This window comes from Arachidicoccus sp. BS20, assembly GCF_001659705.1.
In the GTDB taxonomy this organism is placed as follows: Bacteria; Bacteroidota; Bacteroidia; order Chitinophagales; family Chitinophagaceae; genus Arachidicoccus.
In genome coordinates this window covers 634,387-692,057 of sequence record NZ_CP015971.1, presented here as the reverse complement: position 1 = coordinate 692,057, position 57,671 = coordinate 634,387, and the positions used below count along the sequence as shown (strand labels likewise).

Annotated in this window: 53 protein-coding genes and 2 pseudogenes; 30 read left to right on the top strand and 25 right to left on the bottom strand. The window is 38.3% G+C overall.

Features of this window, described 5'->3' with window-relative positions; all coding sequences use genetic code 11:
• The first annotated feature begins 87 nt into the window (after positions 1–87).
• Positions 88–1,299 carry an inositol-3-phosphate synthase gene (locus tag A9P82_RS03165; RefSeq protein ID WP_066204117.1) on the top strand — a complete coding sequence of 404 codons (1,212 nt, stop codon included), beginning with the start codon at positions 88–90 and terminating at the stop codon, positions 1,297–1,299.
• Positions 1,300–1,362: 63 nt separating this feature from the next.
• On the opposite strand, the gene A9P82_RS03160 is transcribed toward A9P82_RS03165, so the two are convergent.
• From A9P82_RS03160 to dtd, 3 genes are all read right to left on the bottom strand, one after another.
• Positions 1,363–2,283, bottom strand: coding sequence for a YihY/virulence factor BrkB family protein (locus tag A9P82_RS03160; RefSeq protein WP_066204115.1), 921 nt, complete (start codon positions 2,281–2,283; stop codon positions 1,363–1,365).
• Positions 2,283–2,612 carry a nucleotide pyrophosphohydrolase gene (locus A9P82_RS03155; RefSeq protein WP_066204112.1) on the bottom strand — a complete coding sequence of 110 codons (330 nt, stop codon included), beginning with the start codon at positions 2,610–2,612 and terminating at the stop codon, positions 2,283–2,285. Before A9P82_RS03155 ends, A9P82_RS03160 begins: the two co-directional genes overlap by 1 nt.
• A 191-nt stretch (positions 2,613–2,803) precedes the next feature.
• Complete coding sequence (dtd, locus tag A9P82_RS03150; RefSeq protein ID WP_066204111.1) at positions 2,804–3,256, bottom strand: D-aminoacyl-tRNA deacylase; 453 nt, start codon at positions 3,254–3,256, stop codon at positions 2,804–2,806.
• A gap of 95 nt (positions 3,257–3,351) precedes the next feature.
• On the opposite strand from dtd, the pseudogene arfB reads away from it, so the two are divergent.
• Positions 3,352–3,744: pseudogene (gene arfB, locus A9P82_RS03145) on the top strand (alternative ribosome rescue aminoacyl-tRNA hydrolase ArfB); the annotation flags it as partial.
• Positions 3,745–3,873: 129 nt separating this feature from the next.
• Positions 3,874–5,403, top strand: coding sequence for a lipopolysaccharide biosynthesis protein (locus tag A9P82_RS03140; protein ID WP_066204107.1), 1,530 nt, complete (start codon positions 3,874–3,876; stop codon positions 5,401–5,403).
• A 50-nt stretch (positions 5,404–5,453) separates the two neighbouring features.
• Here A9P82_RS03140 and A9P82_RS03135 read toward each other — a convergent pair whose 3' ends face one another.
• Entirely contained in the window at positions 5,454–5,969 is a 516-nt protein-coding gene (locus tag A9P82_RS03135) for a DUF2911 domain-containing protein (RefSeq protein ID WP_066209529.1), read from the bottom strand.
• Between the two features lie 195 nt (positions 5,970–6,164).
• Entirely contained in the window at positions 6,165–7,115 is a 951-nt protein-coding gene (locus tag A9P82_RS03130; RefSeq protein ID WP_066204105.1) for an NAD-dependent epimerase/dehydratase family protein, read from the bottom strand.
• An 84-nt stretch (positions 7,116–7,199) separates the two neighbouring features.
• Between A9P82_RS03130 and kdsA the strand changes: the two genes are divergently transcribed.
• The 4 genes from kdsA to A9P82_RS03110 all read left to right on the top strand — a co-directional run bounded on the left by kdsA (position 7,200) and on the right by A9P82_RS03110 (position 11,373).
• Positions 7,200–8,027 carry a 3-deoxy-8-phosphooctulonate synthase gene (kdsA, locus tag A9P82_RS03125; protein ID WP_066204103.1) on the top strand — a complete coding sequence of 276 codons (828 nt, stop codon included), beginning with the start codon at positions 7,200–7,202 and terminating at the stop codon, positions 8,025–8,027.
• 21 nt (positions 8,028–8,048) lie between these two features.
• The gene (locus tag A9P82_RS03120) at positions 8,049–9,401 is read left to right on the top strand and encodes a TlpA family protein disulfide reductase (protein WP_082915196.1); all 1,353 of its coding nucleotides are present in this window, start codon (positions 8,049–8,051) and stop codon (positions 9,399–9,401) included.
• A 36-nt stretch (positions 9,402–9,437) separates the two neighbouring features.
• The gene (locus A9P82_RS03115) at positions 9,438–10,004 is read left to right on the top strand and encodes a Crp/Fnr family transcriptional regulator (RefSeq protein WP_066204099.1); all 567 of its coding nucleotides are present in this window, start codon (positions 9,438–9,440) and stop codon (positions 10,002–10,004) included.
• Positions 10,005–10,173: 169 nt separating this feature from the next.
• Entirely contained in the window at positions 10,174–11,373 is a 1,200-nt protein-coding gene (locus tag A9P82_RS03110) for a bifunctional 3,4-dihydroxy-2-butanone-4-phosphate synthase/GTP cyclohydrolase II (RefSeq protein WP_066204098.1), read from the top strand.
• Between the two features lie 147 nt (positions 11,374–11,520).
• Here the strand turns inward: A9P82_RS03110 and lgt are convergent, their stop codons facing one another.
• Together lgt and A9P82_RS03100 are read right to left on the bottom strand one after the other, a co-directional pair.
• Entirely contained in the window at positions 11,521–12,339 is an 819-nt protein-coding gene (gene lgt / locus A9P82_RS03105) for a prolipoprotein diacylglyceryl transferase (protein ID WP_066204096.1), read from the bottom strand.
• Positions 12,340–12,370: 31 nt separating this feature from the next.
• Positions 12,371–13,150, bottom strand: a complete 780-nt coding sequence (locus A9P82_RS03100) for a hypothetical protein (protein ID WP_066204094.1) — start codon at positions 13,148–13,150, stop codon at positions 12,371–12,373.
• A 108-nt stretch (positions 13,151–13,258) separates the two neighbouring features.
• Between A9P82_RS03100 and A9P82_RS03095 the strand changes: the two genes are divergently transcribed.
• The 7 genes and pseudogenes from A9P82_RS03095 (at position 13,259) to A9P82_RS03060 (ending at position 18,303) form a co-directional block, all read left to right on the top strand.
• Positions 13,259–13,585 (top strand): phospholipase D-like domain-containing protein, encoded by a 327-nt coding sequence (locus A9P82_RS03095; protein WP_066204092.1) that lies wholly within the window; start codon positions 13,259–13,261, stop codon positions 13,583–13,585.
• 107 nt (positions 13,586–13,692) lie between these two features.
• Entirely contained in the window at positions 13,693–14,202 is a 510-nt protein-coding gene (locus tag A9P82_RS03090; RefSeq protein WP_066204091.1) for a GbsR/MarR family transcriptional regulator, read from the top strand.
• Positions 14,203–14,204: 2 nt separating this feature from the next.
• Positions 14,205–14,564 carry a hypothetical protein gene (locus A9P82_RS03085; RefSeq protein WP_066204090.1) on the top strand — a complete coding sequence of 120 codons (360 nt, stop codon included), beginning with the start codon at positions 14,205–14,207 and terminating at the stop codon, positions 14,562–14,564.
• 10 nt (positions 14,565–14,574) lie between these two features.
• Positions 14,575–14,934: a hypothetical protein gene (locus A9P82_RS03080; RefSeq protein ID WP_066204086.1), complete on the top strand. Its 360-nt coding sequence runs from the start codon at positions 14,575–14,577 to the stop codon at positions 14,932–14,934.
• A gap of 10 nt (positions 14,935–14,944) precedes the next feature.
• A complete protein-coding gene (locus tag A9P82_RS03075) occupies positions 14,945–15,838 on the top strand; it encodes a TIGR01777 family oxidoreductase (RefSeq protein ID WP_066209528.1) in 894 nt (297 codons plus the stop codon).
• A gap of 61 nt (positions 15,839–15,899) precedes the next feature.
• A pseudogene (gene lpdA, locus A9P82_RS03070) lies at positions 15,900–17,327 on the top strand (dihydrolipoyl dehydrogenase); the annotation flags it as partial.
• A 442-nt stretch (positions 17,328–17,769) separates the two neighbouring features.
• On the top strand, positions 17,770–18,303 hold the full coding sequence (locus A9P82_RS03060; protein ID WP_197492229.1) for a 3'-5' exonuclease: 534 nt from the start codon (positions 17,770–17,772) through the stop codon (positions 18,301–18,303).
• A 12-nt stretch (positions 18,304–18,315) separates the two neighbouring features.
• Here the strand turns inward: A9P82_RS03060 and A9P82_RS03055 are convergent, their stop codons facing one another.
• The 4 genes from A9P82_RS03055 to A9P82_RS03040 form a co-directional block, all read right to left on the bottom strand.
• The gene (locus A9P82_RS03055; RefSeq protein WP_066204079.1) at positions 18,316–20,082 is read right to left on the bottom strand and encodes a UbiD family decarboxylase; all 1,767 of its coding nucleotides are present in this window, start codon (positions 20,080–20,082) and stop codon (positions 18,316–18,318) included.
• 99 nt (positions 20,083–20,181) lie between these two features.
• Positions 20,182–20,688, bottom strand: coding sequence for a YMGG-like glycine zipper-containing protein (locus A9P82_RS03050; protein WP_066204078.1), 507 nt, complete (start codon positions 20,686–20,688; stop codon positions 20,182–20,184).
• Between the two features lie 136 nt (positions 20,689–20,824).
• Positions 20,825–21,091, bottom strand: a complete 267-nt coding sequence (locus A9P82_RS03045) for a DUF3098 domain-containing protein (RefSeq protein ID WP_066204075.1) — start codon at positions 21,089–21,091, stop codon at positions 20,825–20,827.
• Between the two features lie 50 nt (positions 21,092–21,141).
• Positions 21,142–22,017, bottom strand: a complete 876-nt coding sequence (locus A9P82_RS03040) for a cell division protein FtsX (protein ID WP_066204073.1) — start codon at positions 22,015–22,017, stop codon at positions 21,142–21,144.
• 156 nt (positions 22,018–22,173) lie between these two features.
• On the opposite strand from A9P82_RS03040, the gene A9P82_RS03035 reads away from it, so the two are divergent.
• Entirely contained in the window at positions 22,174–25,035 is a 2,862-nt protein-coding gene (locus A9P82_RS03035; protein ID WP_066204071.1) for a leucine--tRNA ligase, read from the top strand.
• A 35-nt stretch (positions 25,036–25,070) separates the two neighbouring features.
• Here A9P82_RS03035 and A9P82_RS03030 read toward each other — a convergent pair whose 3' ends face one another.
• The 5 genes from A9P82_RS03030 to A9P82_RS03010 all read right to left on the bottom strand — a co-directional run bounded on the left by A9P82_RS03030 (position 25,071) and on the right by A9P82_RS03010 (position 29,854).
• Positions 25,071–25,964 (bottom strand): AraC family transcriptional regulator, encoded by an 894-nt coding sequence (locus A9P82_RS03030; protein WP_066204069.1) that lies wholly within the window; start codon positions 25,962–25,964, stop codon positions 25,071–25,073.
• A 139-nt stretch (positions 25,965–26,103) separates the two neighbouring features.
• Positions 26,104–26,850 (bottom strand): SDR family oxidoreductase, encoded by a 747-nt coding sequence (locus A9P82_RS03025; protein ID WP_066204067.1) that lies wholly within the window; start codon positions 26,848–26,850, stop codon positions 26,104–26,106.
• A gap of 145 nt (positions 26,851–26,995) precedes the next feature.
• The gene (locus tag A9P82_RS03020) at positions 26,996–27,466 is read right to left on the bottom strand and encodes a methyltransferase family protein (protein WP_066204065.1); all 471 of its coding nucleotides are present in this window, start codon (positions 27,464–27,466) and stop codon (positions 26,996–26,998) included.
• Between the two features lie 101 nt (positions 27,467–27,567).
• The gene (rimM, locus tag A9P82_RS03015) at positions 27,568–28,086 is read right to left on the bottom strand and encodes a ribosome maturation factor RimM (protein ID WP_231891194.1); all 519 of its coding nucleotides are present in this window, start codon (positions 28,084–28,086) and stop codon (positions 27,568–27,570) included.
• Between the two features lie 115 nt (positions 28,087–28,201).
• The gene (locus A9P82_RS03010) at positions 28,202–29,854 is read right to left on the bottom strand and encodes a UxaA family hydrolase (RefSeq protein WP_066204063.1); all 1,653 of its coding nucleotides are present in this window, start codon (positions 29,852–29,854) and stop codon (positions 28,202–28,204) included.
• Between the two features lie 123 nt (positions 29,855–29,977).
• On the opposite strand from A9P82_RS03010, the gene bioB reads away from it, so the two are divergent.
• From bioB to A9P82_RS02990, 4 genes are all read left to right on the top strand, one after another.
• Positions 29,978–31,072, top strand: coding sequence for a biotin synthase BioB (gene bioB, locus A9P82_RS03005; RefSeq protein WP_197492228.1), 1,095 nt, complete (start codon positions 29,978–29,980; stop codon positions 31,070–31,072).
• A gap of 168 nt (positions 31,073–31,240) precedes the next feature.
• Entirely contained in the window at positions 31,241–31,864 is a 624-nt protein-coding gene (locus A9P82_RS03000) for a DUF2975 domain-containing protein (RefSeq protein ID WP_066204061.1), read from the top strand.
• An 11-nt stretch (positions 31,865–31,875) separates the two neighbouring features.
• The gene (locus A9P82_RS02995; RefSeq protein WP_066204059.1) at positions 31,876–32,661 is read left to right on the top strand and encodes a DUF2975 domain-containing protein; all 786 of its coding nucleotides are present in this window, start codon (positions 31,876–31,878) and stop codon (positions 32,659–32,661) included.
• Between the two features lie 2 nt (positions 32,662–32,663).
• Positions 32,664–32,870 (top strand): helix-turn-helix domain-containing protein, encoded by a 207-nt coding sequence (locus A9P82_RS02990; protein ID WP_066204057.1) that lies wholly within the window; start codon positions 32,664–32,666, stop codon positions 32,868–32,870.
• Positions 32,871–32,876: 6 nt separating this feature from the next.
• On the opposite strand, the gene A9P82_RS02985 is transcribed toward A9P82_RS02990, so the two are convergent.
• The 4 genes from A9P82_RS02985 to A9P82_RS02970 all read right to left on the bottom strand — a co-directional run bounded on the left by A9P82_RS02985 (position 32,877) and on the right by A9P82_RS02970 (position 36,408).
• On the bottom strand, positions 32,877–34,172 hold the full coding sequence (locus tag A9P82_RS02985) for a chloride channel protein (protein WP_197492227.1): 1,296 nt from the start codon (positions 34,170–34,172) through the stop codon (positions 32,877–32,879).
• Between the two features lie 160 nt (positions 34,173–34,332).
• Positions 34,333–34,884 carry a Maf family nucleotide pyrophosphatase gene (locus A9P82_RS02980; protein ID WP_066204055.1) on the bottom strand — a complete coding sequence of 184 codons (552 nt, stop codon included), beginning with the start codon at positions 34,882–34,884 and terminating at the stop codon, positions 34,333–34,335.
• A 57-nt stretch (positions 34,885–34,941) separates the two neighbouring features.
• On the bottom strand, positions 34,942–35,865 hold the full coding sequence (locus A9P82_RS02975; protein WP_066204053.1) for a geranylgeranylglycerol-phosphate geranylgeranyltransferase: 924 nt from the start codon (positions 35,863–35,865) through the stop codon (positions 34,942–34,944).
• 3 nt (positions 35,866–35,868) lie between these two features.
• Entirely contained in the window at positions 35,869–36,408 is a 540-nt protein-coding gene (locus A9P82_RS02970) for a KdsC family phosphatase (protein WP_066204051.1), read from the bottom strand.
• A gap of 201 nt (positions 36,409–36,609) precedes the next feature.
• Here A9P82_RS02970 and A9P82_RS02965 point away from each other — a divergent pair, with 201 nt between their 5' ends.
• Both A9P82_RS02965 and A9P82_RS02960 read left to right on the top strand, forming a co-directional pair.
• Positions 36,610–37,299, top strand: a complete 690-nt coding sequence (locus A9P82_RS02965) for an SGNH/GDSL hydrolase family protein (protein WP_066204048.1) — start codon at positions 36,610–36,612, stop codon at positions 37,297–37,299.
• A gap of 66 nt (positions 37,300–37,365) precedes the next feature.
• Entirely contained in the window at positions 37,366–37,857 is a 492-nt protein-coding gene (locus tag A9P82_RS02960; RefSeq protein WP_066204046.1) for a YajQ family cyclic di-GMP-binding protein, read from the top strand.
• 81 nt (positions 37,858–37,938) lie between these two features.
• Here the strand turns inward: A9P82_RS02960 and A9P82_RS02955 are convergent, their stop codons facing one another.
• Positions 37,939–38,565, bottom strand: coding sequence for a porin family protein (locus A9P82_RS02955; RefSeq protein ID WP_066204044.1), 627 nt, complete (start codon positions 38,563–38,565; stop codon positions 37,939–37,941).
• 215 nt (positions 38,566–38,780) lie between these two features.
• Between A9P82_RS02955 and A9P82_RS02950 the strand changes: the two genes are divergently transcribed.
• On the top strand, positions 38,781–39,470 hold the full coding sequence (locus tag A9P82_RS02950) for a DUF4290 domain-containing protein (RefSeq protein WP_066204042.1): 690 nt from the start codon (positions 38,781–38,783) through the stop codon (positions 39,468–39,470).
• A gap of 64 nt (positions 39,471–39,534) precedes the next feature.
• On the opposite strand, the gene rfaE2 is transcribed toward A9P82_RS02950, so the two are convergent.
• The 3 genes from rfaE2 to A9P82_RS02935 form a co-directional block, all read right to left on the bottom strand.
• Positions 39,535–40,029 carry a D-glycero-beta-D-manno-heptose 1-phosphate adenylyltransferase gene (rfaE2, locus tag A9P82_RS02945; protein WP_066204040.1) on the bottom strand — a complete coding sequence of 165 codons (495 nt, stop codon included), beginning with the start codon at positions 40,027–40,029 and terminating at the stop codon, positions 39,535–39,537.
• 93 nt (positions 40,030–40,122) lie between these two features.
• Positions 40,123–40,473 carry an aspartate 1-decarboxylase gene (panD, locus tag A9P82_RS02940; RefSeq protein ID WP_066204038.1) on the bottom strand — a complete coding sequence of 117 codons (351 nt, stop codon included), beginning with the start codon at positions 40,471–40,473 and terminating at the stop codon, positions 40,123–40,125.
• 101 nt (positions 40,474–40,574) lie between these two features.
• Positions 40,575–41,381 (bottom strand): 2,3,4,5-tetrahydropyridine-2,6-dicarboxylate N-succinyltransferase, encoded by an 807-nt coding sequence (locus A9P82_RS02935; protein WP_066204035.1) that lies wholly within the window; start codon positions 41,379–41,381, stop codon positions 40,575–40,577.
• 64 nt (positions 41,382–41,445) lie between these two features.
• Here A9P82_RS02935 and A9P82_RS02930 point away from each other — a divergent pair, with 64 nt between their 5' ends.
• Complete coding sequence (locus A9P82_RS02930) at positions 41,446–42,018, top strand: L-threonylcarbamoyladenylate synthase (RefSeq protein ID WP_066204033.1); 573 nt, start codon at positions 41,446–41,448, stop codon at positions 42,016–42,018.
• Positions 42,019–42,020: 2 nt separating this feature from the next.
• On the opposite strand, the gene A9P82_RS02925 is transcribed toward A9P82_RS02930, so the two are convergent.
• Positions 42,021–42,860, bottom strand: a complete 840-nt coding sequence (locus A9P82_RS02925) for an N-acetylglucosamine kinase (RefSeq protein WP_066204031.1) — start codon at positions 42,858–42,860, stop codon at positions 42,021–42,023.
• Between the two features lie 156 nt (positions 42,861–43,016).
• Between A9P82_RS02925 and A9P82_RS02920 the strand changes: the two genes are divergently transcribed.
• The 7 genes from A9P82_RS02920 to A9P82_RS02890 all read left to right on the top strand — a co-directional run bounded on the left by A9P82_RS02920 (position 43,017) and on the right by A9P82_RS02890 (position 57,224).
• Positions 43,017–45,236, top strand: coding sequence for an alpha-galactosidase (locus A9P82_RS02920; protein WP_082915194.1), 2,220 nt, complete (start codon positions 43,017–43,019; stop codon positions 45,234–45,236).
• A gap of 27 nt (positions 45,237–45,263) precedes the next feature.
• A complete protein-coding gene (locus tag A9P82_RS02915; RefSeq protein WP_066204029.1) occupies positions 45,264–46,160 on the top strand; it encodes an AraC family transcriptional regulator in 897 nt (298 codons plus the stop codon).
• A gap of 370 nt (positions 46,161–46,530) precedes the next feature.
• Positions 46,531–49,719, top strand: coding sequence for a SusC/RagA family TonB-linked outer membrane protein (locus A9P82_RS02910; protein WP_082915193.1), 3,189 nt, complete (start codon positions 46,531–46,533; stop codon positions 49,717–49,719).
• 29 nt (positions 49,720–49,748) lie between these two features.
• Positions 49,749–51,644, top strand: coding sequence for a RagB/SusD family nutrient uptake outer membrane protein (locus tag A9P82_RS02905; RefSeq protein WP_066204024.1), 1,896 nt, complete (start codon positions 49,749–49,751; stop codon positions 51,642–51,644).
• A gap of 42 nt (positions 51,645–51,686) precedes the next feature.
• Positions 51,687–52,889, top strand: coding sequence for a DUF4959 domain-containing protein (locus A9P82_RS02900; RefSeq protein ID WP_066204022.1), 1,203 nt, complete (start codon positions 51,687–51,689; stop codon positions 52,887–52,889).
• A 225-nt stretch (positions 52,890–53,114) separates the two neighbouring features.
• Positions 53,115–54,251 (top strand): DUF4998 domain-containing protein, encoded by a 1,137-nt coding sequence (locus A9P82_RS02895; RefSeq protein WP_066204020.1) that lies wholly within the window; start codon positions 53,115–53,117, stop codon positions 54,249–54,251.
• Positions 54,252–54,278: 27 nt separating this feature from the next.
• Positions 54,279–57,224: a discoidin domain-containing protein gene (locus A9P82_RS02890; RefSeq protein ID WP_066204018.1), complete on the top strand. Its 2,946-nt coding sequence runs from the start codon at positions 54,279–54,281 to the stop codon at positions 57,222–57,224.
• The last annotated feature ends 447 nt before the right edge of the window (positions 57,225–57,671 follow it).

The window sequence follows — 57,671 nt, the reverse complement described above, 5'->3', positions numbered from 1 at the left end:
ATAAAAAATACGTTTAGATTCATTGATATGCATTAAATTTGCATGATTTTTTTATTACAGCAACATTAAAATAAATTTCTGTTTAAGATGTCATTATTAAAGAATAAGATTAAGGTGGCGATTGTCGGAGTTGGCAACTGTTCCAGTTCTCTTGTGCAGGGAGTTGAATATTATACTGCACATCCCGAAGAAAAATCGGGTTTGATGTCGGATAATATCGGTGGATATACGGCATCGGATATTGAATTTGTTTGCGGTTTTGAAGTGGATACACGCAAAATAGGCAAGCCATTGAAAGAAGCTATTTTTACAAAACCAAACTGCGCTATTGTATTGTACGACAATATTGCAACTGAAGCACCTGTTTATCCGGCACCTGTGCTGGATGGTGTTTCTCCTTTGATGCTTGAGTATCCGGAAGACACAAGATTTGTGGTAAATGAAGCTGTAGCGGATACGGATTTACTGAACAAAAATCAAACATATAATGCAGCACATGTAGAAGCATTACGTGCGCAAATTATTCAGCAATTACAGGAACATGAAGTTGAAGTTTTGTTGAACTATTTGCCGGTAGGCTCTCAAAAAGCAACTGAATTTTGGGCAGAGATTTGTTTGGAACTTGGTATTTCTTTAGTAAACTGTATTCCTGTTTTTATTGCGTCTGACCCTAAATGGGAACAGAAATTTATTGATGCAGGCATTCCGATTATCGGCGACGATATGAGAAGTCAATTCGGTGCAAGCATCTTGTCGCAAATGTTGCAGGAGCTGGCATTTGAACGCGGGCATGTGGTAAGAGCGCATATTCAGAGAAACGTAGGTGGAAACACAGACTTTATGAATATGGAAGATAAAACCCGCTTAAAGAGCAAGAAAATTTCCAAAGAAAATGTAATTCGCGCACAGAACGATATTCGCGGTATTTCTACAAAAGGAAGTTTCCTGCACGCAGGTCCTTCTGAATACATTGCTTATTATGGCGATAATAAAGTGGCGAATTTCCGTTTGGAACTGGAAGGTTTCATGGGTTCTCCGGTTATTTTTGATGCACAACTATCTGTACAGGATTCTCCAAATTCAGCCGGTGTGGTAATTGATGCAATTCGTTATGTATATGTAGCACGTGAAATGGGCTTGGCAGGCGCATTGCGCGGACCGTCAGCTGCTACGCAAAAAACACCCCCTGAGCAAATGATGTTCAGTCATGCGATAGAAGAATGTCATGCTTTGGCAGAAAGAAGACTGACCGATTCTACCAGCAAGCAATTGAAAAAAGAAGCGGTTGGCGTGAATTAGTTTTTCAGAAATATTGATATAAGAAGTCCCGATAGAATAATAATTTCTGTCGGGATTTTTTGTTTAATTACTATTGACAACAGATTTTGATTTTCTTTCTACCGTTTCAATCCACACGGCGTAATCATTCGGTTCAATTTCCCTGCCTTTTAACTGTGCATTTGCCCGTGTAAATGCCGCACCGAAATATAAAATGATAGCAGAATAATACACCCAACTCAAAATAATAATGATAGAACTTGCTGCGCCGAAAGTATTGGTAATGGTGCTTTTCTGCAAATAATAGCCGATTAAAAACCTTCCGAGCATAAACAGAATGGCGGTTGTGATAGCGCCCACAAAGACATCCTGCCACTTGATGCGGGCATCGGGCAACACTTTAAAAATAATAGCAAACAAAGTGGTGGTGGTTAAAAATGTGATAGCAATATTCACGATATATGAAGTGAATACCGTGCTTTCGGGAAATAGTTGATTAAGTCTAGACATCAGCGCGGCGAGCAATGCATTGACCAATAAAGAAACCAACAAAATGAATCCAAGGCTAATCACAATGGAAAAGCTCAATAATCTGTTCAATAATAATTTTAACCAGCCATGTTTCGGCTTTGCCCGTACCCGCCAAATAGTATTAATCGAATCCTGAATTTCGGTAAATACACCGGTTGCCGATATTATAAGTGCAACAATGCCAATTACCTGCATCAGTACATCGCGTTGCATGGCAATTACATTTTGTATAATGGATTGTATTTGCAATGCAACCGCATCGCCTACTACTTTGCGTATCTGAAGAAAAATATATCCTACAGGTTTTTTACTTGCAAATACTGATACGAATCTTAATACAATAATCAATACGGGAGCTAAGCCGAAAATAGTATAATATGCCAATGCCGCACTCATGCGAAAGATATTCAGCGCACCGAAATCTTTGGCGGTTTGCACCAACGCCTTCCATATATGTTTCAGCTCTTTCTGCATTAAGAACTAAGTTTTTCGTTATTTAAGTGCCTTGTTGCATCGCGGATATTTTTCTTTTCAAAATTCTTTTGTAGTGCTTCGGTAAGATTGATATTGGTTTGATTTGCCAAACAAAGCAAAACCCACAATACATCAGCCATTTCATCGGAAAGCTCTTTGCCATTATCGCTTTCTTTGAAAGATTGTTCGCCATAAGTGCGCACCATTAATCTGGAAAGTTCGCCTACTTCTTCCATTAAAATTCCGAGATTGGTCAGTTCGTTGAAATAACGAACACCAACGGTTTTTATCCAGTTATCTACTTGCTGTTGTGCTTCTTGTATTGTCATGATTATTTGTTTGACTACACGAATTGCAGCGAATTACACGAATCATTTTTGCGATTTATTGAAAAGAATAGTTTAGCGTAAATTGTTTTAATTCGTGTTAAAAGATGCTCTTATGAATTATAAATTTATGTTTGGAAATTATTTTACAAAAGAAATTCGTGTAATTGGGTTTAAAATTCGTGTCATCAAAACTATTCTTTATTCTTCGTATCTATCCAAATTGTAACGGGTCCGTCATTTATCAAATTCACTTGCATATCTGCGCCGAACGTTCCTGTTGCAATTTTCTTGCCTGAATCTTTTTCCAGTTGTGCAATCATTTTTTCGTACAAAGGAATTGAAATATCAGGCTTTGCTGCGCGAATGTATGACGGACGATTGCCTTTCTTCGTTGCAGCGTGTAACGTAAACTGGCTGACTAACAAAATGTCTCCGTCAATATCTTTCAGAGACAAATTCATCACGCTTTGTTCGTCGTTAAAAATTCTGAGGTTGATGATTTTATTGCTTAACCAAATAATATCCTCATCATTGTCCGCATCTTCAATGCCTAATAAAATCAATACTCCACGTTGAATATTGCTTTTTATTTTTCCATCAATGGAAACCGATGCTTGAGAAACTCGTTGGATTAATGCCCGCATATTTTTATTACACGAATTACGGCGAATTGCACGAATTATGAAACAATTATCTTTACAAAAATATTTAAAGAAATTCGTGTAATAAAAAATTTATGATAGACATTTCATCTGAACTGATTTTTAAAACGGCGCGCAGCGGCGGCAAAGGCGGACAAAACGTGAATAAAGTGGAAACGATGGTGGAGGCGCGCTGGAACATAGCTGCATCCGGCATTGTAAGTGAAGAACAAAAGAAAATTATTTTATCAAAACTTGCTTCGCGCATCAATAAAGACGGATTTCTTTTGATGAAATCTCAAACAGAAAGAACGCAATTGGGCAACAAAGAAATTGTTACACAAAAGATAAATGAACTCATCAATAAAGCATTAGTCAAAAAGAAAACAAGACTTGCAACAAAGCCCTCCGTAGCTTCAAAAGAAAAACGTTTGGAAAGCAAAAAGCTCAATTCATTGCGCAAGCAACAACGAGGGAAGAATTGGGAATAATCTGAACCATGATTTGGAAAGATTTTAGAAATTTAAGGATAATGGGAAACCGATAACCAACAGTAAGAATAATTGGTGTAATTAGTTTTAATTCGTGTAATAAAATACATTTGAGCAAAATATTTTCGTTTGAGTAAGATAAAACAATTAGCAGGACAAACGGTTTGGTATGGACTGAGCAGCGTGGGAAAAAAGATGCTGGCTTATTTATTAACGCCTTTGCTTACCTATTTGCTGAGCGACAACAAAGGCATGATTGAATATGGAAACATCAGCATCATTTATGTTTGGGTTGCCGTTGCCAACATTGTGTTTACTTACGGAATGGAAACGGCGTATTTCCGATTTTCTAATTTAGAAGGAATTGAAAAGAAAACATTGTTTCGCACGTCGTTTAGTTCGATTATCGCTACGACCATTTTACTCTGTGCAATTATATGTCTTTGCAGAGTTCCGATAGAAAATCATTTCGGGTTAAATCATCATCCTGAATATATCGTGTGGCTTTCTGTAATGATTGGTTTAGATACGCTTGCTGCAATTCCTATGGCGAAACTTCGGCAGGAAAATCGTCCGCGCAAATATGCGTTTATCAATCTTTTCAGCATTGTTTGTAACATCGTTTTTATTATCGTGTTTATGGTGGTTTTGCCGCGTTGGGTAAGCGCGCATCCTTCAAATAGTTTTTCTGTTTGGTATGGAACAAAAGACAGAACAGGCTTTGTAATTCTCGCCAATGTTTTAGAGAATATTATCGTAATGCTGTTGCTTCTTGGCGAATGTAAAAGCTTTAGGTTTAAGATAAATATCGATTTACTGAAACGCTTGCTGAAATACAGCACACCAATGATTATTATTGGTTTGGCAGGAATGGTAAACGAAGTTATGGACAGGGAATTTCTAAACAGATGGCTGCCATATTCAGCCGATGTAAACAAACGAATTGTAGCCATATACAGCGCCAATTACAGGTTTGCGATTTTTATATCGCTTTTTATTCAGGCTTTTAAAATGGCTGCTGAACCGTTTTTCTTTAACCAGTCGAGAGAGAGAAATGCGCCCGCTTTATACGCGCGTATTATGAAATGGTTTGTGATTACGCTTGCAGTCGCTTTTCTTTTTACCGCGTTGTTTTTAGATGTTTGGGAACACATCATCATTCAGGGAAAAGAATACCGAACAGGACAAGATATTGTTCCTGTTTTGTTATCGGCAAATATTTGCCTTGGCGTGTATTACAATTTATCTGTTTGGTACAAGCTTACGGACAAAATGAGAATGGGTTTATACATTACATTAATCGGTGCAGCAATAACCATTGCAGGCAATTATTTCTTCATACCAAAATTCGGAATGTATGCCAGCGCATGGACAACATTTATCTGTTATCTTGTAATGATGATTGTTTGCTATCTCGTAGGGCAAAAATATTTCCCTGTTCCTTATAATGTAAAAAAGATAACGGCTTACTGGTTTGTAATGCTGCTGTTATATTTCGCAAGCGTAGGCGTGGCGCACGTTACAGACAGCTTGATAATTAAAACGATTGTGGGAATTGTTTTAATGTTTTTATTTTTATTACTTGTTTTGTGGGCAGAGAAAAAAGAAGTTCAGTCAATGCCTGTGGTTGGAAAATTTGTGAAGAAATATTTAGGTTAATCTTTCATAAAAAGCCGCTTTAATCAAAGCGGCTTTTTATGACTATAACTTTATGCTTTTGTAATCGGTATTTTCACTTCTGTATTTTCCCATTTCAACACCAAAAACTTTCCTTCAAAAGTCATCGTAAATGTTTCCTGTAACGGAGATAATGTTTCGGGCTTTTCAGTTATTTGGAACAAATCTTTGTCTTTGTTCTTTTCGTATTCCGTTCCCCATTGCTTCGGGTTTCCATTGATGATAAAAGTCCATTCATTTTTGTTTGGAATCGAATACAAAGCGTAGGTTCCTTTTTTCAGCAATTTGCCGCCGAATTTTATGTCTTCCTTCGCCTCAATAGTCGTAGCTGCGTTTGCGCCCACGCGCCAGATTTGTCCGTAAGGTTGCAAGAAAGAACTTCCTTCGCCAAAAATTTTTCGTGACCGAACAGATGGCTGAGAATAATTGATAACAACCAATTTGTTTTCAACTTTCGCCGGCGGACTTAACGGTTTCTTATGTTCCTGTGCAAAAGAAGTTGAAAATATTACAGCACAGAACGATGCAAGCGCCAATAGTTTTTTCATAACATGAGTTTTAATATGATTTGTAATAAACAAATGTATGCAATTCGCTTCGCAAAAAATTTCCGCATTCATATCTTAACACAAAAATTAATGTTTTTCTTCTTTCACGAAATAGATGCGACATTTGTGAATTAAAAAAGAGAAGAACTATAATATAGCCTCCTCTTTTTTAGTACTGATGTAGAATTATTTTGCTTATATTTTCACGTTCTTCAGCATATCCTCCACCATTGTTGCTAAGTCATATTCGTGTTTCCAGCCCCAATCCTGTCGCGCTTCTTTATCGTCAATGCTTTGCGCCCAACTGTCTGCAATTGCCTGACGAAAATCGGGAGTATAAGTAATCGAAAATTCGGGAATATGCTTTTGAATTTCTGCTGCGATTTCTTTTGGCGAAAAGCTGATTGCCGCAAGATTATAGGAACGATGCGATTTAATGTTTTCTTTTGGAGCATCCATCAGCTCAAGCGTTGCGCGAATGGCATCTTCCATGTACATCATCGGGAGATAAGTGTCTTCACTAAGAAAACAGTTATAAGACTTATTTTTTAATGCTTCATAAAAAATTTCCACTGCATAATCTGTAGTGCCGCCGCCCGGTGCAGACTTATAGCTGATGATTCCCGGATAGCGAATACTGCGTACATCCACGCCGTATTTTTGAAAATAATATTCACACCAGCTTTCGCCTGCATATTTGCTGATTCCGTAAATAGTGGTTGGTTCTATAATCGTGTGTTGCGGGCAATTTTGCTTTGGCGATGTAGGTCCGAAAACCGCGATGCTGCTGGGAAAAAATACTTTGTCTAATTTGTATTCGCGGGCAATTTCCAATACATTCAGTAATGCCTGCATATTGATATTCCATGCGAACAACGGATTTTTTTCGCCCACGGCGGAAAGCACCGCAGCTAACAAATATATTTGCGTAATGCTTTCTTTTTTTACAACTTCTTCAATTTGCTGTTTGTTCAAAGCGTCTATCAAAACAAATGCGCCTGTACCGGCAAGTAAAGGATTTTCTTCGCGCAAATCCGATGCAATTACATTTTCGTTGCCGTATTTTTTTCTCAAAGCCAAGGTCAGTTCAACACCTATTTGTCCGCCTGCACCTATGATTAAAATCGTGTCTGTATCGTTAGACATACCTGTTAAAATTTTACGAGCGCAAAGAAAGCAAAAGTTTATGTAAGTTCGCACAATTGTAAACAAATAACACAAACGTTTTATATGAGTCGTTTCTCTTTTTTAAAAAATTTATTTGCCAATCAATCTTATGACGAAAACAATTTTTTCCTCATTGCAGGACCTTGCGTAATAGAAAGCGAAGAGCTGCTGGATGAAGTCGCGGCAAAGGTTTCAGTGATTACTAAAAATTTAGGTATTCCGTATATTTTCAAATCGAGTTATAGAAAAGCTAATCGTACAAGCGCCAATTCTTTCACGGGCATCGGCGATGAATCTGCATTGGAAATTTTGAAAAAGACGGGAGAAAAATATGGTTTGCCCACAACTTCCGATATTCATTCCGCGCCGGAAGCGGCTGTAGCTGCGAAGTATGTGGATGTGTTGCAGATTCCGGCATTCCTTTGCCGGCAAACAGATTTGTTGTTAGCTGCGGCGGACACTAAAAAAATAGTGAACGTAAAAAAAGGACAATTTCTGAGTGGTGCATCCATGAAATTTGCCGTAGAGAAAATTACCGGCGAAGGCAATGAACGAGTAATGCTTACAGAGCGAGGAACGACTTTCGGATACCAAGACTTGGTAGTTGATTATCGCAATATCCCGGTTATGCAGGAAAACAAAGTTCCTGTGATAATGGATTGTACGCACAGTTTGCAACAGCCAAACCAAACGAGCGGCGTTACCGGCGGCAATCCGCAAATGATTGAAACCATTGCCAAGGCTGCGATTGCGGCGGGTGCAGACGGTTTGTTTATAGAAACGCATCCCAATCCTGCAGTGGCAAAAAGCGATGGCGCAAATATGCTGCGATTGGATTTGCTCGAACCTTTGTTGGAAAAATTAGTGAAGCTGCGGAAAGCTGTGGTTTAAGTTTAAAGCATAAATGTTTTTATGAAAAAGATTTCTTTATGTATTCTGTCTGTCTTTATGGTTTTTTCGATAAAAGCGCAAGTAGCGGAAGATACTGTGTCCGAAAACTTTAAAGTATATAGATATAACACTTTGTTATTGACAAGGAATATTGATACGCTTTCTCAATTAATAAAAACATTTAACAACGAAGAATTGTTTGATTGGATTCAGCAAAATTTTTGGATGAGGTTTGCTGTGAGTTTCAGGACAATCAATTACAATAAGGAACTCGAATTGCTTGATAGCTTATATAAGAATTCTCCCAAGAAATTATTGCCTTTTATTGAGCCTTTATTTCTATGGGCAAAGGCAGATGTAAACGGTGCAGATAATAAAGACAGCAGCGTCAAAATTGATAATGCTTTAAAGTTAATTCGACTAAATGATGATTTTTGGGAAAAGGGCTATGCCGGGAGATATGGATTGTTATTGTCTTGCTCTCTTTACGTGATAGGGCATCGTGCAGAATCACAACATATTTTAGACAGCACAATTTTCAGACTGTCTAAACTGAATAAAGCACATGAGGATTTATTAATTCGCAGCCTTTTATCGCACGGATACTATATCAAGTATAAATATTTTGATAAAAATTATGCTGACTCATTAAATGATATAAAGCTTGCAGCAAAATATTCTATGGATACAGCCGAACAGAATTCTGCTATAACTCATACATTGAATGATAATGTATATCTTTTGAATTATGGTATCGAAGGTCTTTATGGAACTGATGCCAAGCACGCATACATAGGAGCATATGCGGAATTTTTGAAAAAGTTGGGAAATAAAATATTAGCGCTTCGAGAATATACAAACTCGTTCATAGAGAATGCAGATAATTTCTCTGATTTAGAAAATTTCTATAATGCCAATTTCAATAAAACGACTTTCAAAGAATATCTTTACGACAGTGTTTTTGTCAAATTAAAAACACCTGCTCCTTTTTCGCTTAAAAATATTCTGGGTAAAACAATATCGTTGCACGATTATAAAAACAATTGGGTGTTGATAGATTTTTGGGGAACTTGGTGCGGACCTTGCATTGCAGAAATGCCCAAAGTAAATCAGCTTTACGACGATATAAAAAATCACAAGAGAGATATACGTCTTATAAGCATTTCTTGTCTCGATAAAATTGAGAATGTTATGCATTTTCAATCAAGCCATAATTATGATTTTCCCGTAGCAATGTCGAATGGAACAGTTGAAAAAGATTATCACGTAGAATCATTTCCTACGAAATATTTAATAACGCCAACAGGAAAAATTATTTTACTGAGATTTGGTTATGATTGGTTGAAAACCGTAAATGAACTTACAAAATATTAAGGTTACATATTTCCATTTTTCTTTTAACTTAATTGTATGGAATTGCTTTTACAAAACGTATCAAAACACGTATCACTTTCGCACGAAGAACAGGAAATATTTCTTTCTTATTTCACGGAAAAATCGTTGAAGCGGAAAGAATATTTGCTGCGTGAAGGAGAGATTTGCCGAGGCACAGCGTTTGTAACCAAAGGCTTGTTGCGCAGTTATTCGGTTGATAAAAACGGTTTTGAACACGTGATACAATTTGCACCGGACGGCTGGTGGATTAACGATATGTACAGCCACAATTACGAAAAGCCTGCACGTCTTTTCATAGATGCACTGGAAGATGTTACATTTCTTTGGTTGCAAAAATCGGATAGGGAAAATATGTACAAAGTGATACCTAAACTGGAAAGATTTTTCAGGATATTGGCGGAAAATTCTTTGATTTCGTATAAGAACAGGCTCATTAATTCCTTGAGTCTTCCCGCGAAAGAGCGCTATCAAAGTTTTTGTGCGGAATATCCTACGTTGATTGAATGTTTGCCGCAAAAGCAAGTAGCATCGTACATTGGCGTAACGCCCGAATTTTTGAGCAAAATGTTGAATGCAACTTAGTCACGAAACAGCGTTCGACGAAGTTAATGCACGAATTTTTATTACATTATTTATTCGTGCATTCGTGGCATACACACATTATCATCCGTCTGTAAAATCTTCTGTTATTACTTCTTTAAACAATTTCATAACTGTTTAAATCGTAATTTTGCGCATCAATTTTACAACCATGTTAGACAAAATAGAAAGTGCTATTGAAGATATAAAAAACGGCAAAATGGTTATTGTGGTGGATGATGAAGACCGTGAAAACGAAGGCGATTTTATTACTTCTGCTCAAAATATTACGCCTGAAATCATCAACTTTATGAGTAAAGTCGGTCGCGGACTAATCTGTGCACCGCTTACTGAAACGCTTGCCGATAGATTCGATTTATCGTTTATGGTGCCGAAAAATACCGCACTGCACGAAACACCTTTTACTGTGAGTATTGATTTACTTGGGTACGGTAATACAACGGGGATTAGCGCGCAGGACAGAGCGAAAACAATTCGCGCATTAATTGATGAAAATACCAAGCCCGAAGACTTTGGCAGACCGGGACATATTTTTCCTTTACGTGCAAAGGAAAACGGCGTTTTGCGCCGCGCAGGACACACGGAAGCTGCGGTTGATTTGGCGCGGCTCGCAGGACATCCGCCGGTTGGCGTTTTGGTGGAAATTATGAATGAAGACGGAACAATGGCGCGATTGCCGGAACTTGAAATTATTGCGAAGCAATACGATTTAAAAATTATTTCCATCCAGGACTTAATTCAGTATCGTTTAAAATCCGACAGCCTGATTGAAGAAGTTGTGCGCGTGGATATGCCCACCAAATACGGGCATTTTAAACTCGTTGCTTTCAGAGAAAAAAATAATTCGGCGGAACATTTGGCTTTAATTAAGGGCGAGTGGAAAGAGGGCGAACCTGTATTAACGCGCGTGCATTCAAGTTGCCTCACAGGCGATATTATGGGTAGCATGCGTTGTGATTGCGGCGAGCAATTGCACGCTGCGATGCGCATGATCGAAAAAGAAGGAAAGGGCATGGTTTTATATATGAATCAAGAGGGGAGAGGTATTGGCTTGATTAATAAATTACGCGCGTATAAGTTGCAGGAAGAAGGTTATGATACTGTGGAAGCCAATTTGCATTTAGGTTTCAAAGCCGACCAAAGAGATTATGGCGTGGGCGCACAAATACTGCGTTATCTCGGCGCAACCAAACTGCGTTTGATGAGCAACAATCCAAGTAAGCGTGTAGGATTAAATGGTTACGGAATTGAAATTGTTGATACCGTTGCAATTGAGATTGTACCAAACGAGCACAATGAAAAATATCTGCAAACCAAGAGAGATAAAATGGGGCACACTATTTTGAAATGATATAAAAGGGGCATCATTCGAGGTGGACTTTATCGTTCTTGACTTGTAATCACAAATGAATTATTTACTTATTTCTGATACACAAATTTCTTATTGAATAGCAATCGGAAAGCGCTATGGCACTATTTTTCGACTAAATAAGTGCCTTCAATAGACAGTTTTCCTTCTTCTCAGATATAACAAAATAATCCCTGCAATAATGAACGGGACACTTAGTAACTGTCCCATATCCAAAAACATACGGCTTTCAAATGGCTCTTGGTTTTGTTTCCAAAACTCAATGATGAAGCGTGCCGTAAACATACTAACAAGAAAGACCCCAAAAAGAAAACCATTGCGTTTGTTATGCATACTGAAATACAATTTATACAGAAAAATAAAGATGGCGAGATAGGCAAATGATTCATAAAGCTGGGAAGGATGACGTGGTATCATATCCACTTTTTCAAAAATAAAAGCCCATGGAACATTTGTAGGTGTACCAATAATCTCCGAATTGAACAAATTGCCCAACCGTATAAATGTTCCCGCTAATGCCACCACAATGGACAGTCTGTCCAGCAACCAAAGAAAATTAACCTTATATTTTTTGCAATACAGTACACAAGCAATGAGTATGCCGATTGCACCGCCATGACTTGCCAACCCGCGATAACCGATAAAACTGATTGTACCATTTTGCCCGATTTGAATAGGTAAAACTACTTCCAAAAGATGATACCTATAATAGCTCCAGTCATAAAAAAAGCAATCCCCCAATCTTGCACCGGCAAGTGTGGCTATCACAATATAAATCACAAGATTCCCCAACAGTTTCTCATCTATATGTTCCCTCCTGAAAATATTCAGCAGGATTTGATATCCGAAAGAAAATGCCAATACGAACATTAAAGAATAGTAATGCAGGGCAAATCCATGGACACTAAAAATATCCGGATTTATGTTCCAATGTATAAATGAGATCATGTATTTATTGTTTTGAATATGATGATGTAACCTACAAAATGGATTTTTTCTCCGAAATTGATATATAAATACCTATATAAACTTTTGCCACCGCAAGTACCAGCAGACCGCCAATAATCATGTCTTCTGTATCGGAAATTTTGAAGCCTGGAAAAAATTGAGAAATCAATTCTTGCATGCCGATAGCAAAAGAAAAAACAACAACAATCCAAGTTAGTAATCTTCTTTGCTTTCTGACATTCTCATTCAATCCGGCTTTCCGTATAACCTTTGCCAGTAGCCTGCTGTCAATAGTATCTGTTACCAACATACCAAGCGTAAACACCGCGCCGGTGCACAATGCTGCGGCATAGCTTCCCGATGTGGCGGCAGAGTATCCCCATGATGCAGCATCAGCCAGTGTATCAAGAAACATGGCAAAACAGGCGCCTATTAACAACGCAGATAATGAGTTAGATGCGCTATTTTTTTTATTCGGTAAAGCAAATGTATGCCTGTGTCCGGAATGATTTCCTATGAGCAATTTCACATTTAAAAATGCAATCACAAAAAGTAACAAAATAGGTAGCCAGCTCAACCAATGTATCCAATGTTTTGTTAGATGAAAGTGCATCGCCGACATCCCCGTAATACTGATGATAAGCGTAATTACAATGCCATGCCCGAGCGCGAAGAATGTACCAAGCCATGGAACTATTCCAGATTTACCTTGCCTTGTTAAATGCATGCCAAGTCCGTCAATAGCTGCAATATGGTCTGCTGCCAGTCCATGTTTTAATCCGAGAACAAAAACCAATAACCATCCGTACACGTCTATAATTATTTTATCTTTGCAAAGGTATTCAATAAATGCAACTTTGTTGCATAATTAATTGGAATAAATTATAACAAATTGAAACACTAAATCAAAAGCTTTGCAGTGCTGCCAAACATTACCGTAAAATTCAGCACGTTGCCTCCCGCGCCCGGCGGTTTCATTCCTTATGCAAGAGTGGAACATTGTAAATATTTTATTGCCGATAACGACCGGGCTTTCATCGGTACGGGCAATTGGGAATGGAGCTATTTCAACAATACGGTGGATGCTTCCGTATTTTTTAGCGGCAAAGAACCTGTATCAACGCTTGTAAATATTTTCGACAGAGATTGGAACGGTTCCTATGTTACCACAATTCAGCCGGGCGTTGAGTATAAATCATTGAGCAGTATGAATATATTTTTTCGTTGTAGCCGGGACTTTATATGATGAACTATTGTACTGGATAACATTGCGGGCACTTTTATCTATAATTATTTTTAAAATTATATTTTCAATAAATATTGAAAATTCAGAAATTATATTATCTTTGTGTCATGAACATACAAGAATCACAGAAGAAGTTTATAGAAACGTGGGGACATCTTGGAAGTCAATGGGGTATAAACAAGTCTGTTGCACAAATCCATGCTTTGTTATTGATTTCGCCCGAACCTATAACAACTGAACAGATAATGCAAGAGTTGGTTATTTCTCGTGGCAACGCTAATATGGGATTGCGTCAGCTGATAGACTATTGGGGCATCGTGTATAAAAAATCTGTTGCCGGCGACAGGAAGGAATATTTTGTTGCAGAAAAAGATATTTGGAAATGGTCGCACAAAATCGGCAGTGTAAGAAAGAAACGCGAATTAGACCCCGTTTTGGAAGTTTTATCGGAATTGAAACAAGTAAAAAATACGGACAAAACTGCTGAAGGAAAAGAGTTTGTAACACAAATCGCGAACATTGAGCAATTTACTTCACAAATCGGAAGCTTGGCTGACAAGCTGTTTAATTCTCAAAAAGGAGAATTTCTGATGAAGCTTCTCAAATTATTTTTATAAAGATGAACTACAACATTCTTGCTTATATTATTTATTTGATAATTATGGTCATAATTATTTATTGGTTGGGCAGGAAGTTGCATTCTATTGGTCGCGTGTTCATTTTAAATCTGTATAAAGATGATGTGAGGGCTTGTGATTCTTTAAACAATGTGTTGCTCGTTGTATATTATCTTTTCAATATTGGTTATACTTTTTTAAAGCTCCGAAACTGGCAGTACATAAGTGATTGCGGAGAATTGATTTATTCGCTGAGTGTTAATATCGGTGCGCTTTTGATTATTCTTTCCGTTACGCATTATTTCAATATGGCACTGATATATTGGTTATCCAAAAAACAAAAAAATATTTCTTCACTTTAAATTCTATAGTATGAAAAATCAACTTGTAGTATTGGCGTACAGTATTTATTTGCCAATTGCATTATTGCTTACATGGTATGTTGCAAAAACACTTTTTAAAAACAGCATCGTGTACATGAAAGACATTTTCCCAAGCAGAGACGATGTTGCAATAGCAACAAACTCTCTGTTCCGAATCGGTTTTTATTTACTAAATATTGGCTTCGCCTTATTCATTTTGAAAATGAATTATATCGCCAATGCGCAGGGAACAATTGAAGCACTGAGCTATAAAATCGGCGGTTTCAGCGTTTATCTCGGAATTATGCTGTTTCTGAATATGTATTTATTTTTCAGGGGAAGAAGAGTTGCGAAACATTCACTTAAATAAACTTTATTTTATGCAACCAAAAATTGTTTTGGCAGGCGGCACAGGTTTTCTTGGTAAATATTTGTTTGAGAAATATGCTTCGCTGGGTTATGATATTCTTGTTATATCGAGAGGGAAAAACTACGTTGATTGGAACGATAAAAAAGCAATTATTGAAGCACTCGACGGTGCAGAAATGCTGGTTAATCTTGCAGGAAAATCTGTGAATTGCAGATACACCGAAGTAAACAAAAAAGAAATATTGGATTCAAGAGTAGAAACGACTAAAATTTTAGGCGAAGCGGTTTTGCAATGTAAAACGCCGCCTAAAATCTGGATGAATGCAAGCACAGCAACTATTTACAGACACTCGGAAGACAAACCCATGACGGAAGAAAGCGCGGAATATGGCAAAGAATATTCTTGCTTCGTAGGTAAAACCTGGGAAGAAACTTTTTTCAGTTTTTCGCTTCCGCAAACTCGGCAAGTTGCATTAAGAATATCTATTGTTTTAGGTAAAGATGGCGCGCTTCCGGAATACGAAAAAATTGTTCGTTGGGGTTTAGGCGGTAAACAAGGTAATGGAAATCAAATGATGAGTTGGATTCATATAGATGATTTTTACCGGGCGGTCTCTTTTATTCAAAATCATTCGTCAATTGAAGGAAAGGTAAATATTACTTCGCCCAATCCTGTTCCCAATCACTTTTTCATGGAAACTTTGCGAAAATCCATGAACAAAAAATTCGGTTTAGCCACGCCAAAATGGATGCTAAAAATAGGAGCGTCGCTCATGGGAACTGAAATTGAATTATTGCTAAAAAGCCGTTGGGTTGTGCCTCAAAAATTATTGGCAAACGGATTTGAATTTGAATTTCCTACAATAGAAAAAGCGTTAAAAAATTTGGAACAACCTGCCGAATAATCGTAACATTTTCTATCGTACTATGTAACCCAAAATGCCTTAATTTTGCGAAACATTTTTTAAAACTCAAATACATTTTATGGCGTACGACGTAATAGTTATAGGAAGTGGTCCGGGCGGTTATCCTGCTGCAATCCGCGCTTCGCAGTTAGGTTTTAAAGTTGCAATTATCGAGAGAGAATTATTGGGCGGCATTTGTTTGAACTGGGGTTGCATTCCCACAAAAGCGTTGTTGAAAAGCGCTCAGGTTCATGAATATTTTAAACATTCTGATGCTTACGGAATTAAAGCCGAAAACATAGAAGCGGATTTTGCGGCTATTGTGAAACGCAGTCGTGGCGTAGCAGACAAAATGAGCAAAGGTGTTCAGTTCCTGATGAAGAAGAATAAGATTGACGTGATAATGGGCACTGCAAAACTGGTTGCTAAAAATCAGGTTGAAGTTGCTGCCGCAGATGGAAGCAAACAAACTCTGGAAGCTGCGAATATCGTAATCGCTACAGGCGGAAGAAGCCGCGTATTGCCGAATATTCCTCAAGACGGAAAGAAAATTATCGGATATCGCGAAGCATTGGTTTTGCCCGAAAAACCCAAGTCTATGCTGATTGTGGGAAGCGGCGCAATAGGAACTGAGTTTGCGTATTTTTATAACAGCATGGGCGTGAAAGTTACGCTGGTTGAGTATTTCGACAGAATCGTTCCGGTGGAAGATGCGGATATTTCCAAAGAACTGGAAAAGCAATTTAAGAAGCAAGGCATTGAAGTAATTACAAGCGCTAACGTTGAAAAAGTAGATGTTACAGACGCCGGAACCAAATCATTAGTTAAGAAAAAAAACAGCAGTGAAGTATCCATTGAAGCGGATATTGTTTTAAGCGCGGTTGGCGTAGTTGCGAATGTTGAAAATCTCGGTTTGGAAACATTAGGCATTACGGTTGAAAAAGGAAAAATTATTGTAGATAAATATCAGCAGACAAATGTGGCAGGCATCTATGCGATTGGCGATTGCACACCACACCAGGCTTTGGCGCACAAAGCGAGCAAAGAGGGCATCAATGCTGCGGAACACATCGCTTTTGTCAATAAAAAACTGGCGCACGAACCTGAAGGTATTGATTACGGTAATGTTCCGGGCTGTACATATTGCGAACCGGAAATTGCATCTGTTGGTTTAACAGAAGCTCAGGCAAAAGAAGCAGGATATGAATTGAAGATTGGAAAATTTCCTTTTATCGCTTCAGGTAAAGCTACGGCTGCCGGTGCGACCGACGGTTTTGTGAAAGTAATCTATGATGCGAAATACGGCGAATTGCTGGGTGCGCACATGATTGGTTTGAATGTTACCGATATGATTGCAGAAGCTGTGGTAGCAAGAAAACTGGAAACAACAGGACATGAAATTCTGAATGCAATCCATCCACACCCGACAATGAGCGAAGCGTTTAAAGAAGCAACAGCAATGGCTTACGGCGAGGCAACAGATATTTAATTAAGAATTTAGAAAAATGAAAAAGCCCTTACGCTCTTTCGTTAAGGGCTTTTTTATTAAAAAATAAAAAAAGTTCTGTTGAGTTTACAATCCGAATTTACTTGCAAAGCCATCCTTTAAAAAGAAATTGAAATATTCCCGATTGTTGGAGTGGAGTGAATCTGTAATTTTTGTTTCTCCTTTTTGGAATAAACTTAGAATGCCCTTTTTCAGGTTCGGTTGATAAGTTGCAACGTTTTTACATGCAGTAAAACCACATATTAATAAACCGTATAAGAGCACTTTGCGCATAACTATTTGCTTGGCAGTGAAAAATATAGTTTGATACTTCAAAGATACTTTAAATAGTTTTTAGTACTTTCGGATTTCACGATTGTATTTGAAATCCTTAATTTAATTAACAAAATTTTCACACGGTGAAAATAGTATGGCGTTTGAAAATATGTATGCAATAGTTGATATTGAAACGACGGGAAGTCCTGTAAAAGACAATGGAATTACTGAAATAGCAATTGTTTTATATGACGGCAAAAATATAGAAGGTAAGTATCAGACATTAATCAATCCCAAAGTGGGTATATCACAATTTGTGGCAAAACTTACCGGTATCAGCAACGATATGGTTGCGGCAGCTCCGGAATTCAGTGAAGTGGCGGAAAACATTTTCCGGCTTTTAGAGGGTCGTATATTTGTAGCACACAATGCCGGTTTTGATTTTCCATATGTAAGTCATTTTTTAAAAGCATCGGGTTTTTATTTAAATTCCAAAGTTTTATGTACACTCAATTTAAGCAGGCGTGCATTTCCCAATTTACCCAAGCATGGTCTGGAGTTTCTTTGTTCCTCATTAAAAATTGATAATCATAGCCGCCACCGTGCCGGCGGAGATGCAATGGCAACAACTGAATTGCTTGGTATTATTCTTAACAATGGCGGCGAGCGCCTTGTTAAATCAATGATTCAGAATGGTATTTGAGTTGTGGGATGATTATTTTCTCTCTAAAGGCGGCGCGTGATGTGGTTTTGAACGTGCATCAATAATCAATGTGCTGCAAGTCCAGTGTTTGTGTTCGATCAATGAATTGATGCCGTGAATGTCGTGCGAAGGATTGCTGCGCGTAAATGTTGTCCATAGAAAATTATTTATGGTGGCTGCAATAAAATCCGTATCATCGCAGAGAACGAGCATAGGCGTTCCGACCAGTTCGTCTTGTTTGTTTTTTAATATTTCGTTTATTGCCGCTATTTCTCGCTCTGCATTTTCATAATTACTAAAAGGTATGGTTTGTAAAGCGATAACGCCGTCGAAAATTATTTTTGTTTTGCTGAAATTCACGTTTTGTAGGCATTTGGGAACTTCGCTGTTCAATGTTCTTATTTTTTCTCCATAAGCCGAAAAAATGACTTTACTGCCCTCGTTTAAATTTGTTCCGGAATAATCAAGTGTGTCTATTGTTGTATTTGTTTGAAAATGTATATCTCTCTTTAAGTTGATTCTTTCTAAGATGTACTGTAAAAATGCTTGACTGTCGTTAATATCCGGGCAGTTTTTTTCATCCGCAGTAATGAACAAATATTTGGCGAGACTTAACTGTCCTGTTCCCAAAATTCTGTTTGCCAAAGTCAGCAATTCGGCAGGGCGTTTTTCTTTCGCGTAAGGCGTATATCTTTCGCTGCCGATGGCGAATAGCAATGGATGAACGCCGGCTGCATCCACAGCGTGTACGGCTTTTAATCCGGGAATTTCCTGCTCTATTGCATCGCCGGTAATCTCGTGAATCAGTTTTCCGAACATCGTATCTTCCTGTGGCGGACGCCCTACAACCGTGAATGCCCAAATGGCATTTCTTTTCGCAAACACTTTATGTACGCGCATAACGGGAAACGGATGCTTCAGGCTATAATAACCCAAATGGTCGCCAAATGGTCCTTCCGGTTTTGTTTCATTCGGATAAATCTCTCCCGTAATTACAAAATCGGCATCGGCACTGATGCAATATCCATCGTGGTAAAAATAGCGGAACCTGCGCCCGGCAAGCATTCCCGCGAATGTCATTTCACTTAGTCCTTCCGGTAAAGGCATTACGGCTGCCAAAGTGTGTGCGGGCGAACCACCGACAAAAACGCTTACTTTCAATGGTTGTTTTTTGGCATTGGCAATGCTTTGATGTACGCCTATGCCGCGATGAATCTGGTAGTGTAAGCCTACTTCTTTATTGGTAACATATTCATTCCCGGAAAGTTGAATACGGTACATTCCGAGATTGGCATGCATAATTCCGGGTTGATTCAAATCTTCGGAATATACTTGCGGCAATGTGATGAATGCACCACCATCTTTTTCCCAACATTGTAATTGCGGTAAATCGGAAATATTTATTTCGTCAAAATTATTAATAGAAGAGGCGACTTTTTTAGGTAAGGCATTGAATGCAGCCAGACCGAATTTGAGGTTTTTAAACGGATGTTTTAGCGCGTTCATCGGGTCTTTGCGCAGTGAAATCAATTCTTTAATTCGGGGTAATGTGTCGCGGAAAATAAATTCGCACCGCTCCATAGTGCCGAAAATATTGGATGCAGCACAATACCTGCTGCCTTTTATTTTCTCAAATAAAATAGCCTTGCCGCTTTTCTCAAACTCTTTCAATTGGATGTCTGCAGCTTCAAGAAACGGGTCGATTTCTTCTTTAATACGCAACAATTGTCCGTGCTTTTCCAAATCCAAGAGACATTGTTCGATATTTTGATAAGACATATTTTGTTTAAAGTTTGAAGCGATAAAGTTAGATATAAGTAAAAAAATCGAGGCAAATAGTCTCGATTTTTTTACTTATCCAGCGTAGCAGATAAAATATTATTCGCCATTTTGCTTTTTCTTTTGGTCAATGATATGACCGGTAATCGCACCTGCACCTGCGCCCACAGCTCCACCGATTAATGCGCCTTTCAGTTTTTTCTTACTTACAATTGCACCTGTGATTGCGCCTGCACCACCGCCGATAATAGCGCCTTTAGCCGTATTGCTCATCCCTTTTTTCTGAGGTGCAGCGGTTTCCTGAGTTTCTGTATTGTCTGCGCCTGAAGTCGATGCAGATTCATCTACGGATTGCGATGCTGTCTGTTGCTGGTAATCCTGTCTTACATCGGATTTAGCATTGGAAACAGCTTCTGACTTCAATCTGTTCATACTGTCGATGATATGTTGTTTATCAGCCTGAGCTTTATTCATGCTGTCAATAGCCTGTTGTTTTACAGTTTGAATAGTAAATGCATCGCTATTATGATTAGCTGCATTTCCTGTGCAACTTACAGCGATTACAGCTATGCTGATTGAAAGAAAAAAGTTTTGTAGCTTTTTCATTAAATTATTATTTGAAGATAAAAATTCAAAAATGATACCAAAAATGGCGTGAGTGTAATATCGAATTTGATAAGCACAGACATAAAAAAAACTTCCATAGAGGAAGTTTTAGAAAAGTATGAAATACATTTTTATATTATGCTTCTTCTTTTTTAGATTTTTTAAGAATGGCAAAAATTTCAATACCGAAGCCAATCAAAATTACAATGGGTGCGAGTGTAATCCTCCGGAAGCTGTACACCAAATTTGTGTTAAATACGTTCGGGTCTTTATTTTCGCCGCCGGAAAGCAATATCATTCCCAATGCAATTACTATTACGCCTATAATCATCCATCTGAAATTTTCTTTCGTAAAAGAAAGACCGCTTGGCTGCGTTGTTTGTGTTTTATTTTTATCACTCATCGTTTAAAAGATTTCGCAACAAATATGCGATTTTATTTTTAATAATTCAATTAATACAAATCGTCGAGGCGCGACTTTAAATATTTGTTCACGCTTCTATAAGTGCTTACCCATGAAATTAAAACGCCGAAAATAATCATGCAGGCATACAATAAGTAATTCAACGGCGGGTTTTGTGCATCGCCCAATTCGGGAAATTGATAAGCAGCCCAGTGCGTCAACACAATTAAGATAATAATGGCAACGATGGCGCTGATTAACCCGTTCACAATGGCGCGAAGGTTCATAGGATTTGCAATAAACTTTCGCGTAGCGCCTACCATTTGCATGGTTTTAATAAGGAAACGGTTGCTGTACATCGTGAGCTTAATCGTGTTGTCGATACTGATAACAATGATGATACCCAAACCGATGGCGATGGCAAGAAAAATTAATCCCAATCTGTTTACTTTATCGTTGATAGAATTGACAAGCGTTGTAGGATAATTAATATTAGAAAGCAGAGTTCCGAAATGCAGGGTTAAATCATTCGTGATTTTAGCGAGACTGTCGGGATTCATATAATCTGCTTTCGCATAAAAATTTATGCTTTCAGGTAACGGATTATAGTCAAGAATTTTGTCAAAATCTTCCTTATTATCTTTATTCCAAATAGCTTTTGCTTTCTCTTTGTCAATATACTCGACATTTTTTGCATAAGGCTGGGATGTAATATATCGTTGTATTTGCGCAATGGTATCTTTATTCGTAACATTGAGATAGACATCAATTTCAACCTGCTCTTTCAGGTTATTGCCTACAGATTTTAATGTAATAAAAAACCAGCCCATAACACCCATCAATAATAGTACGATGGTAATGCCGACGATGCTTAACGCGGAATTGGTTTTCTTTTTTCTTTTTGGAACAGAGATATTTTCAGACATTATAAATTGATGTTGTAAACTGTGGCAAATTTAATCTTTACAATCTAATCGCGTACATTTGCGACCTTGATTTTTATGATTTAGGCGATTTTTATAATATCGAATCAAATTCAATCATAAAAATCTAAAAAATCAACAAAATCATAGTTTAGATAAATGGAATACAATTTTCGTGAGATAGAAAAAAAATGGCAACGCAATTGGCAGGAAACCGATGCTTATAAAGTGAGCAACGATTCCGATAAACCCAAATATTATGTGCTCGATATGTTTCCGTATCCCAGCGGTGCGGGCTTGCACGTGGGTCATCCGTTGGGGTATATCGCAAGCGATATTTATGCGCGTTTCAAAAGGCTGAAAGGCTTTAATGTGCTGCATCCGATGGGTTATGATGCTTTCGGTTTGCCTGCGGAACAATACGCCATCGAGCATGGCGTGCATCCCGAAATTTCTACGAAAAAAAATATTGAAACATTTGAAAAACAACTGAACAATATCGGTTTTTGTTACGATTGGTCGCGCAAAGTGAATACGAGCGAACCCGATTATTATAAGTGGACACAATGGATTTTTCTGCAATTGTTCAAAAGCTGGTTCAACAGAAAAACGCAAAAAGCAGAACCCATCAGCGTTTTGGAAGAAATTTTTTCTAAAGAAGGAAATAAAAATCACGAATGTCCCGGCGATGAAACCGTAAAATTTTCTGCGGAAGAATGGAACAATTTTTCCGAAAAAGAAAAGCAGGATATTTTAATGAATTATCGTTTGGCGTTCTGCGGTTACGGCGAAGTCAATTGGTGCGAAGCGTTGGGAACAGTTTTGGCAAATGATGAAGTTGTGAATGGCGTAAGCGAGCGCGGCGGATTTCCTGTTGAGAAAAAAAGATTGCGTCAATGGTATTTGCGCATTACGGAATATGCAGACAGATTGCTGAAAGGCTTGGAAACAGTGGATTTCAGCGATGCAATGAAAGAAATGCAAACCAATTGGATTGGAAAATCGACCGGAGCGGAAATTGATTTTGAAATAAAAAGTGAAAAACAAAAAGTAAAAAAACTCACGGTTTACACCACTCGTCCCGACACAATTTTTGGTGTTGATTTCATGGTTGTTGCTCCCGAATTAGATTGGATTGAAAACATTGTAAGCAATGAGCAAAAGCCGAAGGTTGAAGAATATATTGCTTATGTAAAAAGCCGAAGCGACAGGGAACGGCAGGCAGAGAAAAAAATCAGCGGAGTATTTACAGGCGCGTATGCCGTAAACCCTTTTAATCAAAAACAAATTCCGATTTGGATAAGCGAATATGTTTTGGCGGGTTACGGCACGGGCGCGATTATGGCGGTGCCTTGCGGCGATGAACGAGATTTTAAGTTTGCGCAGCATTTTAATATCCCGATAACTAATATTTTAGGCGACAAATTCGACGGCGAAAATGCAAATCCCACAAAAGATGCAACGCTTGAAAACAGCGATTTTTTAAACGGGATTGTGATGCGCGACGCGATTGATATTGTTGTAAAAAAATTAGAAGAACTCGGCATTGGCAAGCGAAAAGTAAATTACAAAATGCGCGATGCGGCGTTCAGCCGGCAACGTTATTGGGGCGAACCTTTTCCAATTGTTTGGAAAGATGGCATTGCCGTTCCTTTGGATGAAAGCGAGTTGCCTTTACTTTTACCGAAAGTGGATTCTTACAAACCCGGACCCGACGTGCAAGGACCTTTGGCAAATATCGAAAGCTGGACGGCGCAGCATTTGGAAACGAATACAATGCCCGGCTATGCGGGAAGTTCATGGTATTTTTTGCGCTACATGGATAACAAAAATGAAGAAGAATTTTGCAGCAGAAAAGCAAGCGATTATTGGAATCAGGTAGATGTTTATGTAGGCGGAACGGAACATGCCGTAGGACATTTATTGTACAGCCGTATGTGGACGAAAGCCTTGCATGACCTGGGTTTCATAGATTTTGATGAACCTTTTAAGAAATTGGTAAATCAGGGAATGATACAAGGAAGTTCGAGGTTTGTGTATAGAAAAAGAGATGATCCAAATAAATTCATTTCTGCAGAATTAATTATTCCTGATGATTATGAAGAACAAAAGAAAAAAGGTATAGAATTCCCTACTGAACCAATTTATAACAAAAATGAAGTTTCATTAATTCATGTTGATGTAAATATTGTTGATGGTGAAGTCTTAGATATTGAAGCATTTAAAAAATGGCGTAACGAAGAATTTAAAGATGCAACATTTCAAATGAATCGTGTCTATAATGTTTTAGACAAAACGAAGTTTACCGAAAAATTTTATTGTATTTCGGAAGTTGAAAAAATGTCCAAGTCAAAATTCAACACCGTTAATCCCGATGATTTGGTGGAGAAATTCGGTGCAGACACTTTCCGTATGTACGAAATGTTTTTAGGTCCGGTGGAACAGTCAAAACCTTGGGATACCAAAGGCATTGAAGGCGTTCATCGTTTTCTTAAAAAATTGTGGCGTTTGTTTTACGATGATACGAAAGGACAAGTTTGGAATGATGAAAAACCGACGGATGCAGATTTAAAAATTCTGCACAAAACCATTCAGAAAATCGAGAATGATACGGAGCGTTTCTCTTTCAACACAGCAGTTTCTGCATTCATGGTTTGCGTAAACGAATTGCACGATGCGAAGTGTTTCAAGAAATCCGTTTTGGAAAAACTGTTGATTATGCTCACGCCTTATGCGCCGCACGTTTCGGAAGAATTGTGGCATAAGTTGGGCAATACAAATTCTATATTGAACGCGCCATTTCCTGTGTTTGAAGAAAAATATATCAAGGAATCTTCTAAAAATTATCCTGTAAGTATCAATGGTAAAATGCGCACCAATATTGCGTTTCCGCTCGATGCAACAGAAGAGCAAGTGCGTGAAGTTGTATTACAAAACGAGATTGTTCAGAAATGGCTCGAAGGCAAACCCATGAAGAAATTCATCTTTGTAAAAAACAAAATGATTAATGTGGTAATATAAAAATATTGGCGAATCGTAAGGTTCGCCAATATTTCTTATTTTCTGTATTCCAAAGGCTTTGCCCCTGTTTGTTTTCTGAAGAAATGATTGAAATGTGTCGGGTCTTCAAAACCAAGACAGAAGCCTATTTCAGCTACATTCCAGTCGGTATGTTTCAGTAACGCTTTGGCTTCGTTAATCAGCCTTTCATAAATGATTTCGGAGGTGGTTTTTCCTGTTGTTGCTTTTACGGCTCTGTTCAAATGATTGATGTGAATGTTTAGTTGCTGTGCAAAATCTTTCGCACCTTTCATGGTAAATTGTTGTGTGGCGTTTTCTATCGGAAATTGCCTTTCCAGTAATTCCATAAACACGGCTGTAATTCTGGTATTGGCATCTGTGTTCGGGTACATTTTTTCGGACGGTTGCAACTTCAACGCCGTATAAATAATTTCCATCACATAGTTGCAAATCAAATCGTACTTGAAATAAAAATCCGAATTACTTTCTTCAATTATCTTCTCAAAAATGAGGCTTATCTTTTTGCTGTTTGTTTTGTCCAAAATGAATGCAGGGCTTCCTCCGATTCTGTACATCGGCAATTCGCGAAAACCTTTCCGAAGATATTCGCTGAGAAAATTTTCTTTGAAGATGCAAAAATATCCGCCCGTTTCCTCCGCAATCGGCTCGAATGTATAAGGCACTTCGGGATTGGAAAAGACCAGCGTATCGCCAGACACTTCCAATGTTTTATCAGCGTAATGAAACAGGTTATGACCTTTAATCAACGTGATTTTATAGAAATCCCTGCGAAGATATTTTGGTGGATTTTTGTCCAGCTCTTTGTCTTTTACAAACACTCGAAATGCTCCCGTATTTTCGGGTGCAGTCTTAAAAGCATCGGGAAACCGCTGCTCATAAAATTCTTTTATGGATTCCGTTTCTTTCATTTCTTTTTTCTGAAAAAAATAACTTTCAAAGATAATTCATTTCGTTTGATGTTATTTTCTTGACACATCATTCAACTAAAATATTGTTACGTTTTAGTTAATAAGACATAACAATATTTATTCTATTTTTCTCAAAAAATTAAATCTGTTCCGTAGGCAGAATAAATATTTCCGCCACATTCACGTGCGTAGGCGCGGTTACTGCATACAACAAAGCATCGGCAATATCTGTGGGTTCTAAAAATTTTATGGAATTACGATAAGCAAGCATTTCCGTTTTTTTATCCGGGTCGGTTGTTTGCTCCATTAACTCGGTAAGAACACCGCCGGGCTGAATACTGGTAACACGGATATTGTGTTTTTTGCTAATCTCCATACGCAAACCCTCGCTGAATGAAGAAACAAAGAACTTGGTTGCAGAATAAACTGTGTATCCGGGACCAAAAACCTTTCTGCCTGCAATAGATGAAGTATTGAAAATATGCCCGGACTGTTGTTGAATCATATAAGGCAATACAGTTCCCGTTACATTTAATACACCTTTGATGTTCACATCAATCATTGTGTTCCATTCCTCTGTCTTAAATTGGTCGATATTGCTTACCGGCATCACACCTGCGTTATTGAAGAGAATATCAATTCTGCCGAAATTATTAATGAATGCTTTAACGCCATTTTGTACAGAAACTGTATCGGCAACATTCATTTCAACAACGATTGCTTCCCCGCCTTTTTCTTCGATTTGTTTCTTTAGAATTTCGAGTTTATCAGTGCGCCTTGCGGCGAGTCCTACTTTAACACCTGCCTCTGATAATTTCATTGCCGTGGCATTGCCTATTCCGCTTGATGCTCCTGTAATAAGAGCCGTTTTGTTTTTTAGTTCCATTGTGAAATTTATTTTGTTTTTATGCCTGCAAAATTATTCCGCAATAAAACCGCAACATTGATTAAGAGAAACAGATGATTGTATAATTCAAACAATTTGCAGAAACCCTATTTGCCAAGAATAAGCAAGGAATACTATTGATATGTCACAACCATTTTCTTACGTTCTTTTTATACTCCTTATAATCGTGTCCAAATTTTCTGCGCAGATATTTTTCTTCCCTGTTTACAACATACAAGTCAATCACAAGTACAAGAAACGGCGACACGATAAACGTCCACCAATTGCCCCAAATAAATGCCGCGCCAAAATACATGAAGAAAAAACCGATGTACATTGGGTTTCGACTGAACTTATACACGCCTCCGGTTTGTAAATTATTTGCCGGTTTAATGGTTGTAACACTATTGCTTGTGCGTATAAATTGTATCCACGCCGCACCTACGTGCGCAAGTCCTGCAACAATAAATATCCAGCCGACAATATCGGAAGCCTCTGTTTGCAAGAGTTTATAAGCGATGGAAAACTCATTTTGCAGTAAATACGCAAAGAAGAAAAACGCTGCATAAAATATTGGAACGGGAATATAAATGCCGGGACTATTTCTTTGTTTCATAGAAGAATACTTTAGTTATTAATCAAACGTTTAATTAATTTCTACACCTCAAAGTTACGGAAAAGAACGTTCAATAGTTTTTTGCAGCAGATAAAATTCTATTAATCCTCTAAGTAAATATCAAGCAATCCATCGGGAAGTGTAACGTGTATTTCCTGTTTTTTTCTGTCGATTTTATCGAGCGTTTCTTCATGAATAGGAATGAATACATCTTTTTCGTTTAGCACAATTCTTAATAAAAGCTGATGCGGCTGTTCAATCACTTCTTCCACTTTTGATAATGGCTCGTCTTCATTAATTACGAGATAGCCAAGCAGCGCGATAGGAGTGTTGCCATCGGCAATTTTTGCAAAATCATTTTCGGCAAGCCATACATTTTTTCTGATAAAACGATGCGCCGATTCTTTGGAATTAATGCCTTCTAATTTACAAATGATTTCTTCTTCGTTTTTGGCTTTAGCTTTTTCAATAAAGTAAGGAATGTAACTGTCTTTACTTTCTTCCACAAACAATGCTTCGATATTTTTTAAATCTGTTTTTTTGTTCAGCGCGTGCGTAATGATGATGTCGCCCTGAACACCGTGCGTAGCAACAATTTTACCAACGTGTATATAATCCAATTCAGAAATTTTTTGCGAAGATAAGAGGAAATTTTGCCACAGATGCACAGATATTTTTTTGATAATGCCATAATTGTATAAATACAAAATCATCTGTGCATCTGCGGCAATCTATTTACAAACTTACGCCGCGTTTCCACGGAATAAAATCGTCCTGATTTAATTGCACGGCTTTTGGAATGATTTCGCCGCTTGCGGCTTTGATACAATATTCCAGAATTTCCTCGCCCATTTCATGAATGGTTTTTTCGCCGCGAATAATTGAGCCTGTGTCAATATCGATAATATCTTTCATTCGGTTTGCCAATGCAGAGTTCGTCGCCACTTTGATTACAGGACAAACAGGATTGCCCGTAGGCGTTCCTAAACCTGTGGTAAACAAAATCAAAGTCGCGCCTGCTGCGGCTTTTCCTGTAGTTGCTTCCACATCATTGCCCGGCGTACACACAAGGCTCAAACCCGCTTTGGTTGCGGGTTCTGTGTAATCGAGAACATCTGCGACCGGCGCTGTTCCGCCTTTTTTTGCGGCGCCTGCGCTTTTAATCGCATCGGTTATTAAACCGTCTTTGATATTGCCCGGCGAAGGATTCATATAAAAACCAGAACCTACGCTTTCGGCTTGCGCATTATAAGTCGTCATCAGATGAATGAACTTTTCTGCGGCGGCTTTATCTTTTGTTCTGTCGATTAAATTCTGTTCAACGCCGCAGAGTTCGGGAAACTCTGCCAATAAAATTTTCCCGCCTAAAGCCACCAATAAATCTGCTGCATAACCCACCGCCGGATTTGCCGAGATTCCGCTGAAACCATCGCTGCCGCCGCATTTCACACCGATTGTGAGTGCGTTTAACGGCGCAGATTTTCTTTCCAATTTATTAATTTCAATCAAGCCTAAAAAGGTTTGCTTAATCGCATCTTTAATCAATTGTTCTTCGCTTTGCGCTTGTTGTTGTTCAAAAATCAACATCGGTTTATCAAACTTCGGATTGCGTTCTTTCAAATCATCCAAAAAGTTTTTTACCTGCAAATGCTGGCAACCTAAACTCAATACCGTAACGCCCGCAACATTCGGATGGTCGGCATAAGCGGCTAATAATTTACTCAAAGTATTTGCATCTTGCCGTGTGCCGCCACAACCGCCTTGGTGGTTCAGAAACTTGATGCCATCTACATTTGGGAAGATTCTATTGGTGTGAACATCGGCTTCTTTTACGGCAATATCATTTTTCAAAACATCGCCGCCTTGTTGATACAGCGACAATAAATTATGCGTATAACTTTTGTATTTATCTGTAACGGCATAGCCCAATTCATTATGCAGCGCTTCTTTGATGACATCCAAATTTCTGTTCTCACAAAAAACCGTCGGTAAAAACAACCAATAATTTGCCGTGCCTACACGACCATCACTGCGATGATAACCGTCGAATGTTCTGCCTTCAAACTTCGACGCATCTGGTTTATGCCAATGATAATCTACATGGCGATAAAAGAACGGCTCTGCCGCGTGCTTGGTGTTTTCCGTTGTCATGCGTGCGCCTTGCGGAATGAACGTTTGCGCTTTCCCGACCAATACACCGTACATAATAATTTCATCGCCCTGCTGCATATCGTTCATGAAAAATTTATGCTTCGCAGGAATATCTTCTTTTAAAATATAATGCTCGTGATTGAATAAAATATTTTCGCCTGCTTTCAAATCCTGTAAAGCCACGAGTACATTGTCTTTCGGATGAACGTGAATTACTTTATAAATATGTTCACTCATGAATTAAAAAGTTAAGGAGCCAAAAATAAGTCAGTTTATAGTTATTTTGAAAAGTTTACGCGGGTTTGTTATTAATTCACAATTCATTATTCTTAATTGCAAACTCATCCTTACTTTTGCCTCATGGACAACTCGATAAAAACAAACTGGACTAAAGAAGAAATTATTGCGATATACAATAAACCGTTTCTGGAATTGGTCTATGAAGCGGCAAGCATTCATCGGCAGTTTCACGACCCGAATAAAATTCAAATCAGTTCGTTGATTTCAATTAAAACGGGCGGTTGCCCCGAAGATTGCGGTTATTGTCCGCAGGCAGCGCGTTATCATACAAATATTACAACGAACGATTTGATGTCTGTTTCGCAAGTGAAAGCGCAGGCTTTGCGTGCGAAGCAGCATGGCATTTCGCGCGTGTGTCTGGGTGCGGCTTGGCGCAATGTAAAAGACGGAGAAGAATTTGATCAGGTGTTGGATATGGTTCGATCCATTACAAAATTGGATATGGAAGTTTGTTGTACGCTTGGAATGCTAACGGAAAACCAGGCGAAGCGTTTGGAAGAAGCAGGCTTGTATGCGTACAATCATAACATTGACAGTTCGGAAGATTATTATAAAGAAGTTATTTCTACACGCGGCTTTGAAGACCGTTTGCAAACAATAGATAATGTGCGCAAAACGTCCATTACGATTTGCTCCGGCGGCATTATCGGTATGGGCGAAAGCGTGGATGACCGCTGCGATATGTTACGCATTCTGGCGAATATGACACCGCAACCGGAAAGCGTTCCAATCAATGCTTTGGTGGCTGTTGAAGGAACGCCGCTGGAAGAGCAGCAGCCCGTTTCGATTTTTGAAATGGTGCGTATGGTAGCAACGGCGCGTATTGTGATTCCAAGAACACAAGTGCGTTTATCAGCAGGCAGAACGTCTATGTCGCACGAAGGACAAACCTTATGTTTTCTTGCAGGTGCAAGCTCTATTTTCGCAGGCGATAAATTATTGACTACGCCAAATCCTGATATTAACGACGACAAGAAATTGTTCGATGCTTTGGGCATTGTGCCGCAAGCGCCGTTTGAAAAACACGCAAAGCGTGAAGTGGTGGAAAAAGAAAATGCACATTATCACGCGCTCGGCGAAAACCCGCGTTGGACAAGACCTTCACATACGATTGAACGTAACGAAGCGAAGAAAGAAAAAGCGAAAAGTGTCTGAACGGGGATTTGTGTGATTTATAGGATTGTTAGGAAAAGTTTAGCATGGTTCGCGCTTGCGCGAACCATTTTTATTTTCTATTTGTCAAAAATTTTTTATTGTAAAACAATAAATTTTTTTTGTAATAAAATAAATATTAGTTTATTTTGTGAAATAAATTCAATAATTATGAAGCCTCCTTTTGTTTTTCGCTTTCTTAAAACATCTATAAATGTGCTCTATTATTTTATGATAAGTGTGTGTATTTTATTTGTTGTCGCTGCACTTATTAAAACCGCGGTACCGGATAAATCTTTTGGAGATTTTGGTTTTGGTACGGATAAATTCGATGTGATTTCTTTTAGCCACAAACAAGAATCTTCTTTTATTTATTCTGTGGATACTATTGTTCGCTATCGGCAACCGGAGAATAATTTTAGTGTTCAGGTAAAAATGAACTCCGGTATGGGTTTGTATGTCTTATCCGTGCAATTCTTTTCTTTAATTCTGGCTGTTATTGTACTGGGGATTTTTAGAAAAATATTTAAAGAAATGGATTTAGGCAATCCTTTTAATTATAAGTTGATAAGAAGATTGAGAAGCCTTGCTTTGTTTTTTGTCATCATTGATATTTTGAAGTTAATTAATTATTTTATATTCAACTTCCTGCTTTACGCTCATCTACCGGACCAACATTTTGCGCTGTCACTGAGTATTGGTACCGGCTTGGTTATTGGCGCTATTATTTGGCTCATTTCTATCATTTTTCAAAGAGGCTTGGAACTTCAACAGGATAAAGATTTAACTATTTAATTTCTTGCAATATGAAAAAAATAATCAACCGTTTTGTCAATGCTTTTTCTATCGGCGCTTTAATGATTCTAAGTTTTATATATGCTGTATTCTTTTTCGTGTCGCTCGCCTACGGAATTTTTGGCTGGAAATTAAACGAACATTATAAAGGGCTTTACTTATCCAAAGGCTCTTATGTTACGGGATTCTATTTTGAAGGAATACCGCTTCAATTACGAAGCGGAAGCATGGTTTTGCCGGAGAAAAATACTTTTAAATATGATTCTGTAATGTTTGCAAAAAATGATATGCAGCATTGGCACGATTCGCTGGCGCAAAAAATAAATTATAGGTGGAGTTATAAGTCTGATTTGCAAGGTAGTGAAGTTGATAATTTTACTGTAGATGAATTTACTGTTTATGTTAAGCCGCACGATTTTAAAAGCAGAATAGCATTGCTTCTTCCCCGTTTAATCGAGTGCCTTTTTTGGAGTTTTGTATGCTGGAACGGAGCAATGTTTTTAGACAGAATAAAGCAACGCGTTTCCTTCGATGAAAACCAGATTTTCAGGTTAAGGCTTATTGGTATTGCAGCCGTTATTTACGGTATTATAATGTGCGTTGTAGATGCATTTCTTTCTTACTATGTTTTCTTTGTCGATTATAACATTGCGCCCAATGCGACCATGACTTTTTATGGTCAGCGAAAACAAAGCGATGTATTTTATTGGATAATTGTCGGAGCTATATTTTTAATTGTAACAAATGCTTTCAGGCAAGGACGGGAATTACAACAGGAACAAGATTTAACTATTTAACTATGCCGATAATTATCAACTTAGATGTAATGATGGCGAAGCGCAAAATGTCGCTGAACGAGCTGAGCGAAAAAGTAGGCATTACGTTATCGAATTTATCTATACTTAAAAACGGAAAAGCCAAAGCCGTGAGATTAGAAACGCTTGAAGCCATTTGTAAAGCGCTAAACTGTCAGCCCGGCGATATTCTGGAATATGTCGAAGAATGATTTGTACTAATGATTATCGTTTATTGCAGCAACTACGTTTAAGCTCTTTTTCCCTTTGTAGCTATACACAGTATAAGCAAAAAATGTTTTCGCCGTGTACTTCGCAACAAAGCTTCCGAGCATAACAGGAATGAATAAAATAAAGCCGTTCGGCACCAATCCACATACAAGAAACAAAGCCGTGAAAGGCGCATGAATAGCTGCACTCAGCATTGCCGCTGCGCCGATTAACGCAAAGTTCAGCACAATCAAATGCGTGTGAAAATACTGATTACAAACAACCGCGACCAACATTCCCAAAACCGCGCCCGCAACAATGCTTGGCGCAAATACGCCGCCGTCTCCGCCAGCACCTAAAGTCAATGAAGCGACAATTGGTTTGAGAAAAATAATCGCTAAAAGTATCAAAGTAAAAATCAAAGAATAGCCTTGCTGATGCACTTGCGAAAGCAATTGAGGAATGGCACGATAGCTGTCGCCGAACAATTGCGGAAACATCAAAATTGATAAGCCGACAATCAATGCACCGATGTTTACTCGAAGAAAATTGTTTTGGATATTACCGAACTTTTCTTTTATAAAAATGACGCTTTTGGTAAAATAAACGGCGAGCAATCCGCTTAAAACGCTAAGTACAATCATAAACGGCAAAGCCTGTATTTTCCAATCATACACAGAAAAATCAAACAATGTTTCGTGCGCAACAAAATGAATAAACAACCACGAAACCGAAACGGCGCAAAGACAACTTATTAAAACGGTTTTATAAAATTTTCGTGCGATTACTTCTATCGAAAACAACAAACCTGCAAGCGGACTTGCAAACAACGTAGCGATGCCCGCAGCAACGCCTGCGCATATCATTTCTATTTTAAATTGTTTGCTCACTTTCGCTTTCTTTCGCGTAACCGAGCCTACGGTTGCCGTTGCCACCACGGTGGAAACTTCCACGCCTGTGGAGCCGCCAAACATTACGGTTAATAAACCATTGATGTAGTGCGAAGGAATTTTGAAAAACGGCAATTCATTCTTCCGTTCATCAATGGTTTGATAAATTTCTTTGATGCCTTTGTTTTGTTTATTTTTAAAAAATATTTTTCTTGAAAAATAAATTGCCGTGATGCCGATGGTCGGAAGAAAAATATATAAGACGGGATGCTTAGCAGCTTTGGCAAAAATTTCGTCCTCAAAATATCCTGTAATTATTTTCAGTGAATAGGCGAGGAGTGTTGCAATCAGTCCTGTGAGGAAAGAAAACGCAACCAGTTTCCAGTAATGTGTTCTTATGATTTTCTTGCGCATAATATTTTCGTTATAATTCAAAACAGGCAGGCGGTCATTGGTTCAAAAACTTCGCAAAGATACATCTTCACCTCGGTTCGTATCAGCACTAACTATTTTATTGTTCGATATACAGGACAGTGTCGGGGCAAAAATGAGCAGAGGAACTTTCAAATAAATACTACAACTTCTGTAATACTCGTACCACGCGGCTTACAGGCAAGCCCATTACATTGTAAAAATCGCCGTTAATTTTTTTGATGCCGACAACACCTATCCATTCCTGGATGGCATAGGCGCCGGCTTTATCGTAAGGCTGGTATTTATCTACATAAAATTCTATTTGTTCGTTCCTAAGTAAATGAAATTCTACTTCGGTTATATCGTAAAAACTTTCTTCCCCATTCTCAGAAATTATTGCTACGCCTGTGATTACGCGATGTGTTTTCCCGGACAGTTGTTGTAAAATATGAATCGCATCTGTTCGGTCTTTGGGTTTGCCGATTATTGCATTACCAATCGTTACAATGGTATCTGCAGCAAGAATCGTTTCGCCGGAATGTAATGCGGCAACGGCTTTTGCTTTTTGCTGCGCAATGAAAACGGGCACTTCTTCGATGCTCAAATTGTCGGGAAAATTTTCATCTGTGTCAAGTGTAATTATTTCAAAAGGTATTTCTGCCTGTTCCAATAATTGTTTTCTGCGCGGCGATTTGGATGCAAGAATAATCATGATTTATGCTTTAGAAATTTAATTTAAGAATGACTTATCGGCTGTTTGACAAACTGACTATTTTTTTATCAATAGAAAAATCATCGATAAAATTCCTGTAAGCATAAGCCACTTTATAGAGCTGCTTAATTTATGAAAACCTTCGCTGTTATTGGTTTTGAAAAGTTTTTTTAAAATGCCTGTTGCAGGAATTAAAATAAAAATCAACGTATAAAGAATGGCGAACCACCATCGAAATTGCAGAATGTATAATATCATTACCGCCAGTAATACGCATAAAATGATAAGCCACGTGGCAGAATAAATTTTGGACGCATTTACGCCAAACACAATCGGAAATGTACGGCAGCCGTACTTTCTGTCGCCTTCAATATCTTCCATATCTTTTATCATTTCGCGGATTAACGAAATAATAAATGCGAAGCCTGCATACAAAAAAGTGAGCCGCGTAATTTTCGTTTTATTAATCGTTGCATGAAAAATAAACTGATTGGTTTCGCAAAACGATACGACCAAAACTGTCCACGCGGTAAGCAATGCAATGATGATATTACCGGATAAAGCTTTGCTTTTAAAATACGCCGAATAAAAAAATAAAAGAACCACACACGCAAGGTTGGTTAATCCGAGCAGATAGGCGTGTGTTTTTGCCTCAATCCAAAAGCCAAGCGCCACACCTGTTGCGCTTAATAAAATGTGATACAATATTGCCCAGTGCCGGTGGATGTATTTTCCTATAATCAGTTTATCAGGTTTGTTGATAATATCAATATTAATGTCAAAATAATCGTTGATGATATTTCCGCCTGCGGCAATCAGCACAGATGATAAGGAGAGTAGATAAATAAAATAGGAGTGTAGATTAGGCGCTGCACCGGCTTTGGAAAATTCGGGTATTATCACACAATATTCAAATAGTATTTGCGTGATAAAAATGAATATTAAATTTTGCCAGCGAATTAATCTTAAAAAATATTTCATTTTTTAAATAGATTTTGCCGTTGTGTCCACGTTCCACTTACCTTGCAGTTTCAGCACTTTCTCAATTACATCGCGGGCGCAGCTTTCGCCGCCTTTGAATGGCGAAATATAATCCGAGATTTCTTTTATCTCGGTAACGGCATCCGCGGGACAAGTTCTTACGCCTGCAATTTTTAAAATATCATAGTCGGGAATATCATCGCCCATATACAGTGCATCTTCTCTTTCCAGACCTTGTGATTGGAGAAAATTATCAAACACTTCAATTTTGTGTGCTACGCCCATAAAAATATGCTGTACACCCAGTGCCTGCAAACGCAGTTCTGCGCCCGAATTTTTGCCGCCGGAAATAACGGCAACCGGATAACCCAGCTTCACAGCTAATTGAATGGCATAGCCGTCTTTCGTGCTCATGGCGCGCGCCATCATCAGCCTGCCTTCTGGATGAATGTCGGGAAGAATCAATACCTGTCCGTTTGTAAGAACGCCGTCTATATCAAAAACAAATGCCTTTACTTTGCCGAATAATGCTAATACGTTCATGTAAAAATTTATGTTGGGCAAATGTAAAAAATAAAAGACTGAATATATTTTTGGAACGATTATTTATTAGTTTTGTAAAGTTATCTTCTCAAAAAATTAAATACTTCATGGTATGAAATGAGCCATAAGAGTTTTGCATATTCAGAGCAATGATTATTTTGGCTCATTCCATCTGACAATTAAAAAAATAAAAATAAACAGATGAAAAAACAATTTCTTTTGAGTACACTTTTTTTACTTTCGGTTGCCGGACTGAATGCCCAGAAAAAAGATGTCGATTGGGCAAATTTTGCGCGGTTTGACTCTGCAAACCAAGCGGTAAAATTGTTGCCGAAGAGCGATCGGGAAGTCGTGTTTATGGGCAATTCCATTACAGAAGGATGGATAAATCAAGACCCTTCTTTTTTCTCCGAAAACAAATTTATCAACCGCGGTATCAGCGGGCAAACCACTTCGCAAATGCTTGTACGTTTCCGAAAAGACGTGATTGACTTGCATCCAAAAGTCGTGATAATTCTTGCAGGAACAAATGATATTGCAGGCAATACCGGTTTTATTTCTTTGGACAATATTTTGGGCAATCTTATATCGATGTGCGAGCTGGCAAAAGCAAACCATATCAAACCGATTTTGTGTTCTTTATTGCCCGCATCAGACTATCCCTGGAGTCCGGGAAGAGAGCCGAATATAAAAATTCCGAAGTTGAATGCGATGATAAAAGATTATGCGGACAAGCACCATATTCATTATGTAGATTATTTTTCGGCAATGACCGATGGCAACAATGCTATGCGCAAGAATCTTGCGGCAGACGGAGTTGTACATCCAAATTTGGATGGCGACAAGATTATGGAGAAAGTGGCGTTGCCTGTGATTAAAAAGACATTGTAGTCAATCGGTATTAAGCCATTTGTTATTGAACATTGATTATTTCTTAATTTAAAATTGCTAATTAAAATGCCCTCATTCGATATTGCCGCTAAGGTAGATTTACAAACATTGGACAATGCGATTAATACTGTGAAAAAAGAAATCGCCGGACGATACGATTTTAAAAATTCGCCCGTGCTGATTGAATTGAATAAGAAAGACTACATTGTACAGCTTGAAACAGAAAGTGAGATGAAAATGAAGCAGTTGATAGACGTAATTATCTCACGAGCTATGAAGCAAGGTATTGACGCTTCCGCATTTAATTTTGATAAAGATGCTTATCCAAGCGGAAAAATTATCAAAAAAGAAGTGCCTGTTCAAAACGGTTTGAAACAAGATGACGCGAAGAAAATTGTAAAGCTGATTAAGGATAGCGACTTAAAAGTGCAGGCGCAAATTATGGACGATATTGTGCGCGTTACGGGAAAAAAGATTGACGATTTGCAGGACGTAATTGCAAAGCTGAAATCTTCGGATATCAAGCTGCCGTTGAGTTTTGTAAATATGAAAAGCTGATGTGATAATAAAATAATTTAAAAATAAGAGAGCGCTCAAAATATTTTGAGCGCTCTCTTATTTTTATCCAACAAAATTCTTTTAAAACCTGTACCCAACGGTAAATGTAAAGCCATGATTTTTTACAGTTTCACTGGCATCTTCAACTGTTTTCCAAGTATTGATAAAACCAAACTGGTATCTCGCAGAAATACCGAAGCCTTGCGGCAAATAATATTCAACGCCTGCAATGCCTGAGAAATCGCCTTTCTGGTATAATGAACTTGCCGAAGCGCTCTGTGAGCCTTCTCCCTGTTCTGAAGATACAGAAACAGATGAATGCAATAGATAGCTTACTTGCGGACCCGCATAAATACTAAATCCTGAATTGGGAATAGTATATTTTGCCAATATTGGCAGACTTAAATAATCTAAAGTAAATTTTTCATCAAGGGTAGTGCTTAAAGTGTCGTAGCCTATTTTGCCACCCATTTGAGAAAAATTCAATTCAGGTTGAATACTAAAAGCCGGCGAAATGTGGAATTCAACATCCACACCGCCTATAAATCCTGCTTTTGAGGATGTAGTTGTAGAAATACCTTGGTCTTTATCGGTCATTTTCGCAAGGTTAACGCCCGCATGAATACCATAGGTTATTTTTCTTGAAGTTTGAGAAAAAGCAATTGTTGTGATTGTGAGCAATCCTAAAAACAGATAAATTTTTTTCATAACCGAATTTTTGAGGTTTAAATTTTTTTAACTTTCAAATATATAATGAAATAAATTATTTGGTAATAAAAAAATTAGCCACGTTCTAAAAACTATCCGAAAGGGTAGGGTATTTGTTATCAATATTGCAATTCCGCCAATTTTCCAAAATCATAAATCTTACATCATAATTCATAAATTTTAAAGAAACACTTACATTTGTGCTTTACTACATTATGGAATACAATACACAGCGCTCGCTACTCAGCATGAAAGAATATGGTCGGCATATTCAGAAAATGGTAGATTATTTGTTATCAATTGAAGACAAACCAAAACGTCAGGAGCAAGCCGGCGTTTTAATAGAATTGATGGGTTTCTTAAATCCACATTTGAAAAATGTGGAAGATTTTCGTCATAAACTTTGGGACCATTTGTACTATATGAGCGATTTTAAGCTCGATGTGGACAGTCCTTATCCCATTCCGCAAAGAGAAACTTACAAAGTAAAACCCGAACCTTTGCCTTATCCGAAGCGCTATCCGGAGAAAAGACATTTGGGAAAAAATATAGAATTGGTAATTGACAAAGCATTAACCGAAACCGATGACGAAAAAATACAAGGCTTCGCAAATTCTATTGCCTATTATATAAAACTTTCTTACAACAACTGGCACAAGGAAACTGTTTCCGACCAAGCAATTCAGGTTGAGCTTGACAGTCTTTCCGATGGAAAACTTGTGTTCAACAATGCACCACATGTGCGAAGAGAACGCGAAGAATTTAAAACGGCTTCCGGTCGCAAAGCATTTGTTACCCGCTCAAAGAATAACAACACCAAAAATAACGGCAACAACGGTAAGAGCCGTAATGGCGGCAATGGCAACAACGGTCGCAACAACAATAACTTTAAAAAGCGTTATTAAATTATTGACTGATTTTTGTGATACTGCCACGCTTATTTTAAGTGTGGCAGTTTTAGTGAAATACTTACCCTGCACACTTGATTTTTTCAATCGTTTTTGAGGAGGAATAGCCTTTGAGAATTGGATTGATGACGATTTTGCCGCCATTGGCTTGCACCTCTTTTGCGCCGGCAATTTGGTCTATAGTATAATCGCCGCCTTTTATCAAAACATCGGGCAACAAAGTTTTAATTACATTAAGCGGAGTGTCTTCGTCAAAAATTACGACAGCGTCCACCTGAATCAGATTAGCCAAAAGGAGCGCTCTGTCTTGCTCATTATTAACAGGACGGTTTTCCCCTTTCAATCGTTTTACACTACTGTCTGAATTAATTGCGACTACTAAGTAATCCGCTGTTTTTGCGGCTTCATTCAGCGACAAAATATGACCGGCATGCAATACGTCAAAACACCCATTGGTAAATGCAAAAGTCTGACTACGCAATTTCCATGTTTCAACGAGTTGCTGCAATTGCTGAAGAGAGTAGATTTTGTTCGCGGCAAACGTTGTATTTTTCATATCCTGTAATTGATTTGGAGAACAAGGTAATGAATAAATAACTACGAACCAATGCCGGCTATGATTTATTACCTTTTGCCGGCGAATTTTACATTAAGATAACTTATTGCTGCCTTCTTTTGGAAATACCACGCAGGGTTTGAATGTTTTTGCTTCTTCAAAAGGCATGGTTGCATAGGAAATAATAATGACTATATCGCCCACAGCGCCTTTGCGTGCAGCAGGTCCGTTAAGGCAAACCGTACCGCTGCCGCGCTTCCCTTTGATGATGTAGGTTTCTATTCGTTCGCCATTGTTCACATTCACAATTTGGATTTTTTCGCCTTCAATTAAGTTAGCGGCATCCATTAAATCTTCATCTAAGGTAAGACTGCCGACATAATTCAAATTCGCTTCCGTGATGGTTGCCCGGTGTATTTTCGATTTTAAAATTTCTATTTGCATAAAAAGGAATTAGTAATTAAAAAATTAAGAACTAATAATTAAAATACGATACAACTTTAACGTCAATAATTACTAATTCTTAATTTCTAATTTTTAATTAATTAAACCGCTACATTAAAATCGCGCAAAGCATCATTCAGACTGGTTTTCAGGTCTGTACTGGGTTTGCGCTGACCAATAATTAATGCACAGTTCACGTTGTATGTTCCGGCAGCAAATTCCTTTGGATAGCTTCCGGGAATTACCACGCTTCTTGCCGGCACGCGACCTTTAAATTCAACAGGCTCACTACCGCTTACATCAATAATTTTTGTAGATTTGGTTAGTACTACATTTGCGCCAAGCACTGCTTCTTTTTCAACAATTACACCTTCTACAACAATGCTTCTGCTTCCTAAAAAGCATCCGTCTTCAATAATTACAGGCGAAGCCTGCAAAGGTTCCAGCACGCCGCCAATACCCACGCCACCGCTTAAATGCACGCCTTTGCCTATCTGCGCACAGCTGCCGACAGTTGCCCAGGTGTCCACCATTGTACCTTCATCCACATACGCGCCAATGTTTACATAGCTTGGCATCAACACCACATTCTTTGCGAGGTAAGCGCCGTAACGTGCTACTGCATGAGGAACGGCACGCACGCCAAGCGAGGCATAATCTTTTTTCAATAACATCTTATCATAAAATTCAAACGGGGCAACTTCCCAAGTCTGCATTTTCTGAATACCAAAATATAGAAGAATCGCTTGTTTTACCCATTCGTTTACATGCCAGCCCGTTGCTGTTGGTTCGGCTGTGCGCAATCTGCCTTTGTCCACATCTTCAATTACGGCTTTTACGGCATCAATATACTTTTCATCTTTCAGTAAATCGCGGTTGTTCCACGCTTCGAGAATTAGTTCTTTCATTCTGATTTTTGTTTAAAAAAATGTTTTGCAAAATTAGTGCTTCACTTGGATTAATTTGCATCTCATGTTAAAAGACTTTGAAAAAGATATTGAACAATGTTTAGCGGCGTTGCAATCGCACGGAACAATTTTGTATCCGACAGATACAGTGTGGGGGCTGGGTTGCGACGCAACAGATGAATTTGCCGTGCAGAAAATTATCCAAATTAAAAACCGTCCCGCGCATAAAAGTTTTGTCGTTTTAGTGGATGATGCCGAACGACTGCAACAATATGTAGATGAAGTTGCTGAAACGGTTATTCAACATTTGTCTTCCGTGAAAAAGCCTACGACCATCATCTATCCGAATGCAAAAGGATTGGCTGAAAGTGCTGTGGCGACCGACTTTTCAGTTGCCATAAGAATTTGTAAAGATGAATTTTGCAAGGAATTAATTCAACAGTTTGATAAGCCGATTCTCAGTACATCTGCCAATAAAAGCGGCGAGCCTGCACCGCGAATATTTAAAGAAATAGATAACGAAATTATTCGTTCCGTTGATTATGTTGTGCATTATCGGCAAGATGATGAAAAGATTGCCACGCTTTCGTCTATCGTCAAATTTGATGATGGAAAAATGATTGTTGTGAGAGCATAAAGCTACAAATGATACTTTACCAGTCCGTCAATCGGATATTGAATGATGTTTCCAAGTTCCAGTTCATAATTGCTGCACAATTCTTTCAGTACGTCTTTAAACGCGAAAGCCACGCCGCCCGTGAAGTGCAGCGGATATAGCCATGCTTCGCGAAACTTATAAATGTGTGTAACTATAAAATCGTTTAAACCGTCTTCTATAATATTTTCAATCATATAGTGCCCCCTGTTTTCGGATAGAAAGGTAGTAAATTCAGCAAGGTATTTTCCTGCCAAAGGTTGATGATATACATTGTTCAGGATTTCTTCTTTTGTGATATTGTACTTGGTGTCAAATGCACGCATTAATTCGTCGTCAAAAGTTTGATACAGATAATACTGAATCACTTTGCGACCGAGATAAGCGCCGCTTCCCTCATCTCCCAGAATATATCCGATACCGTTCCGCACTTTCACGATTTTTTTCCCGTTATAAAAAGCCGCGCCGCTTCCGGTACCAAGAATTGAAACGATGCCTTTAGCATTGCCGCAAGCCGCATGCGCAGAAGCGGTAAGGTCTGTTTCGATAGAAATTTCCGCTTGCGGAAAATATTTGGCAAGCACTTGCCGCATCTTTTTTCTTTGTGTGGGAGAGCTCATACCTGTGCCGTAAAAGCATACTTCCCCGACTGTAACCTTTTTTATTTTTCCTGCAATAGAATGTTCTATAACCGAAGCTATATCAGCAATCGACAACTGATACGGACTTAGTCCGATTGAAGATATTTTTTTGATAACTTTTCCGTTTAAAAGATACCAATTACATTTTGTGGCGCCGCTCTCTGCGATAAGTTTGATAGCCATTTTCTGTTTGTTGTGTGAATTAGTTTTCTAAAGTAAGTTTAGTTTTTTGTAAAATCAAATTATTTGGACAAAATAATAGATGTTTTACCATGCATCTTTGCCGAAAAGTTTGGGATAAATTTTTGTTCTGTATATTTATCCCGAAAATTGTTTTTAATGAAATTATCTACATCGCTGCATCGCAAGTTTACTTTATTTTCAAAATCTTTACTGTTCTGCATTTGTGCTTATAGTTTTCAATCGGTAAAAGCGCAAAAGACAACCATTCCTGTCGAAACCAAAAATACGGCGCTCGTATTGCAAGCCGATAAAGACAATAACCTGAGTATTATTTATTTCGGTAAAAAACTAAATAATTCGTCCGAGTATGGTTTTGTGCAAAGTATGTATCATCAAAATACCGATTACACGGGCGTTGCGGCTTCTCCTTACACGCCGGCAGGCTCGCGAAATTTGTTTGAACCGGCAATTGAAGTAACGCACGCCGACGGGAATAATTCACTCGATTTAAAATTTGTAAATACGAATACCGAAAAAATTAGTGATGATGTTGCTTTGACTTCCGTAGTGCTTAAAGACCCTGCATATGATTTTCGGGTAACATTGTTTTACAAAACATATTTTAGAGAAAATGTAATAGAGCAATGGAGCGAAATAAAAAATAATGAAAAAGGAAACGTTGTACTGCACAAGTTTGCTTCGGCAGATTTATACCTGCAGGGAAAAACTTTTTATCTGAAACAATATCATGGCGACTGGGCGCAGGAAATGCAACCGGAAGAAGAACAGATTACACATGGAATAAAAACCCTTGATTCGAAGTTGGGTACGCGGGAAAGCCTTTTTCAACCGCCCGTGTTTATGGTTTCTATCAATCAGCCGTCGAATGAAGACAATGGCGAAGTATTGCTTGCATCGGTTGAATGGTCGGGCAACTACCGTACCGATTTGGAGCTGGATAATAAAGATAATTTGCGTATTATCTCAGGCATTAATAATTATGCTTCCGACTATCCTTTGCAGCCTAATAAAACTTTTACAACTGCCAAATTTTTATACACACTGTCTAACAACGGAACGGGAGAAGCAAGTCGTCAGTTGCAAAGCTGGGCGAGAAATTACAGAATACTGGATGGCAATGGTGGCAGACTTACTTTGCTCAATAACTGGGAATCAACCTACTTTGATTTTGATGAAGCAAAGCTGAAACAATTATTCAGTGATACTAAAAAATTAGGTGTGGATTTGTTTTTGTTGGACGATGGCTGGTTTGGCAATAAGTATCCGCGTAACAGCGATAATGCCGGACTTGGCGACTGGCAGGAAAATAAAAAGAAAATTCCCAACGGAATTGCTTCATTAGTCAAAGATGCAACGGCTGCAGATGTGAAGTTCGGTATTTGGATAGAACCTGAAATGGTTAACCCTAAAAGCGAGCTGTACGAGAAACATCCCGATTGGGTAATTAAACAACCGAAGCGTCCTGAATATTATTTCAGAAATCAATTAGAACTGGATTTGAGTAATCCCAAAGTACAGGATTTTGTTTTTGGTGTGGTAGATTCTCTTTTTATTAAAAGTCCGAATATTGCTTATATCAAGTGGGATTGTAATTCAGTTATTTATAATGCTTATTCGGCTCATGAAGACAACCAGTCAAAGTTGTATGTTGATTATGTCGAGGGGCTTTATAATGTACTGAAACGCATAAGAGCAAAATATCCCAAAGTGCCGATGATGCTGTGCTCCGGCGGTGGCGACCGCGTGGATTACGCGGCATTGCAATATTTTACAGAATATTGGCCCAGCGACAATACAGACCCGCTCGAAAGAGTTTTTATTCAATGGGAATATTCTTATTTCTATCCGGCTATTGCGAGCGCCAATCATGTAACAGATTGGGGAAAACAACCTTTAAAGTACCGTGTAGATGTCGCAATGATGGGGAAGCTCGGTTTTGATATTCCTGTAAGCAAACTGGATGCTAAAGATTTATCATTCTGTCAAAGTGCCGTAAAAACATACGACAGTATTAAAAATGTTGTGTGGCATGGCAATCAGTACCGATTACAGAGCCCGTGGAAAAATGACGTAGCCTCAATCATGTATGTTGATTCAACAGCGTCAAGTGCGGTTGTATTTAATTATTTAGTTAATAACCGATACAACTCCGGAAGCAAGCTGCCGATTGTATTAAGAGGTTTGGATGCAACTAAAAAATATCGTGTACGTGAAATTAATTTATACCCCGGTACACATTCGGCAATTAAACAGAATGAAGTTTATTCCGGCAATTTTTTAATGACCGTAGGCTTAAATCCGCACGCAGATGCTTACCGCACGAGTGTAATACTAAAAGTTGAAGAAGCAAGATAAAGAGCATTTATTATTGCGAATTTAATTATGAGCAGGATTAAAAGAAAAGATGGTTTTGAAGGGCAAAAACTGATTGCATTGCCCGAAAGCGTACTTGCCGATTATAAAACAAGAAATCCGGCAATTGGTGGTGTACACATCACGCATATAGGTTATTTTCCTCACGCAGAATTTCATTACAGGCAGCGCAGGCACGGTATTTCCGACGATATTCTTATTTATTGCCTGCGTGGCAGAGGCTGGTTTAAAATAGGCGATAGAGAATTTGAAATGCAGCCAAATCAATACATCATCACACCTGCAACTACCGAATCGCTAACGTATGGAACTTATGAAGACGACCCCTGGACAATTTACTGGGTACATTTCAGCGGCTCGCAAATAGGAGACTTCAATCAGTCGTTCGGTATAAGTTCAAATGGATTGCCTAAAGATATTCCGCTGAATAAAAAAGGGTTGGAAATTTGGGAAGAGATGTATCAAAGTCTCGAAATGGGTTTCAGTATAGAAAACCTGCGCAATGCTAATCTTTGCCTTAATCATTTTCTGGCAACGTTTTTTTATCCCGGTAAGTCAGTGAAAAAAGAGGCAGATGAAGGCGACTATATTACCCAAACCATCATCTACATGAAAGCCATGCTTCACGAAAAGCTTACAGTAGAAGACATGGCTGCAAAGCATAATTTTTCCGTATCACACTTTTCTACATTGTTTAGAAAAGCGACAGGTATGCCGCCGATAGATTACTTTATTCATCTGAAAGTGCAGCGGGCTTGTCAGCTTTTGTACGATGGTAAAGCCAAAGTGAAAGATGTAGCAGAATCTTTAGGCTATGACGACCCTTTTTATTTTTCCCGTCTGTTCAAAAAGTACATGAAAGTTTCTCCTGAGCATTATAAATCTATGCATAGGGAAGAAGACTAATACTTCCATTTATTTCAATATTCTCACTAACAGTCATTCGTAGAATAGTCCATTAAAATTAAAGGATTGGCTATTTTTTAGCGTATGCTTGGTAAATACTTTTGCCATGCAAATAACAATTGTTTGTATGTGGTCTATTGAAGTTGTTGTTAATGTTTAATTATAGGAAAAGATGCGTATGTGGCAATGTTTAATTATGATGATAAACCGGTAAAAATTCCATTAAGGCTACATTGTTTAAATTTTGGAAAGAAATTTCATTCTCTGTTTAATACAAAGAATAGCCTCGTAGGTCATAGAATAATAATACCTGCGAAAGATGCGGATATCATTAGAATCAGCAAATAAAAATTTTAAATTTGATTAAAATATGAACAGTCATTTACGGTTGCGTTTACATTGTTACAAGCGTTTGTTTATATGCTTGGCCATTTTATTATTAAATTTTGCCACTCTTACAGCACAAAATAAGAGCCTATTTTTTGGAACGGTAAAAGATAGCGCCAGCAGGCAGCCATTATCAAGTGTATCGATCTTGATAAAAGGAACAAAACAAGGAACATTTACCGACCAAAACGGAGTTTTTAAATTGGATATTTCATCGGATACTGCCACATTGATTTTCACATACGTAGGATACCAGCCGGTAGAAATATTTTCAAAAAAAGGAAACCCAATAGATATTGTTTTATCTCCTTTAAAAGATTCAACAAGTGATGTTGTGGTAGTAGCTTACGGCAGGCAGAAGAAAGAAAGTATGGTTGCTTCCATTACTACGCTTAATCCAAAAGAGTTAAGAGGAGCTACCAGCAACATGACACAAATGCTTGCCGGTAGAATTGCCGGTATTATTTCATTTCAGCAAAGTGGTGCTCCGGGAGCAGATAATGCATCGTTTTTTGTGCGAGGTGTTGGCTCCTTTGGTGCAGGAAAAGTGGACCCACTAATTCTAATAGATGGAGTAGAATCTACAAATGATGATTTGGCGAGGCTCCAGCCGGATGATATCTCGGGATTTTCAGTCTTAAAAGATGCTGCGGCATCTTCATTATATGGCGCACGGGGCGCCAACGGTGTAATATTGGTAACAACGAAAAATGGTATAGAGGGAAAGACTAAGTTTAATGTAAGGGCGGAAATGCCCGTATCTTCAAATACCAGAAATTTCAAATTTGCAGATAATGTTACATATATGAACCTGGCAAATGAAGCTGTATTAACCAGAGACCCATTGGGCAATTTGCCATATAGCCAGGACAAAATCGATCATACCGCAGCTGGCGATGACCCTATAAAATATCCGAATAACAACTGGATAAACCAGTTGATTAAAGATTATACGGTAAATCAAAAACTTAATATTAATGCGAGCGGAGGTGGAAAGGTTGCACAGTATTATTTATCAGGAACATATAATGTGGATAATGGCGTTTTGAAACAATTGTCAGGTAGTGATTTTAATAATAATATCAGATTCGGGAACTACAATGTTCGTTCCAACGTAACTATAAATGCAACTCCCACAACTAAAATTACTGTAAGAACCTATGCCCAATTTGACCAATATACAGGACCGAGAGGTTATGTAGATGGAAATAATAACTATGTAAATGGTGGACAAGCAGTATTTAATAGCGCTATGTGGTCGAATCCTGTAATGTTTCCGGCTTACTATCCGGGTAGTTATGCACCGGATATTACACATCCGTTATTTGGTAATGCATTTATCCCAAATACTACTTCATTGTATAGCAATCCATTTGCTAATATGGTATCCGGATATGATAGATACACTGCTTCTACTATCAATGTTCAGTTAGAATTTAATCAAAATTTGAAATTTATCACAGAGGGCTTATCCACAAACTTTATGGCTTATACACAGCGTTATAATTATTTTATTCTCACAAGAAATTACAATCCGTTTTACTATACATTATCTCCGGATGCCAATGGAAACCTGAATGTATTGACATTGTTAAATCCGGGGCAGGGTACAGAATATTTAAACTATTCTGAAGGACCTAAAATTGTACAATCAACTACTTATGCGCAATGGGCGGTTAATTACAACCGAACGTTTAACAAAAAGCACGCTGTAACAGGAATGTTAATAGGGATTCTGCAAAACAGGTTAACGGGCAATGCAGGAGATTTACAGTCATCATTACCTGCGAGGAACCTCGGCGTATCGGGCAGGTTTACTTATGCCTATGACGACCGTTACCTTACCGAGTTTGATTTTGGGTATAACGGTTCTGAGAAATTTGCAGATAATCATCGTTTTGGCTTCTTTCCTTCAATAGGTGCCGGATGGAGAATTTCCAATGAAAGTTTTTTTAAGTCTCTGAAAAAAATTGTTACTAATTTAAAATTGAGGGCAACCTACGGTTTAGTGGGTAACGACCAGATTGGGCGTAACCAGGATAGATTTTTCTACTTATCTAACGTAAACGCAAACGATGACGGACGAGGATATCATTGGGGCTTAGACCAAAGCCACTATGTCTCCGGATATTCAATATCCAGATATGCTAATAATAACATTACCTGGGAAAAGTCTAAAACGCTCAACTATGGATTTGACCTTACATTCATCAACAAGATAAATGTTACGGTTGATGCATATCATTCTTTGAGGTACGATATCTTAATGCAGAGAACAACAATTCCGTCAACTACGGGGTTGGAAGCGCCTGCATTTGCAAACGTAGGAAAAGCTACAAGTGATGGAGTAGATATTGCGGTAGATTTTAACCAAAACTTTTCAAACGATATGTGGATTCAAGCCCGCGCAAACATGACTTATGCAACTAATAAATACAAGAAATACGAAGAACCAAATTATCCGGATAACGAAAAATATTTGTCGAAAGTGGGAAATTCAATCAATCAAATCTATGGATTACTGGCAGAGCGACTGTTTGTAGATGATAATGAAGCCCGAAACTCCCCTGTTCAAAGTTTCGGCGGAAATCCGCCTTTAGGGGGAGATATTAAATACAGAGATATAAATGGAGACGGCCAGATAACAAACCTTGATATGATTCCTATTGGCTATCCTACCGTTCCTGAAATTACGTATGGTTTTGGTTTCTCCTTTGGATACAAATCGTTTGATATTAACGCCTTTTTCCAGGGAAATGCACGAACATCATTTCTGATAAATGCCGATAATGTATCTCCTTTCGTTTTAAATGGCGGGTCTCAAAATGGGTTATTGAGTGTTATTGCAAACGACCACTGGTCTGAAAATAATCAGAATTTACATGCCTTTTGGCCAAGGCTTGATGACCAGTTCAACCAGAATAACGACCAGTCTTCAACGTGGTGGCTGGAAAACGGATCCTTTTTAAGATTTAAGACATTGGAAATCGGCTATACATTGCCTAAAAAACTGCTTAATAAATTGCATTTTTCAAATTTTCGCATATATGTTAATGGTCAAAACCTTGGTGTGATTAGCAAATTCAAATTGTGGGACCCTGAAATGGGAGGCAACGGTTTAGGCTATCCTTTGCAGGTACTATACAATCTGGGAATAAACTTTGGTTTTTAATTTTTGATAAGCGTTTAAAATTATATAGAATGAAATTAAAATGGTATTTAACAATTATATTGATAATTACAAGTCTTGCATCTTGTAAAAAATACTTAGATGTTGTCCCTGATAATGTCGCAACACTTAATAATGCATTTACCATGCGCTCAGAAGCCGAAAAGTACTTAGCCACGTGCTATTCTTTTTTAGGCAATGATGGCGACCCTCAATTGAATGTAGCCTATCTTGGTGGAGATGAGTTGTGGCTCAACTACCCACCGCGTGCTATTAATGCGCACAATTGGGATATAGCGAGAGGTAATCAAAATGTGGTAAGCCCTTACGTTGGAATATGGGGTACAGAGTATGAGGCAATCCGCATTTGCAATACTTTTTTGGAGAATATAGTGGACACCAATAAAGTCAAAGATTTGCAGATTGATGAAAGAACCCGCTGGATAGGGGAAGCTATGTTTTTAAAGGCATACTATCACTTTCTTTTGTTCAGGCAATATGGCCCCATTGCTATTGTAGATAAAAACCTGCCGATAGATGCGCCGCTCGAACAGACTAAAGTTAAACGGCTTCCTGTAGATACTGTAGTGAATTATATAGCGAACCTGATGGATTCTGCTTCGAAGTTGCTGCCATACAGCGTTATCAATCCTTCTACGGATTATGGGCACATCACACGCCCCATCGCATTGGCTATGCGTGCCAAGGTTTTGGTTTACGGAGCCAGTCCGCTGTTTAACGGCAATAATGATTATTCAAATTTTAAAAACAAAGACGGGCAATTGTTAATAAACACTACGTTTGATATAAGTAAGTGGCAAAGGGCAGCCCTTGCAGCAAAAGAAGCAATAGACGCCTGTGAAACAGCCGGAATTTCTCTATACCATTTTATAAATACAACAGGTTACACGCTTTCAGATGCTACTATGACACAAATGAGTATTCGCAATGCCGTATGTGAAAAATGGAACCAGGAGATAATATGGGGAAATTCTAATTCCTCTACATGGCAACTGCAATACTCATCTATGGCACATATAGATCCCAACAATGCCGGTAATTCGAGCATATACGGCGTTTTGGGACCGACCATGGGTATTGTAGAACAATTTTATACAAAAAACGGTGTGCCCATTACCGAAGACAAAACATTGGATTTTTCAAACATTACAGCGTTGAGAACAGCAACGCACGATGAACGCTTTAATCTCATCGAAGGTTATCAGACTGCAAGAATTAATTTTGACAGGGAACCAAGGTTCTATGCCGATTTGGGGTTTGACGGGGGCGTATGGTATATGCAAAACAGTCCCAGCCATACAGATGAAAACACATGGAATTTACAAGACAGATTAGGGCAGTTTGGGGCAGGTGTAGGCGCCACAGTTACAACGTATTATCCTAAGAAAATGGTAAACTGGAAATTTACCTTTAATGCAGATAACAGTAGCCATATCGAAGATTATCCTTTTCCTATGATGCGGCTGGCAGACCTTTATCTGCTTTATGCAGAAGCGCTAAATGAAACGTCAGGTCCTTCTGATGAAGTATATGAATACCTTAACAGGGTTAGGGCACGTGCCGGCTTGCCAACCGTTCAGGAAAGCTGGACTAATTATTCCAATAATCCTGCTGAATATACTACCAAAGAAGGTTTGAGAACAATTATAAGAGAAGAAAGAGCAAATGAAATGGCATTTGAAGGAAGCCGTTTTTGGGATTTAAGAAGGTGGAAATTGGCTGCTCAGGTATTGAACGAGAACATTATAGGTTGGGACGCATCCGGTACTGCGGAACATCCTGAGCTGTTTTATAAATTAACCACTTATTATACGATGCATTTTATAGCTCCCAGGGATTATTTGTGGCCTTTGTCAGAGTCAGACCTTAATGTAAATGAAAACCTGGTACAAAATCCGGGTTGGTAGCATATCGTTTTATAAAATAATTTAATATAAAATATTAAACAGATGAATAAGTATATACCGATAATTCTAATGTTAGGAACATTAATTATCACGGGCTGTAAAAAAGATGGAGCACCGGGATTGATAGAAGACGGTACAACACCGCCCGGCAAGGTAAGCAATGTTAAAGTTACCAATAAGAATGGGGCAGCATCGATTACTTATACGCCACCGTCAGACCCGGATTTGCTATACATTAAGGCTGTATATTCATTAACCTCCGGAAAAGAGGTAACCGTAAAATCTTCTTACTATTCCAATCAAATTGATGTACAGGGCTTTAATGATACATTGGTGCATGAAGTGAAACTGTACTCGGTCAATAGAAGTGAATTAGCTTCCGATCCGGTAACTGTTGATATACAACCTTTGGTTTCTCCGGTTCAGATTGCTTATAGAAATATGGCTGTTACGGCAACAGCGGGTGGAGTTCATATTACGTCTCTCAACCCTTTACGTTCAGATTTGGTCATAGTGCCATTGGTAGATTCCTTAAACGATGGAAAATGGGAAGGGCTGAATAATATTTATACTGCTGACTCTGCAATTAGTGTAAGTATAAGAGGTATGCCATCGGTAGAGAGAAAATTCGGATTCTACATTCGCGACCGTTGGGCAAACGCAACCGACACTTTATTTGCAACGTTAACGCCTAAGCAGGAAATCTTATTAGACAAATCGAAGTTCTTTGTTTTTCAGTGTGATAATGATTCCAAATTTTCATATCAAACACATCTCGATTTAATGTGGAACAACAATCCCAATTTGCAGCAATGGCCCTGTGTAAATACGGATATAAGTTCAAGCACCCCTGCCGTTATTACCTGGGGACTTGGCGATGAGCCGGTAAAGCTTACACGTTTTACGCTCTATACCCGCCAGCAAAATAATACGGACAATTCTCCTACGTTCTTTGCAGATGGCAGCCCTAAGCTGTTTGAAGTATATGGTTCGAATAACCCGTCGCACAGCGGAGACTGGTCGGAGTGGACTAAGATTCTTACTTGCCAGGTAACCAAACCGTCCGGCTTGCCTTTGGGACAAGGCACTAATGCCGATTATCTGGCAGGTCTTGCAGGCTTTTCCTTCGATTTTGACGAGGATACGCCGCCATACAGGTATCTGCGTATCAAAAATCTGCAAAACTGGATGGGTACCTATTTCATTGTAATTGAGCAAATAAATATGTGGGGAACGAATGATTGATTGAGAAAATCAGGAGCAACAATTACGGAACATTGTAAAAACAAAATAGCAAGTAGATGAAATGCTCATAAATATTCTCTATACCTATAGGAATGATTAATTATTTAAAAGCATTCCATATGGCAAATAAAAATTAATAAAAATAAACGCATGAGACACTATTTTTCAATTCGCACAACATTATATATTCTTTTTTGTTCTGTTTTTATGTATTCGTGCAGTAAAATGGACGATTATAAAAAATATGAAAATAACGGAGAAATTGTTTATCCTGGAATTTTTGATTCTTTGCAGGTAATTCCGGGCAAAAACCGAGCTTTGATTACAGGCGTTTTACTATCCGACCCTAAAGTGACAAAATACAGAATATTTTGGAACGGAGGCTTAGATTCTGTGGAAGCACCTTTGGTAAGAACAGGAGGAATAGATACAATGAAGCAAATTGTAGATAATCTGCCGGAAGGCCCTATAACCTTTGAAATCAGGACGTATGATAAGGATGATAATAAGTCTGTCCCAATGAATGTAACGGGGATCATTTATGGCGACGCGTTTCAAACATCAATCAATCAACGAGGAAATCGGGCAATTTTACAATCATCATTAACACTCGATGGCGCAATACAATTGACTTGGGCTGATGTGGAAAGTTATGTGGGGGTTGTGGGTATGCATATCCAATATTATGATGTAAACGATGTTTTGAAGGATACGGTTGTTCCTGTACAGCTGCAAGACCAAACTACTGATTTACCGGATGCAAATATTAGCAAGCCGGTTACTTACAATACGCTTTTCATCCCTGATGCCATAGGTATTGACACGCTCACGGTTAATTCCGCATCTGCACCCATGGTTTCAGAAGTATCGTTGTTGAATAACATTCATCCTGTTAAAGTATCTGAAAGCGATGGCAACAGATGGGCAAATCTTTTGGATTGGATTTCCAATGATGCAATCAAAAGCCATAACGGTTATGGCGGTTCCGATATCTCGGGTGGTTCTGATTATAAAATCTTTTTTGAAGCAGGATATGGTGCGCCGGAAATTGCAAATGGCAAAATATATCAGATTGCTAAACTGCCGCCGGGTAAATATACATTTGATGGTTCTATTGATTGGTGGAACAATGGAGGGCAAAACTATACTTATCTTGTTGTCGCTCCCGGTGCTGACGGCTTACCTGATACAGACAATTTAAGCACTGCAATTGGCTATCAGTTGGTCAATAACGGTTCGGATGTGCAGGTGTCTTTTGAACTTACACAGCAAACTACTATATCATTAGGCTGTGTGGTAAACTTGGGAACCAGCGGCAATTCAATGCGCTTTAATAGTTTGAGGCTATACATAAACCAATAAAATTTCTAAATCTAACCAATACAAATAATGGCTAAAGTTTCATTGAGCGTTTTAAAGTTTTTATTCTTTTTTATTACAAGCAGTAGCCTTTCTTATGTAAAGGCGCAATCCGTTTATTCTTTAGACAGTTCTTCTGATATTATTTGGAAAGTATGTCCCCAATCAGATGTGCATGATAGCACGCAACTCTTTTCTGATGGATACAATACTTCCGAGTGGGTAAAAGGAGTAGTGCCGGGTACTGTTTTCAACGCTTATGTTGTTGCTGGAAAAGAGGAAGACCCCAATTTCGGGGATAATATTTATCGGGTTGACAAATCAAAATATGACAGGAACTTTTGGTATAGAACAGAATTTGAAGTGCCGGGAAGTTTTACCAAAGAAAAAATATGGTTGAATTTTGAAGGAGTTAATCGAAAAGGAGAAATATTTTTGAATGGGAGGCGTATAGGAGAATTAAGCGGTATCGTGCAACGTGGAAAATTCGATATTACTGCTTTGGTAAAACGTGATAGGAAAAATATTCTTGCTGTTTTAATTTCCATTCCCGAAAAGCCGCTGAACAATTATGGAAGCCCTACCTATTTGTCAAGTGCAGGGTGGGATTGGATGCCTTATGTTCCCGGATTGAATTCCGGTATTACCGATGACGTTTATTTGAGTAATACAGGGAGCATAACGTTGGAAGACCCTTGGATAAAAACAGCGCTGCCTACAAATGCAAGAGCTGATTTGTCAGTTCAGTTTAATGTGCATAACAGTGCTTCAGAAAACCGAGAAGCCATTATTGAAGGAGTTATCCAACCCGGAGATATACATTTTTCTAAGAAAATAAATATAGAAGCGGGAAGAAGTAATGAGTTTGTTTTGGATAAAAGCCAGTTCCCACAGTTATCAATTAATCAACCGAAATTGTGGTGGCCCAATGGTTACGGAAAGCCGAATTTATACACATGTGAATTTGTAATAAAGTCAAATAATGAAGTTTCCGATTCACAAAAGGTAACCTTTGGAATAAAAAGATATTCCTATGATACTGTTGGTGGAGTGCTTCATGTTTCTGTTAATGGTAAGAAAGTTTTTATTAAAGGAGGAGACTGGGGAATGTCAGAATATATGTTGAGATGCAGAGGTAAAGAGTATGATACTAAAGTGAGGCTGCATAAGGAAATGAATTTTAATATGATTCGCAACTGGCTTGGTTCCACAACGGACGAGGAGTTTTATGAAGCTTGTGATAAATACGGGATTATGGTGTGGGACGATTTCTGGCTGAATGCCAATCCTAATTTGCCTTCGGATATTCATGTATTTAATGCGAATGTTATAGAAAAAATAAAACGGGAACGTAATCATCCTTCTATTGCTATTTGGTGTGGAGATAATGAGGGCTGGCCGGTAGCACCATTAAACAACTGGATTCGCGAAGATATTGCTGTGTACGATGGGGGCAGCAGGCATTATCAGCCCAATTCACATGCAGAAAACCTTACGGGGAGCGGCGTTTGGGGTAATCAAGATCCTAAGTGGTACTTCACACCTTATCCGCTTGGTTTTGGAGGAAGTACGGGTTGGGGCTTGAGAACCGAAATAGGTACGGCTGTATTTCCCAATTTTGAAAGTTTCAAAAAGTTTATGCCAAAGGACAAATGGTGGCCTCGTAATGAAATGTGGAATCAACATTTCTTTGGGCAAAATGCTTTTAATGCTACACCTGACAACTACGACAAATTTATAACGGAAAGATATGGTGTTCCCTCAGGAATCGAAGATTATTGTCGGAAAGCACAATTGCTGAATATTGAGACTAATAAAGCGATGTATGAAGGCTGGGAAGACCATATGTGGGAAGATGCATCCGGTGTAATGACATGGATGAGTCAATCGGCGTACCCTTCAATGGTTTGGCAAACATATGATTATTATTACGACCTTACAGGTGCATACTGGGGCGTTAAAGAGGCGTGCAAACCTTTGCATATACAATGGAATCCATTAACGAATGAAGTGAAAATTATAAATACAACAGGACGAGATGCAGATAGACTGACTGCGGAAATAAAAGTTTACAATCCTGATGGAAAAGAAGTAAAAAAGTTTAGTTCGCGAGTAAATGTTTTTTCTCCTGCGAACACGGCAGTTTCTTGCTTTACAATTCCTTTTTATGCCGAACAAAGGAATGTGGCATTGGGTAAACCGACAATAGCATCTTCCACTGATGGAGGTTCTCCGTCAGATGTTACAGACGGGAATCCAGGTAGCCGATGGGCGAGTAAGACAAACGACAACCAATGGATATATATTGATTTGCAACAGCCTCAAAATATAAATAGAGTGGTCTTTAATTGGGAGGATGCTTATGCTAAAAAGTTTAAAGTACAAGTTTCCGATGATGCTCTGAACTGGAAGGATGTGGCCATATCGGAAGGGAAAATAGGATTGCAAACGGTATATTTTAACGATGTAAATGCACGCTATGTGCGAATGTTAGGAATAGAACGAGCCACAGGTTGGGGCTATTCATTATGGAGTTTTGATGTGTACGGAGGTAACGAGCAAAGTGAAGGATTGGCAAATGTTCATTTTATAAAGCTTACTTTAAAAGATAAAGATGGGAAGTCATTAGACGAAAATTTTTATTGGAGAGGTAATAAGAATGGAGACTTTACAATGTTGAATCAAATGGCGAGAGTAAAATTAAAAATAAGCAGCAAGATTGAACGGAGGAAAGACAGCACAGTTATACACGCAATCATTACAAACCCGGTCTCGTCAAAGAGCATTGCTTTTGCCATTCGGATGCAGGTCTTGAACAGCAAAACGGAAGAACAGGTGCTACCTGCTATTTTTAGTGATGATTATTTTTCATTGTTACCCGGAGAGTTAAGACAGGTGGATATCAAAGTTGACAATAAATGTATAAAAGGAATATCGACTGGTATTACCGCTGTTCCTTATAACTCTGCACATTAATAATCAGAAGAACATTCCAATATTTAAAGCTGTTTATAATTATTTTTTAATGAGGATATTGTAGCACTCACTTGTTGTACACAGTAAGATGAACAAGAGGTAAAACCTTTTATAGATAATGACATACGATTACAGAAAATGACAATCTTATTATCTTCTGCAAAAGATGCAAGTTGATAAGGTTAATTATAGAACTATTTCGTATTTTGTTTATCAAGGTTATAAATTTAAAAAACTATTACTTGGATGTTATATTGATTGGTAATAGAAATGCGTACTAAATAGGCTAACCAAAGTGGAACTATCCAGTCATATAATCAGTTTTACCCGATTCCGCTTACAGAAATGCTACAAAATCCGGATATACCACAGAGCGACCAAAATAAGGGATATAATAATTAACTGCTTATTATTTTCATGCTAACCGAATATTATAAATATTTAATT

Coding starts and splice junctions, on each gene's coding strand:
- A9P82_RS03165 (WP_066204117.1), top strand. CDS start 88: ATGTCATTATTAAAGAATAAGATTAAGGTGGCGATTGTCGGAGTTGGC.
- A9P82_RS03160 (WP_066204115.1), bottom strand. CDS start 2,283: ATGCAGAAAGAGCTGAAACATATATGGAAGGCGTTGGTGCAAACCGCC.
- A9P82_RS03155 (WP_066204112.1), bottom strand. CDS start 2,612: ATGACAATACAAGAAGCACAACAGCAAGTAGATAACTGGATAAAAACC.
- dtd (WP_066204111.1), bottom strand. CDS start 3,256: ATGCGGGCATTAATCCAACGAGTTTCTCAAGCATCGGTTTCCATTGAT.
- A9P82_RS03135 (WP_066209529.1), bottom strand. CDS start 5,969: ATGAAAAAACTATTGGCGCTTGCATCGTTCTGTGCTGTAATATTTTCA.
- A9P82_RS03130 (WP_066204105.1), bottom strand. CDS start 7,115: ATGTCTAACGATACAGACACGATTTTAATCATAGGTGCAGGCGGACAA.
- kdsA (WP_066204103.1), top strand. CDS start 7,200: ATGAGTCGTTTCTCTTTTTTAAAAAATTTATTTGCCAATCAATCTTAT.
- A9P82_RS03120 (WP_082915196.1), top strand. CDS start 8,049: ATGAAAAAGATTTCTTTATGTATTCTGTCTGTCTTTATGGTTTTTTCG.
- A9P82_RS03115 (WP_066204099.1), top strand. CDS start 9,438: ATGGAATTGCTTTTACAAAACGTATCAAAACACGTATCACTTTCGCAC.
- A9P82_RS03110 (WP_066204098.1), top strand. CDS start 10,174: ATGTTAGACAAAATAGAAAGTGCTATTGAAGATATAAAAAACGGCAAA.
- lgt (WP_066204096.1), bottom strand. CDS start 12,339: ATGATCTCATTTATACATTGGAACATAAATCCGGATATTTTTAGTGTC.
- A9P82_RS03090 (WP_066204091.1), top strand. CDS start 13,693: ATGAACATACAAGAATCACAGAAGAAGTTTATAGAAACGTGGGGACAT.
- A9P82_RS03085 (WP_066204090.1), top strand. CDS start 14,205: ATGAACTACAACATTCTTGCTTATATTATTTATTTGATAATTATGGTC.
- A9P82_RS03080 (WP_066204086.1), top strand. CDS start 14,575: ATGAAAAATCAACTTGTAGTATTGGCGTACAGTATTTATTTGCCAATT.
- A9P82_RS03075 (WP_066209528.1), top strand. CDS start 14,945: ATGCAACCAAAAATTGTTTTGGCAGGCGGCACAGGTTTTCTTGGTAAA.
- A9P82_RS03060 (WP_197492229.1), top strand. CDS start 17,770: ATGTATGCAATAGTTGATATTGAAACGACGGGAAGTCCTGTAAAAGAC.
- A9P82_RS03055 (WP_066204079.1), bottom strand. CDS start 20,082: ATGTCTTATCAAAATATCGAACAATGTCTCTTGGATTTGGAAAAGCAC.
- A9P82_RS03050 (WP_066204078.1), bottom strand. CDS start 20,688: ATGAAAAAGCTACAAAACTTTTTTCTTTCAATCAGCATAGCTGTAATC.
- A9P82_RS03045 (WP_066204075.1), bottom strand. CDS start 21,091: ATGAGTGATAAAAATAAAACACAAACAACGCAGCCAAGCGGTCTTTCT.
- A9P82_RS03040 (WP_066204073.1), bottom strand. CDS start 22,017: ATGTCTGAAAATATCTCTGTTCCAAAAAGAAAAAAGAAAACCAATTCC.
- A9P82_RS03035 (WP_066204071.1), top strand. CDS start 22,174: ATGGAATACAATTTTCGTGAGATAGAAAAAAAATGGCAACGCAATTGG.
- A9P82_RS03030 (WP_066204069.1), bottom strand. CDS start 25,964: ATGAAAGAAACGGAATCCATAAAAGAATTTTATGAGCAGCGGTTTCCC.
- A9P82_RS03025 (WP_066204067.1), bottom strand. CDS start 26,850: ATGGAACTAAAAAACAAAACGGCTCTTATTACAGGAGCATCAAGCGGA.
- A9P82_RS03020 (WP_066204065.1), bottom strand. CDS start 27,466: ATGAAACAAAGAAATAGTCCCGGCATTTATATTCCCGTTCCAATATTT.
- A9P82_RS03010 (WP_066204063.1), bottom strand. CDS start 29,854: ATGAGTGAACATATTTATAAAGTAATTCACGTTCATCCGAAAGACAAT.
- bioB (WP_197492228.1), top strand. CDS start 29,978: ATGGACAACTCGATAAAAACAAACTGGACTAAAGAAGAAATTATTGCG.
- A9P82_RS03000 (WP_066204061.1), top strand. CDS start 31,241: ATGAAGCCTCCTTTTGTTTTTCGCTTTCTTAAAACATCTATAAATGTG.
- A9P82_RS02995 (WP_066204059.1), top strand. CDS start 31,876: ATGAAAAAAATAATCAACCGTTTTGTCAATGCTTTTTCTATCGGCGCT.
- A9P82_RS02990 (WP_066204057.1), top strand. CDS start 32,664: ATGCCGATAATTATCAACTTAGATGTAATGATGGCGAAGCGCAAAATG.
- A9P82_RS02985 (WP_197492227.1), bottom strand. CDS start 34,172: ATGCGCAAGAAAATCATAAGAACACATTACTGGAAACTGGTTGCGTTT.
- A9P82_RS02980 (WP_066204055.1), bottom strand. CDS start 34,884: ATGATTATTCTTGCATCCAAATCGCCGCGCAGAAAACAATTATTGGAA.
- A9P82_RS02975 (WP_066204053.1), bottom strand. CDS start 35,865: ATGAAATATTTTTTAAGATTAATTCGCTGGCAAAATTTAATATTCATT.
- A9P82_RS02970 (WP_066204051.1), bottom strand. CDS start 36,408: ATGAACGTATTAGCATTATTCGGCAAAGTAAAGGCATTTGTTTTTGAT.
- A9P82_RS02965 (WP_066204048.1), top strand. CDS start 36,610: ATGAAAAAACAATTTCTTTTGAGTACACTTTTTTTACTTTCGGTTGCC.
- A9P82_RS02960 (WP_066204046.1), top strand. CDS start 37,366: ATGCCCTCATTCGATATTGCCGCTAAGGTAGATTTACAAACATTGGAC.
- A9P82_RS02955 (WP_066204044.1), bottom strand. CDS start 38,565: ATGAAAAAAATTTATCTGTTTTTAGGATTGCTCACAATCACAACAATT.
- A9P82_RS02950 (WP_066204042.1), top strand. CDS start 38,781: ATGGAATACAATACACAGCGCTCGCTACTCAGCATGAAAGAATATGGT.
- rfaE2 (WP_066204040.1), bottom strand. CDS start 40,029: ATGAAAAATACAACGTTTGCCGCGAACAAAATCTACTCTCTTCAGCAA.
- panD (WP_066204038.1), bottom strand. CDS start 40,473: ATGCAAATAGAAATTTTAAAATCGAAAATACACCGGGCAACCATCACG.
- A9P82_RS02935 (WP_066204035.1), bottom strand. CDS start 41,381: ATGAAAGAACTAATTCTCGAAGCGTGGAACAACCGCGATTTACTGAAA.
- A9P82_RS02930 (WP_066204033.1), top strand. CDS start 41,446: ATGTTAAAAGACTTTGAAAAAGATATTGAACAATGTTTAGCGGCGTTG.
- A9P82_RS02925 (WP_066204031.1), bottom strand. CDS start 42,860: ATGGCTATCAAACTTATCGCAGAGAGCGGCGCCACAAAATGTAATTGG.
- A9P82_RS02920 (WP_082915194.1), top strand. CDS start 43,017: ATGAAATTATCTACATCGCTGCATCGCAAGTTTACTTTATTTTCAAAA.
- A9P82_RS02915 (WP_066204029.1), top strand. CDS start 45,264: ATGAGCAGGATTAAAAGAAAAGATGGTTTTGAAGGGCAAAAACTGATT.
- A9P82_RS02910 (WP_082915193.1), top strand. CDS start 46,531: ATGAACAGTCATTTACGGTTGCGTTTACATTGTTACAAGCGTTTGTTT.
- A9P82_RS02905 (WP_066204024.1), top strand. CDS start 49,749: ATGAAATTAAAATGGTATTTAACAATTATATTGATAATTACAAGTCTT.
- A9P82_RS02900 (WP_066204022.1), top strand. CDS start 51,687: ATGAATAAGTATATACCGATAATTCTAATGTTAGGAACATTAATTATC.
- A9P82_RS02895 (WP_066204020.1), top strand. CDS start 53,115: ATGGACGATTATAAAAAATATGAAAATAACGGAGAAATTGTTTATCCT.
- A9P82_RS02890 (WP_066204018.1), top strand. CDS start 54,279: ATGGCTAAAGTTTCATTGAGCGTTTTAAAGTTTTTATTCTTTTTTATT.